At 52.8% G+C, this 49,447-nt stretch carries 43 protein-coding genes and 1 pseudogene; 19 read left to right on the forward strand and 25 right to left on the reverse strand.

What is annotated here, in order from left to right; all coding sequences use genetic code 11:
• Nucleotides 1-124 precede the first annotated feature (124 nt).
• The 5 genes from ACMV5H_RS21425 to ACMV5H_RS21445 form a co-directional block, all read right to left on the reverse strand.
• Complete coding sequence (locus ACMV5H_RS21425) at nucleotides 125-784, reverse strand: FimD/PapC N-terminal domain-containing protein (protein ID WP_414822436.1); 660 nt, start codon at nucleotides 782-784, stop codon at nucleotides 125-127.
• A gap of 186 nt (nucleotides 785-970) precedes the next feature.
• Nucleotides 971-1,498, reverse strand: coding sequence for a fimbrial protein (locus tag ACMV5H_RS21430; protein ID WP_181817500.1), 528 nt, complete (start codon nucleotides 1,496-1,498; stop codon nucleotides 971-973).
• A gap of 610 nt (nucleotides 1,499-2,108) precedes the next feature.
• Nucleotides 2,109-3,281: a voltage-gated potassium channel protein gene (gene kch, locus ACMV5H_RS21435; RefSeq protein WP_115158533.1), complete on the reverse strand. Its 1,173-nt coding sequence runs from the start codon at nucleotides 3,279-3,281 to the stop codon at nucleotides 2,109-2,111.
• Between the two features lie 76 nt (nucleotides 3,282-3,357).
• Nucleotides 3,358-3,966 (reverse strand): class I SAM-dependent DNA methyltransferase, encoded by a 609-nt coding sequence (locus ACMV5H_RS21440; protein WP_115158497.1) that lies wholly within the window; start codon nucleotides 3,964-3,966, stop codon nucleotides 3,358-3,360.
• Entirely contained in the window at nucleotides 3,966-6,392 is a 2,427-nt protein-coding gene (locus ACMV5H_RS21445; protein WP_115158496.1) for a DUF3772 domain-containing protein, read from the reverse strand. The genes ACMV5H_RS21440 and ACMV5H_RS21445 overlap by 1 nt, the downstream gene beginning before the upstream one ends.
• Nucleotides 6,393-6,740: 348 nt before the next feature.
• Between ACMV5H_RS21445 and ACMV5H_RS21450 the strand changes: the two genes are divergently transcribed.
• From ACMV5H_RS21450 to ACMV5H_RS21460, 3 genes are all read left to right on the forward strand, one after another.
• Complete coding sequence (locus ACMV5H_RS21450; RefSeq protein ID WP_021804453.1) at nucleotides 6,741-7,301, forward strand: DUF2975 domain-containing protein; 561 nt, start codon at nucleotides 6,741-6,743, stop codon at nucleotides 7,299-7,301.
• A 12-nt stretch (nucleotides 7,302-7,313) separates the two neighbouring features.
• Nucleotides 7,314-7,544, forward strand: a complete 231-nt coding sequence (locus ACMV5H_RS21455) for a helix-turn-helix domain-containing protein (RefSeq protein ID WP_021804454.1) — start codon at nucleotides 7,314-7,316, stop codon at nucleotides 7,542-7,544.
• A gap of 384 nt (nucleotides 7,545-7,928) precedes the next feature.
• Nucleotides 7,929-9,656 carry an ABC-F family ATP-binding cassette domain-containing protein gene (locus tag ACMV5H_RS21460; protein WP_414822437.1) on the forward strand — a complete coding sequence of 576 codons (1,728 nt, stop codon included), beginning with the start codon at nucleotides 7,929-7,931 and terminating at the stop codon, nucleotides 9,654-9,656.
• A 960-nt stretch (nucleotides 9,657-10,616) separates the two neighbouring features.
• On the opposite strand, the gene ACMV5H_RS21465 is transcribed toward ACMV5H_RS21460, so the two are convergent.
• Nucleotides 10,617-12,092: an alpha/beta hydrolase gene (locus tag ACMV5H_RS21465; RefSeq protein WP_414822438.1), complete on the reverse strand. Its 1,476-nt coding sequence runs from the start codon at nucleotides 12,090-12,092 to the stop codon at nucleotides 10,617-10,619.
• A 383-nt stretch (nucleotides 12,093-12,475) separates the two neighbouring features.
• On the opposite strand from ACMV5H_RS21465, the gene fusA reads away from it, so the two are divergent.
• A complete protein-coding gene (gene fusA, locus ACMV5H_RS21470; RefSeq protein WP_414822439.1) occupies nucleotides 12,476-14,581 on the forward strand; it encodes an elongation factor G in 2,106 nt (701 codons plus the stop codon).
• A 69-nt stretch (nucleotides 14,582-14,650) separates the two neighbouring features.
• Here fusA and ACMV5H_RS21475 read toward each other — a convergent pair whose 3' ends face one another.
• The 5 genes from ACMV5H_RS21475 to ACMV5H_RS21495 all read right to left on the reverse strand — a co-directional run bounded on the left by ACMV5H_RS21475 (nucleotide 14,651) and on the right by ACMV5H_RS21495 (nucleotide 19,541).
• Complete coding sequence (locus ACMV5H_RS21475; protein WP_414822440.1) at nucleotides 14,651-15,616, reverse strand: DMT family transporter; 966 nt, start codon at nucleotides 15,614-15,616, stop codon at nucleotides 14,651-14,653.
• A gap of 107 nt (nucleotides 15,617-15,723) precedes the next feature.
• On the reverse strand, nucleotides 15,724-16,548 hold the full coding sequence (locus tag ACMV5H_RS21480; protein ID WP_115158490.1) for an AraC family transcriptional regulator: 825 nt from the start codon (nucleotides 16,546-16,548) through the stop codon (nucleotides 15,724-15,726).
• 118 nt (nucleotides 16,549-16,666) lie between these two features.
• On the reverse strand, nucleotides 16,667-17,584 hold the full coding sequence (locus ACMV5H_RS21485; protein WP_414822441.1) for an alpha/beta hydrolase: 918 nt from the start codon (nucleotides 17,582-17,584) through the stop codon (nucleotides 16,667-16,669).
• Entirely contained in the window at nucleotides 17,571-18,470 is a 900-nt protein-coding gene (locus ACMV5H_RS21490) for an alpha/beta fold hydrolase (protein ID WP_094981744.1), read from the reverse strand. Before ACMV5H_RS21490 ends, ACMV5H_RS21485 begins: the two co-directional genes overlap by 14 nt.
• 15 nt (nucleotides 18,471-18,485) lie before the next feature.
• A complete protein-coding gene (locus ACMV5H_RS21495) occupies nucleotides 18,486-19,541 on the reverse strand; it encodes a sugar phosphate isomerase/epimerase family protein (protein WP_414822442.1) in 1,056 nt (351 codons plus the stop codon).
• Nucleotides 19,542-19,679: 138 nt separating this feature from the next.
• Between ACMV5H_RS21495 and ACMV5H_RS21500 the strand changes: the two genes are divergently transcribed.
• From ACMV5H_RS21500 to nudI, 4 genes are all read left to right on the forward strand, one after another.
• Nucleotides 19,680-20,276 carry a TetR/AcrR family transcriptional regulator gene (locus ACMV5H_RS21500; protein ID WP_021804465.1) on the forward strand — a complete coding sequence of 199 codons (597 nt, stop codon included), beginning with the start codon at nucleotides 19,680-19,682 and terminating at the stop codon, nucleotides 20,274-20,276.
• An 88-nt stretch (nucleotides 20,277-20,364) separates the two neighbouring features.
• Complete coding sequence (locus tag ACMV5H_RS21505) at nucleotides 20,365-20,712, forward strand: ArsR/SmtB family transcription factor (protein ID WP_021178010.1); 348 nt, start codon at nucleotides 20,365-20,367, stop codon at nucleotides 20,710-20,712.
• A 4-nt stretch (nucleotides 20,713-20,716) separates the two neighbouring features.
• Complete coding sequence (locus ACMV5H_RS21510) at nucleotides 20,717-21,250, forward strand: SRPBCC family protein (protein WP_021178011.1); 534 nt, start codon at nucleotides 20,717-20,719, stop codon at nucleotides 21,248-21,250.
• A gap of 124 nt (nucleotides 21,251-21,374) precedes the next feature.
• Entirely contained in the window at nucleotides 21,375-21,803 is a 429-nt protein-coding gene (gene nudI, locus ACMV5H_RS21515) for a nucleoside triphosphatase NudI (protein ID WP_414822443.1), read from the forward strand.
• A 281-nt stretch (nucleotides 21,804-22,084) separates the two neighbouring features.
• On the opposite strand, the gene ACMV5H_RS21520 is transcribed toward nudI, so the two are convergent.
• The 6 genes and pseudogenes from ACMV5H_RS21520 to ACMV5H_RS21545 form a co-directional block, all read right to left on the reverse strand.
• A complete protein-coding gene (locus ACMV5H_RS21520; RefSeq protein WP_115158484.1) occupies nucleotides 22,085-23,344 on the reverse strand; it encodes a NupC/NupG family nucleoside CNT transporter in 1,260 nt (419 codons plus the stop codon).
• Between the two features lie 115 nt (nucleotides 23,345-23,459).
• Nucleotides 23,460-24,398 carry a pseudouridine-5'-phosphate glycosidase gene (locus tag ACMV5H_RS21525; protein WP_414822444.1) on the reverse strand — a complete coding sequence of 313 codons (939 nt, stop codon included), beginning with the start codon at nucleotides 24,396-24,398 and terminating at the stop codon, nucleotides 23,460-23,462.
• Nucleotides 24,383-25,486: a PfkB family carbohydrate kinase gene (locus tag ACMV5H_RS21530; protein ID WP_414822445.1), complete on the reverse strand. Its 1,104-nt coding sequence runs from the start codon at nucleotides 25,484-25,486 to the stop codon at nucleotides 24,383-24,385. Before ACMV5H_RS21530 ends, ACMV5H_RS21525 begins: the two co-directional genes overlap by 16 nt.
• Nucleotides 25,487-25,896: 410 nt before the next feature.
• Nucleotides 25,897-28,059, reverse strand: coding sequence for a peptidyl-dipeptidase Dcp (gene dcp, locus ACMV5H_RS21535; protein ID WP_414822446.1), 2,163 nt, complete (start codon nucleotides 28,057-28,059; stop codon nucleotides 25,897-25,899).
• A gap of 202 nt (nucleotides 28,060-28,261) precedes the next feature.
• Nucleotides 28,262-29,389, reverse strand: a complete 1,128-nt coding sequence (ompC, locus tag ACMV5H_RS21540) for a porin OmpC (RefSeq protein ID WP_414822447.1) — start codon at nucleotides 29,387-29,389, stop codon at nucleotides 28,262-28,264.
• 415 nt (nucleotides 29,390-29,804) lie between these two features.
• Nucleotides 29,805-29,951: pseudogene (locus tag ACMV5H_RS21545) on the reverse strand (GNAT family N-acetyltransferase); the annotation flags it as partial.
• A 153-nt stretch (nucleotides 29,952-30,104) separates the two neighbouring features.
• Between ACMV5H_RS21545 and ACMV5H_RS21550 the strand changes: the two are divergent.
• From ACMV5H_RS21550 to ydfG, 5 genes are all read left to right on the forward strand, one after another.
• Nucleotides 30,105-30,746, forward strand: coding sequence for an HAD-IA family hydrolase (locus tag ACMV5H_RS21550; protein WP_172413928.1), 642 nt, complete (start codon nucleotides 30,105-30,107; stop codon nucleotides 30,744-30,746).
• Nucleotides 30,747-30,933: 187 nt separating this feature from the next.
• Complete coding sequence (locus ACMV5H_RS21555; RefSeq protein WP_414822448.1) at nucleotides 30,934-32,376, forward strand: MFS transporter; 1,443 nt, start codon at nucleotides 30,934-30,936, stop codon at nucleotides 32,374-32,376.
• 3 nt (nucleotides 32,377-32,379) lie between these two features.
• Nucleotides 32,380-33,438, forward strand: coding sequence for an aldo/keto reductase (locus ACMV5H_RS21560; protein ID WP_094981749.1), 1,059 nt, complete (start codon nucleotides 32,380-32,382; stop codon nucleotides 33,436-33,438).
• Nucleotides 33,439-33,536: 98 nt separating this feature from the next.
• Entirely contained in the window at nucleotides 33,537-34,061 is a 525-nt protein-coding gene (locus ACMV5H_RS21565) for a GNAT family N-acetyltransferase (protein ID WP_021804471.1), read from the forward strand.
• A 65-nt stretch (nucleotides 34,062-34,126) separates the two neighbouring features.
• Nucleotides 34,127-34,873, forward strand: coding sequence for a bifunctional NADP-dependent 3-hydroxy acid dehydrogenase/3-hydroxypropionate dehydrogenase YdfG (ydfG, locus tag ACMV5H_RS21570; protein WP_414822449.1), 747 nt, complete (start codon nucleotides 34,127-34,129; stop codon nucleotides 34,871-34,873).
• 43 nt (nucleotides 34,874-34,916) lie between these two features.
• Here the strand turns inward: ydfG and ACMV5H_RS21575 are convergent, their stop codons facing one another.
• Complete coding sequence (locus ACMV5H_RS21575) at nucleotides 34,917-35,243, reverse strand: YnfA family protein (RefSeq protein ID WP_021804473.1); 327 nt, start codon at nucleotides 35,241-35,243, stop codon at nucleotides 34,917-34,919.
• Between the two features lie 133 nt (nucleotides 35,244-35,376).
• On the opposite strand from ACMV5H_RS21575, the gene ACMV5H_RS21580 reads away from it, so the two are divergent.
• Nucleotides 35,377-35,736: a DUF1283 family protein gene (locus ACMV5H_RS21580; RefSeq protein WP_021804474.1), complete on the forward strand. Its 360-nt coding sequence runs from the start codon at nucleotides 35,377-35,379 to the stop codon at nucleotides 35,734-35,736.
• 77 nt (nucleotides 35,737-35,813) lie between these two features.
• On the forward strand, nucleotides 35,814-36,113 hold the full coding sequence (locus ACMV5H_RS21585) for a DUF1161 domain-containing protein (protein ID WP_021804475.1): 300 nt from the start codon (nucleotides 35,814-35,816) through the stop codon (nucleotides 36,111-36,113).
• A gap of 42 nt (nucleotides 36,114-36,155) precedes the next feature.
• On the opposite strand, the gene ACMV5H_RS21590 is transcribed toward ACMV5H_RS21585, so the two are convergent.
• Nucleotides 36,156-37,649, reverse strand: coding sequence for an MDR family MFS transporter (locus tag ACMV5H_RS21590; protein ID WP_021804476.1), 1,494 nt, complete (start codon nucleotides 37,647-37,649; stop codon nucleotides 36,156-36,158).
• A 370-nt stretch (nucleotides 37,650-38,019) separates the two neighbouring features.
• Here ACMV5H_RS21590 and ACMV5H_RS21595 point away from each other — a divergent pair, with 370 nt between their 5' ends.
• On the forward strand, nucleotides 38,020-39,390 hold the full coding sequence (locus ACMV5H_RS21595) for a cytochrome c peroxidase (RefSeq protein ID WP_414822453.1): 1,371 nt from the start codon (nucleotides 38,020-38,022) through the stop codon (nucleotides 39,388-39,390).
• 106 nt (nucleotides 39,391-39,496) lie between these two features.
• A complete protein-coding gene (gene clcB, locus ACMV5H_RS21600) occupies nucleotides 39,497-40,777 on the forward strand; it encodes a voltage-gated ClC-type chloride channel ClcB (RefSeq protein WP_414822450.1) in 1,281 nt (426 codons plus the stop codon).
• On the opposite strand, the gene bioD is transcribed toward clcB, so the two are convergent.
• From bioD to ACMV5H_RS21620, 4 genes are all read right to left on the reverse strand, one after another.
• Nucleotides 40,765-41,445: a dethiobiotin synthase gene (gene bioD / locus ACMV5H_RS21605; protein ID WP_021804479.1), complete on the reverse strand. Its 681-nt coding sequence runs from the start codon at nucleotides 41,443-41,445 to the stop codon at nucleotides 40,765-40,767. The two genes, clcB and bioD, sit on opposite strands and share 13 nt — an antisense overlap.
• 246 nt (nucleotides 41,446-41,691) lie before the next feature.
• Complete coding sequence (locus tag ACMV5H_RS21610) at nucleotides 41,692-42,138, reverse strand: cyclophilin-like fold protein (RefSeq protein WP_223501433.1); 447 nt, start codon at nucleotides 42,136-42,138, stop codon at nucleotides 41,692-41,694.
• Between the two features lie 51 nt (nucleotides 42,139-42,189).
• The gene (locus tag ACMV5H_RS21615; protein WP_414822451.1) at nucleotides 42,190-43,218 is read right to left on the reverse strand and encodes an alpha/beta hydrolase; all 1,029 of its coding nucleotides are present in this window, start codon (nucleotides 43,216-43,218) and stop codon (nucleotides 42,190-42,192) included.
• Nucleotides 43,219-43,229: 11 nt separating this feature from the next.
• Nucleotides 43,230-44,426, reverse strand: coding sequence for an MFS transporter (locus ACMV5H_RS21620; RefSeq protein ID WP_414822452.1), 1,197 nt, complete (start codon nucleotides 44,424-44,426; stop codon nucleotides 43,230-43,232).
• A 227-nt stretch (nucleotides 44,427-44,653) separates the two neighbouring features.
• Here ACMV5H_RS21620 and ACMV5H_RS21625 point away from each other — a divergent pair, with 227 nt between their 5' ends.
• Nucleotides 44,654-45,577, forward strand: coding sequence for a LysR family transcriptional regulator (locus ACMV5H_RS21625; protein WP_021804483.1), 924 nt, complete (start codon nucleotides 44,654-44,656; stop codon nucleotides 45,575-45,577).
• Between the two features lie 42 nt (nucleotides 45,578-45,619).
• On the opposite strand, the gene ACMV5H_RS21630 is transcribed toward ACMV5H_RS21625, so the two are convergent.
• Together ACMV5H_RS21630 and ACMV5H_RS21635 are read right to left on the reverse strand one after the other, a co-directional pair.
• The gene (locus ACMV5H_RS21630; protein WP_021804484.1) at nucleotides 45,620-46,837 is read right to left on the reverse strand and encodes an ROK family transcriptional regulator; all 1,218 of its coding nucleotides are present in this window, start codon (nucleotides 46,835-46,837) and stop codon (nucleotides 45,620-45,622) included.
• A 143-nt stretch (nucleotides 46,838-46,980) separates the two neighbouring features.
• Entirely contained in the window at nucleotides 46,981-47,883 is a 903-nt protein-coding gene (locus tag ACMV5H_RS21635; protein WP_021804485.1) for a LysR family transcriptional regulator, read from the reverse strand.
• A 144-nt stretch (nucleotides 47,884-48,027) separates the two neighbouring features.
• Here ACMV5H_RS21635 and ACMV5H_RS21640 point away from each other — a divergent pair, with 144 nt between their 5' ends.
• Nucleotides 48,028-49,284, forward strand: a complete 1,257-nt coding sequence (locus ACMV5H_RS21640; protein WP_174469090.1) for an MFS transporter — start codon at nucleotides 48,028-48,030, stop codon at nucleotides 49,282-49,284.
• Nucleotides 49,285-49,447: the final 163 nt, after the last annotated feature.

Consider the following 49,447-nt stretch of genomic DNA (forward strand, 5'->3'; position numbering starts at 1 on the left):
GAACCGCTCTTTCTGAGTCAGATGTTTTCCCTGCATGCAACAGGCTCTCCAGTAGGGCCAGAGCGGTGATTTTATCCGGGTCTGGCCAGTGGGTCACTTTGTTGCGTTTCGAGTGGGAATGGGGCTAGTGGCCGGAATTGTTGTTGCCGTCACTCCGGGTATAACTGCTGTTATGACGCAACCGCCAGGCGCCCAGGTTCACCCCGCTGTTAAAACCACCGAAATACTGGGTGGTATTGCCCGCAGCCCGGTTATTGGTGCGGAATGTGTTCAGGTTATAGCCGACAAAACCCGCGGTGACGCCATGGTCCCACAGATCAGGTGCCACCACGCCGCGGCGTGAGCCGATAAACGCCTGGGGCACGGTGATCTCCAGCATCAGCTCACCGGTATTAGTACTTAACTTGAAACCGGGTATAAATTTCTCGGCGTCGAAGCACTTCTCGTTCTTCAGCGCCTGTTGGGCCAGCGCCGCCTCGGGGAGTTTGCTGGCATCCAGCCCCCATTGACGTACCTGTTCAGGGGTAAAGCAATAATTCACCCTCGCCTCAGGGACGGTCAGGGTTACGGCGATTTCCTGGCGGCCCACCCACAGCTCATTGACGTACACATCAAAGGGGTAATGGCCGGGGGGCAAACTGTTGCCTTTAGTGAAACGCGAGAGATCGGCCACCTGGCCGCTGAGCCCACGGAAAAAACCGGGGTCGAATTCTGCTTGTTCCGGAACGTCCTGATTTGCGGCATGGGCAGCCGTACTTACCGCCATCGCCAACAGGCTGGTCATAAAGATCCGCCTTGTCTGACGAGGAGTTACTACGTGTAGAAGGCCAGCAAGCATGAGTGTTTCTCCAAAGAGTGGTAGGGTCAAGAGATAACCAGCAATGACCAAATTCCATTTTTTTAAGGGCACCCTAAGCCGGATGCCCTTAAAAAAAGGGGATACCAATACCTCTGGTATCCCTAAGGGGAATTAGTTGTAATTCATTGAGAATTCAACGTGTGAGACCACCTTACCGGCAGTAGCAGCACCATCTTTAGAGTAATATTGGGCGAAGAACTTCAAGGCTCCGGTTTCGTTCACGATTGGGGTAGCCACAGTGTCTGATGCCAGGTTGAGCGCGGTACCTGCAGCATTCAACAACTGAACTTCAACGTTGGTTGCCGGAGTGACGGTAGCCAAGTTCTTCATGTTGCCATCAGCGCTGATGTTGGTGCCGTTTTCAAAGGAGGCTGTTGCGTTGCTGGCATCACAATCGGTAAACGTGAAAGTGACAGGTACACGGCCAGCCCAAGAGTCTGCACCACTGAGTGAAGACTTGGACAGGGTTGGCAGAGTAACGTTCTGAACTGCCGGGCCGGTGGTGTTACCGTTGATCACACAGGTGGTTTCAGTCAGTTCACCAGTGATGTTGATCTGCGCATCGTAGGCAAAGGCATTGCTGGAAAGACCGGCCAGGATCAGAGAGACTAGGGTCGTTTTGATGGAGAATGCTTTCATGGTTATATTCCTTGTTTTCACTGCAGTTAAATAAACACGACAAATCATTTGCAGTGCCTTCTTTTGTTTTTTAAATTGGATGACATTATTAATGGTTGAAATTATTAAACCATTAGTGCGCAGCAGTCTTGGCTTCTCATATCGAGGAGGGAGGTATTTCAGTTATTTGATAAAATAAGAGCAACCTTACTTTCACTTTACCACTCCCTCAGGAGTAAGTTGCAATTCCGATAACGCAGCAAAATCCTAGCATGAGAAACAAAATAAAGTACAAATAAAAAAACAAGATTAATCCTACTTACTGATTATTATAAAAAGGTAATAAGAAGCTGAGTGATTATTATATCTTATTATCAAATTTAGATAAATAAATTAAGAGCAATTATATTTTTTAATAAAAAAATAGTTCTATATAAGATAAGCGATGGTGATAATAAGGTTTTTTTATTGCTGTCTTAAAAATAAGTAAGTAAGGATGTTGTTATAAACGTAAAGACGAGGACATCAGATAGCGCATTTCGACAATGTTAACCCTGAGTCTACCCCCAGTCACGGGCATGGTAGACTCCTGGAGCTATGCCTGGCTTGGCCAGTAGCAAGGAAAACCGGGTTACTTGCCCTCTCCATTGCTGAAAAACGCATCAATATTGAGATCGTGATTAACCACCTCACCATTGAGCGATCGCACCAGCAACTCACTTCCTAACAGTTGCAGTGAGAGTACGGCATCGGGTTTGACGCGTTTGATCTTGTTCATATTCTGGCTTTCGTTGACCAACGTGATGGTTTTGGTGTCTGCCGCACCCACCTCTTTGGCTGCCAATATGATAAAAGCGTTAACCGCATCGCTTTCGGTCAAGGCAACAATGTATTTCGCCTTTTCTGCCCCGGCTAATGCCAGCGTCGCAACGGCGGAAGGATCGCCTTCAACCACATCCGCATGGTCAGGGTAATGTTGCTTATTGCCTGGCTCGCAAACAATGGTCACGTTACCGCCGCTTTCAATCAATCCCTGATAGACATTTTGTGCCAATGAAGAGGTACCAACAATAATATAGTGATTTTTGCGAACCATGTGAGAGAACCGCCCTTTGATAATACGTTGAAGATTTTGACTGATTAGCACGCCAGCAACCGAGGCCAGAGAAGCGGCAAAAACCGTAATGCCAAAGATAATCACCGTGAGAGTGAACATTCGCGCAGCAGTGGTATGCGGAATGATATCGCCAAAGCCAACAGTAGACATGCAGACCACGGCAAAATAAAACGCCGTAGGTAAGTCGGTGACCGCGGGGGTGAATTGATCGCCAATGTACAGCGTTCCTAACATGCTGTAGACAATCAATGAGGCTATGCTGGTGACGGCAAAAAAACTGGTACTCGCCAGCTTACGTTGGTCGAAACGGCGCCAGTAGATGATCATTCCCAATAGGGTAACCAGTGAATACCCTGCCAACACTGTGATTTGCTTATAGATAGCGATATCAACGATGACGATGCAGCTGAGCAGCAGTAACGAGAAAAACCAGGCAATACGCGTCCTTAACAGCAACATACCCGCCATAAAGAACAGCACGGTGCCAATCATAAAGCGGGGAATATCCATCGCATCAAGAAAGCCCAGCGCCTGTTGCCAGGAACTGAAATTTTCCACAAAATCTTGAGAATGTTGCAGCCCATGCCACAGGATCGGGCTGAGTACCAAGTACCCATTATGCGCAACCATCAACGCCAGGATAAACGTTGGTGGTACGTATTTTTCTATTACTCTCACGATTTTCATAACTTTCATCATTTCAACACCATGACTTGGCCGATGGCCTATTTATAGTGGACTGTAGCTGAATGTGATGCAGGGATCATTCGCCAAGTTGCGCCAGCCAGACGGTTCGCCCACCACAGTCGGGATCTTCGGCCACCATACTGACCACCTGGAATCCCTGCTCTTGCAATAGCTGCCGATATTCTTCGGGTGCCAGGCTGGAATGATAAAGGGCTTCGCCTTCAAATGTCCCTATCGCTTCACCATCGCTGGTACCGCTGGTGAACATCAATGCGGCCTGGCTATTGGCATGTTGCCGGAAAATGTTAAACATCTGGCGCTGATCTTCACGCGTCAGATGGAAAAAACTGTCCCAGGCAATTAGCCCATCAAATTTGTCTGCTAGCGACAGGGTTCTCATATCGGCCACAGCCCAGCGCTGTTCCGGGAAGCGTTGGAGGCAACGGTCGATCATCGGCTGCGAACTGTCCACCCCCGTCACCTGAAAGCCCTGGCGGATAAAATAGTCGGCGATCGGCATGCCGTTGCCGCAGCCAATATCCAGGATCCGTCCGTTGTTGGGTAACAGGCTCAGGAAGCGCTCCAGCCAGGGTTGCTCAAACAGCGTGGTGGACCGCTTCTGCTCAAACGCCCCGGCATGCCGTTGATAGATACCGATGATGTTATCGGCCATTGAGTTACTCATCAGGATGAATGTTCTTCTTCATCAACCAGACTTTTTGCCCGTTGCTTCATAAACACCACCTCTTTCGGGCTGGACAGGTTGACGTTATGAGCACGCAGGAGCTTCAAAATATTGAACAGCAGATCGCTCTTGGTAGAGCCGACCATGCGTGGGCTGGCAACGTAACCTGTCACGCTGAGGATAATCCCGTCTGGGCCGAGCTGGCTGAAACGAACGTACGGGGCAGGCGTTTCCAGAATGGATTCGTGTTCATGGTAGGCACTCAACAACACGTTGCGTACCTGCTCGGGATCGATATCGGTGGGGAAAGTCAGCGCGACGGTGACCACCCCTTGAGCATTCCCCATGGTGGCGTTACGCACGTTCTGCGAGATTAGCTGAGAGTTAGGCACTATCATGGTCGAGCGATCGCTCAATTGGATCTCGGTGGCGCGTACATTGATGCGCCGTACATCCCCTTCAACCCCGCCGATACCGATCATATCCCCGACCTTAACCGGGCGCTCAGTTAACAGGATCAGGCCAGAGATAAAGTTCTTCACGATTTCCTGCAGGCCAAAACCGATACCTACCGATAGCGCACTCACGATCCAGGCCAGGTTATTCCACTGGATACCCAACGTCGCCAGCGTGATCAGGATCAGCAGCACATAGCCGACGTTGCTGAACAAGGTAACCAGCGAGGCGCGGATACCGATATCACTGATGGTTTTTGGCAGCAGCTCATGGCTTAACCATCGTTGCGTGACCCGCAGCACATAGATACCGATCGCCAGGCAAACCACCGCATTGAGCAGGTTGCTTGGCACGATATTCAGCCGCTTCAGGCCTTCGCCGCTCAGGATGGCAACAATCTTTTGCAGCAAGGAGTTGGGCGTTGTGGTGCCAAAAGAGCCATTGATCAGGGCAACAATCATCAACAATATCAAAGAACATTTGGACAACGCCGTGAAGATGACGGTCAGTTGCTCAAGATGACGATCTTTAAAGTGGAGCGATTTTTTCAGTGCCCGCCCGCTGGCAGTTTGGGGGGAAAAGATGGCCGTACAGAAATCGGTAGCAAAGATCACCAGGAAATAGAACGCCATCAGTACCAGTGCCCCCCAAATCAACTGATAGGTCAGGAAGCGAGCGAAAGCCACATAGCCAATCAACAGTGATAACAGGATCACGGTTGCCGATACCACAATAACGATATGGACTATCCCGGCAATCACCGAGCGTTTTTCCAGATGCATCCCCTGCTGCTCTAGCTTATAGCGGATACGGCGTGCCCGAACCGGTATTGCGAACAAGATTAATGCCATCAATGCGGTAGCCAGACCATTACCTAGCACCGTGCTGCCAAGACTGGCACCAATCACGTTATTAACCAGTTCCACGGTGCCAAAAGCCATGGCCAATCCGGCCAATAACGGCGACAGGAAACGCATGCCGCTCGCAATGGCGTCATCCATCTGCGCCAGACGCCATGATGGGCGGCTCAGCGAAAGATACGCCCTGCCTAATCCCGCGATCAGCGCGCAGAAAATCCCCAACTGCATAAAACCATCAGCGAAATCCTGAACCTGAGACGTTAGCGGCTGAACACGAGCAAACGCAGAAATCAGCAGATTTAGCGCCAGCGTGGTGGCAAACAGCGTGATCAGCACGGTCATTAATGCCATAAAACTGCGGCGCAAGCGGCCGTCGGGTAAATAGCGGATACACACCCAGGCAAAAAACTGCTCCACGAAATAACGCCCGAGAGACCAGCAAGCCGCAGCCAGGATCAGTAAAGCTATCGTCCCGTAGCGCCATTCGTCTTGCCAACTGGCTTCCAGGGTTTGCTCCAGTTGCTGCTTAAAGTCATTAAGACGAGCTAAATCCTCAACCTGTGAAGAAGACTCTGGTAACCAGAATTGCGAACTAAGAATACTGCCGGTATTCAACGCCAACTGGGATTTGAAGGCCACGCGGCGCAGATCGGTAATTTGTTGCCCTAAGTCGAGCGCCCCCGTTCTGATGGCTTGCGAGCGTTTTACGGCATCGTCCAACTGTTTTTTGGCATTATTGAGCGTATTGCGTTGTTGCACCACACTGGCGGTTTCGGTCATTACTCCAGGTTCAGGCTGCGGGCCAAGCACGTCCAACTGTGCCTGTAACTTCACCTGCATGGGTTGCAGATCGGTAGTCAGCTTTTCTGCGTCCGTGGCCAAGACCTGCGTGGCGTCAAACAGCTTGTTCAACTGACCATCAGAGCCCGCCTTTGAGACCTGCTGTTTAATCGTATCCAGCTGTTTTTGATAATTTTTCAGTGAGGCCGCTATTTCCTGCGGGCTGAGTTCAACCGCAGCCGCATTCTGCTGCGCTGCATTGGCTAACGGGGCCAGCGGTAAGCCGAACAACAAAAAGGTGAACAGGAAAATCTGTAATGACTTGATCATAACGGTGAATGCTCAGCATGGGGTTGGCGATAAACGCAACAGGCGAAATGATGAATATCACTGCGCCTGATCAACAATAAGCGATGAGTATAATAACAAGCTATTCAGTGAAAAAGCGCATTAATCCTAGAAGGTTAGTAGAAATTTTAGCTAACGCCTCACTTGCCCTTATTTACCCCCCTATAGCGCCCTCTCCATAACCGTTTACAGCTCAAAAAGAAACCGCCAGACGGTCTTTTTATGAACATAAAAATCATTACATGATCGAATTTCGATAATTTATTATTGTTTTACGATAACTAATGGATTAAAGTCACTGCGATTTCCATTCAACGACTTGAGGTTTTTATGACATTAGATCGCCTTACCCGCTTCAGCCAACGTATGGCCACCATCACATTGTGCTTGTTACTCGCCATGTTGCTGTTTAATGCTTCCTATTGGTTATTCCCAAGCCTCGCTGCTAATGATGGCTACGGATTTCATGTTTCCATCTCAAACGATTTAATCAGCGCCTTGGGTGTTGATTTATACCTCTTCCCCTGGTGGCAAATTGCCGGTGGCATTATCTTTTCGAGCGTGCCGCTGCTGGCACTGGCACTCGGGTTGTATCATTTACGCAAGCTGTTCCAAACCTATGCTCAACGTGCCTATTTTTCAGGCACAGCGGCGCACCATTTGGGGAAAATGGGTCAATATGTCGCCCTTTGGACGATTTTAGAGTTATTGTGCCAGCCCGTTCTCAGCTATTGGATAACCATGCATGAGCCTGTTGGCCAACGGATGGTGACATTAGGGATCGATACAGGGAATATTGTTGCCCTGTTTCTCGCGGCCTGTATTGCCGTCATTGCACAAATCCTGAAACAGGCCAGCAAGTTGCATTATGAAAATCAACAGTTCGTATGAGGTTAACCCATTATGTCGATCATCGTCCGGCTAGACGTGTTGTTAGCCACACGCAAAGTCAAATCCAAAGACCTGGCCGCCGCAGCCGGCATCACCGAACAAAACCTCTCGCTGTTAAAGCAAGGCAAGGTGAAAGGGATACGTTTTGCTACGCTGGATGCTATCTGCCGCTATCTTGATTGCCAGCCTGGGGACGTGCTGGAACATATTCAGGACCCAGAAATCTACGCAGAAGATGAGTGATCGGCCCAAAACGTAACCCAACCCATTGTTTCACCAAGCGGGCGCAGCATGCAGCGCCCTACCTACTGAGCCGGTGGAGATCTGTTAGTCGTCTCAAACTAACAGGTAGGCCAGTAGCAGAAACCACCAACCCCCTTTATAATCCATTCACCTATCAATCTATAATAATGAAAAGGAGGTCCCCAATGCTGTCTTGTGAATTGTTTATACTTTCACATCACCTTGGTGATCGTCGCTGCTCAAGCATTACCGGTATCGTGCTCCGATAACCTAAGCTTGAGCGAAGTTTACTCACATCAAAGTTCTTCCCTCCGGCTTACCGGGTTATCGTCGGCAATTTTTTGACGATAGGCATCTACATGCCTGTAACCTTGAGTAAGCACCATGACGACTTTACTTTCTGCACAATCTGTTGGTATTGATACCGCTTTCGGCCCGCTGCTGGCTGAGGTTTCCTTTAGCCTGAAAAAGGGCGACCGCATCGGTTTAATTGGCCATAACGGCTGTGGCAAAAGCACCCTGCTTAAAATTCTCAGTGGCGATCTGCCTGCCAGCGCGGGTACTGTCACCCCATCACACCATTGCCTGATGGCTCGGGTTGAACAACACCTGCCCGAAGCCTTGTATCACTGCACTCTGTTGGAGGCAGTGCTCACAGGCCTGGCTGATGGGCAACACCAGCCTGAACGTTGGCAAGGAGAAGTGTTACTCGCTGAACTGGGATTCGACCGAGCAGCATGGGATCTGACGGCCGGCACCCTGAGCGGTGGCCAGCATACCCGCTTGTTATTAGCCCGGGCGCTGATCCGCCAACCTGATTTGCTGCTACTGGATGAACCCAGCAACCATCTGGATCTGCCGACGCTGCTGTGGCTGGAGCAATTTCTGAATGACTGGAACGGTAGCTTCGTGCTGGTTTCCCACGACGGCCGGTTACTGGACAGCGTAACCAACTGTACTTGGATCCTGCGTGACAAAACGCTGCAGTATTTCCGTTTGCCTTGTTCGCAGGCGCGCATCGCCCTCCAAGAACAGGACTTGGCTGATGAGCACCGCCATCAGGCTGAACAAAAGGAAATTGATCGCGTAGAGAAAAGTGCCAAGCGCCTGGCTGTCTGGGGCCAGGTGTATGACAACGAAGATCTCTCGCGTAAAGCCAAGCAGATGGAAAAACAGGTGGTTCGATTAAAAGACAAGCAAACCACCTTGAGCGCAGGCAACCAGTGGCGGCTCCGGCTCAGTGGTGAAGCACTGCCTGCCGATCGACTGCTGGCGTTGGAGCAATTAGCCATTCGCCCTGCTCCCGCCGCGCCGGTGCTGTTCAGTCTGGATCATCTCCAGGTAAAAAGTGGCGACCGCATCGCGTTAGTAGGCCGTAATGGCTGTGGTAAGTCTTCATTGCTGCACTTCCTTTGGCAGCAATACCAGCAAGCAAGCTGCCAAGGGTCGATTTTTCACCCTCGCGTGCGTATAGGTTATTACGACCAGAGTCTGCAACAGCTCAACAATGAGGACTCGTTAAGCGATGCTCTGTGCCACTTCGCGTCCCTGACCGAAGATCAACGGAAGATGGCGCTGATCGGTGCCGGTTTCCCTTACCTGCGCCATCAACAGAAAGTGTCTACGCTGAGCGGTGGCGAGCGTTCGCGGTTACTGTTTGTTGCGCTTACTCTGGCCAACTACTCACTGTTGCTGCTCGACGAACCGACCAACCATCTGGATATGGAAGGTAAAGAAGAGCTGGCCGCAACGTTGCAACAGTTTGCGGGAGCCGTGCTGCTGGTCACCCACGATCGGACGCTGATGGAGCAAAGCTGTAATCGCTACTGGCTGATAGACGATCGCCAACTGAGAGAATGGCACGATCTTTCATCCATCTATACCACCCTGGGTGGTGTCGGTAATGCTGAGCTGGTGATATCCCCTGAACACGAGCTGGTCGCTGAACCTGCGATATCGACCAATGAAGATCACCTGCTGGCGACTCTGGTTACTCTGGAACACAAACTTGAGGAGGATTTAACGCGTAAACCCAAACATCAAAAGCCGCAGTTGCAGCAGCAATGGCGGCGCGAGATCGCGGAGATTAATGGCAAACTTGGGTTGATTTAACCCAACTATGCGCGCGACTAGCGTATGAACCAAATTGAGTTCGGTCATCTGCTGGTCGCGCCATCCATGAGTCTTTTATCCAGACTCATGGATTGTTAACAAATCACGATGGGGTTGATCATCAACGACATCTTGATGGAAAAATTCAGATAAATCGTTAGGCCTCCCCTCTACCTGCTTTTAACTAGGAATAAACTCAGAAATCTCACTGTTATCCAAGAATAACCTCACCTCAATATATTAAGATTATTCTTGATTTTGCTGTTGTGCATTATTTATTGCAATGCAGCAGGTTGGAAAAATATTTTTTATCGACAAACCCATGTAAATTATTAATCTATTTCAGTATGCAGCCCTCTAAGATCGCGATGTTCGCTCACAATGGAAAACGCTAACCGTTTGATTTTAAATAAATATTTATTTTATTTATTATGTCATCCCGAGAATATATTTATTCATCACCTAAGAGTATCTAATTAAAAAAACAGATCGATAAAATATTGCATATAACAGCAAAGTTTAATTCACGTATTTAAAACTTTATGTTACGCTCTATCCTATAACAGTACCAACCTAATAATAGATATCCAGATACCCTTCACCTAGGAAGCCACACTTCATGGAGAACTGTACATTGACCAGTGTCAGAGAGTTTATATATAGAAAGCATGACGGCGATATTAAGACATTCGCACAATTGCACAGAACCAGTGTCTACAAAGTTAATGAGTGGATCCGCCGGGATGCGCACATCATTAACGGGAAAATCTGTATCCCTACCAGACATTCAGCCTGATCCTTTACTTCATCAGGGGGCAGAATAACCTTAGTAAAAATCGCAGTCCTGCCCCTACTGACATAACTTAGTATATCCCTCCCAGAATGTAGTTTTAGAACGCTACTGAGTCGTGTTGCTGTCAGCCTCGTGGAGGCACATATCATTACCCAAAGAACCCACGCTCAACGGCAGGTTTTATCCCGTCGTGGCTTTTTTGGACTCAACAGATAATCTATTACTGCATCATCCACACAGCTGTCTACGCCCGTCAACGCCAGCGTATGGCCATCCCCTTCGCGGGTAATCAGCGGGCTTTTAAAACTCGAAGCCATTTCACGGGCATTACGATATGGCGTAACCGGGTCATAGCGCTGGGTAATGAACAACAACGGCGGGAGAGCGGTAGAAAGTACTGGAGCATGCGGTTCCACATGGCCAGGATATGGCCAGAAATCACAGGTCTCGAGTGGATACTCATGCAGCGGTAAGTAATTGGGAAACGAGGCTGCTGTATTGATTTGTTGGCGCTGCCGGCGTAATAGTTGCTGGTCGGCATCAGGCTTCGCCATATCTGCACAGGTGATCACCATTCGCGCATCATCAGCATCTGGGGTATAGCTTTCGTCGATAAGATCGGTCACTGCATCATCGGCTTTGCCCTCATCAATTTTACGCAAGGCGGTGGCCAGTTCTGGCCAACGTTCCCGCCAGGGCAACAGGTTACGCGTCAGTGTGATCACGTCATCGGCAGAGATTTCATAACCCGACGAAGTAACGAAAGGAGCATCGTGCAATTTGCGCAGCATCCTGTGGTACCGCTGGATCGCCCAGTTAGGTTCGCTGGTTAAAGGACATGAGCCATTTTTCTCACAGTCGTCGGCAAAACGCAGGAAGCTTTGCTGATAACCCCGCTCCTGATTGATGCGTTGGTTAAAGTCATCTTCTTTCAGGTTCACTACGCCATCGAGCACCAACGCGCGGGTTTTCTTGGGGAAGCGCTCGGCATACAACTCCGCGACCTTGGTACCGTAAGAATACGCCACGGCGGTCAACGCGGGTTCACCCAACGCCCGGCGAACGGTATCAAGATCGTTAACAGCTTCGTGGGTGCCCATATGTTGCACCACGTCGGCTCCAGTCTGCTTGATGCAGGCCGCCACCCTATCCCGTGCCTGTTGCTCTGCACCAGGAATATCGTTTTCATCGGGTGACGGTGTTTCCTCACTGGCTGTTGGTTGGCAAGAAATTTTGGGTATCGATTTCCCCACGCCGCGCGGATCATAGCCAATGATGTCGTAAGATTTTTGCAACCGCCAGGCGGGACCCTGCTCGGCAATTTTTGGATTGAGCCCTGGCGAGCCAGGTCCATCCGCGATGATCACCACACTGCCTTTTCTTGGGCCTACCGCAGGTAACCTCGTGAGAGCCAGCCGAACGGTTTGTGCTGCATTCTGGTCACTCAGTGGCGCGTCGACATAGCCACATTGTAACCCGGCCGGAGGCGGGCCATCGCTGAACCAGTGCTGAAAGGCGATGCTGTTGCAGGGTTGCCATTGAATGGAACCTGGTGCTGTGCCGGTTGGTTTGACCAAAGGCTTGGCATAGGCTGGCAGTTGGAGCACCACGGCCAGCAAAAACAGAACACGAAACGCAGACATGACGAGTCCTTTCAGCAAACGGTTATTCTGGATTTTAACGTCGATACATTAAACCGCCTGCCAACAGATCATGGAAGGAGTATTGTTTTTTAGGCATCCTGAACGTTATTTATATGGCTTGCTGGAAATTTCTTGTGTGACCGTTCAGTTTGCCCCCTTTCACACCCTGGCAAGTGCCATCCGCAGAACAACCTTGTGACCTGTAGTATTTGATTTTTAAACGACCTATCACAGTCATAGGTTAATAAAGTCAATACCATCAGCTACGATTACTCTGAGGCCGTAGAACATGGTTGATCATGGCCTGGCTGATAACCCATTGAGGGATATCATTTTACGTAAACTGTTAAAGCCGTACGCCACAAGGCTAAGAAAGGTTGATTATGGCACGCACTACCCCCATCGAACGCTACCGCAATATCGGCATCTCGGCGCACATTGATGCCGGCAAAACCACGACGACCGAGCGGATTCTGTTTTACACCGGGGTCAGTCACAAGCTGGGCGAAGTCCACGACGGCGCCGCTACCATGGACTGGATGGCGCAGGAACAGGAGCGCGGGATCACCATTACTTCCGCCGCCACTACCTGCTTCTGGAACGGCATGGAGCATAATTATCCTCAGCACCGGATCAATATCATCGATACCCCCGGGCACGTCGATTTCACCATTGAGGTGGAACGTTCGATGCGCGTGCTGGACGGTGCCGTGATGGTGTATGACTCGGTCGGCGGCGTGCAACCGCAATCTGAAACCGTGTGGCGTCAGGCTAATAAGTACAAGGTGCCACGGTTGGCCTTCGTCAACAAAATGGACCGCACGGGCGCGGACTTTTTCCGCGTGCGCAATATGATGATCGAGCGCCTGAAGGCCAATCCGGTGCCGGTCGTGATCCCCATCGGTGCAGAAGACCATTTTGCTGGCGTCGTGGATTTGATCCGCATGCAGGCCATCTTTTGGGATGAAGCGACTCAGGGTATGACCTACCGCTTCGAGGCGATCCCAGCAGAGATGATCGAGCAGGCCCAAGAGTGGCGCGACAAGATGATTGAAGCTGCGGCGGAAGGCTCCGAAGCGCTGATGGACAAATACCTCAATCAGGTCGAATTAACCAATGAGGAAATCGTTCAGGGGTTGCGCGCCCGCACCGTTGCCGGTGAGATCCAGCCAATGCTGTGCGGTTCGGCATTCCGCAACAAGGGGATCCAGCGCATGCTGGACGCGGTGATCGAACTTATGCCCTCTCCGCTGGATGTACCGCCGATGGAAGGCCATGACGAACGCGATAACATTATCACCCGTAAGGCCGATGATAATGAAAAATTCTCGGCGCTGGCATTCAAGCTGATGACCGACCCGTTCGTTGGCCAGTTGACCTTCGTGCGCGTCTATTCCGGCATCGTGGCCAAAGGCGATAGCGTCTATAACCCGGTAAAAGGCAAAAAAGAGCGTATTGGCCGTATCGTGCAAATGCACGCCAACGATCGTAAAGAAGTTGATGAGCTGCACGCTGGGGATATTGCCGCCTGTGTGGGCCTGAAGGATGTGACCACCGGCGATACGCTTTGCGACCCCAATGCCATTATCACGTTGGAACGCATGGTGTTTCCAGAGCCGGTTATCGCGCAGGCCATCGAGCCAAAAACCAAGGCCGACCAGGAGAAAATGGGGATTGCACTGCAACGCCTGACTTCGGAAGATCCTTCGCTTCGCGTACGCACCGATGAAGACTCCGGCCAGACCATTATCTATGGCATGGGTGAATTGCACCTTGAGATCATAGTCGACCGGATGCGGCGCGAGTTTGGCGTTGAAACCAACACCGGCAAACCGCAGGTCTCTTACCGCGAAACCATCCGCCAGAAAGTGACCGACGTAGAAGGCAAATTTGTGCGTCAGTCCGGCGGTAAAGGCCAATATGGCCACGTGGTATTGACGGTGGAACCCAATGAGCCCGGTAAAGGCTTTGAGTTCTTTGATGAGATCAAAGGCGGCGTGATCCCCGGTGAATATATTCCGGCGGTAAAAAAAGGCCTTCTGGAGGCGCTGAATAATGGCGTGCTGGCGGGTTATCAGATGGTCGATGTCAAAGTACATCTGACCTTTGGTTCCTACCACGATGTGGACTCCTCCGAGCAGGCATTCCGTATGGCGGCTATCTTTGGGTTTAAGGAGGCCTGTCGCCTGGCCAGCCCGGTGATCCTCGAGCCGATCATGGCGGTAGAAGTGGAAACGCCGGAGGATTACGCGGGTAACGTGATGGGCGATCTGTCGTCACGACGCGGAATGGTGCAAGGGATGGAGGATATCCCCGGTGGCGGAGGCAAAGAGATCCATGCCAAGGTGCCGCTGTCTGAGATGTTCGGTTATTCCACCACCCTGCGCTCCATGTCGCAAGGCCGTGCCACCTACACCATGGAGTTCGGCCACTACGCAGAAGCTCCACGCAATGTGGCCGAAGAGATTATCCAACACAGCAAACGTTAAATGATAACGGCTACGGGGGAACCCGTAGCCTCATATTTTGACGAGCGCAGCATGCGGCGCCCTAAGCCTTTAACGTGTCTCCTCTAACGCAACCACCATCGGCTCCAGCTTGATGCGCATGGCGTAAATCACCCCAACCGTCAGGCAGGCAATACCGCATAGCGTCAGCAGTGGTGGCCAGCTATGGCGCAGCATAAAGGTATAGGCCAATCCTGCCAGGATCTCGAACACGATCAGCGGCCCAAGCAGCACCGTCGGTAAACGCTGGCTCGCTTCGTTCCAACACAACGTACCTAACCAAGAACACAAGACGCCAATAGCAATCATCAACGGGATAAACACCTGTGGCCGGGGGCCAAACGGCAGCGCGAACTGCGGCTGTGTCAGCGCCAATTGTCCGCAAACCAGCAAATAGCCCACCAACGCCAAAGGTAAGGTCACAATCCCCTGTGCCGTGGCCCAGGTCGTGGGCCGTTTATCTGGGTTATCACGTAACCAACGCGCGTTACGCAGAGGGAACCAGGTCCAACACGCCACCGCTAACAGTGCCAATCCCAAGCCGCTAGTATAACGCCAGACATCAATAGGCTCGCTATTCCCCTGCAGTTCCGCAACGTTGACCAGCACCAGCCCGAGGGCAATCACCAGCAAGGCCGGAGTCAATCTTCGCCAGGAGAGACGGCCGTCGTGATGGCCATAAAACAGATTGGCAGCGACCGATATCACCACCGGTAGCGTGCCGATAATCATGGTCGATACCGGCGCGCCGGTACGTTGGATCGCACTGGCCAGGCATAGGTAATACAGTAGATTGCCGATTGCGGTCAGTTTTAACGCCTCTAGCCAATCTTTAGCCAGCAACTGACGCAGACGGCGACGATCCACCCAGGCCAGCGGTAACACAACCAATCCAAAGGCCAGATAGCGTCCGGTGGACTGCAACGCGGCTGGATAGTCCGGCACCAATACCGGGCCAATAAAGATCAGGCCCCACATCAGCCCGGCAATCAGGGCAAATATCACACCGGCAAACATAGTGACTCCATCATCAAAAGCAGTTCTCAAGTGGCGTCAGGATAGAGGGCCGTGGAGGCAGAATATTGTACCAGGTTGCTGTTTTACGCCCGTTTTCTCGGCGGAAGTTAACGCAGCACCTGCTTTTGGTAGCGCGCAGGCGTGACACCGTAACGATTAACCAGCGCTTTGGTAAGATGTGCCTGATCGCTTAACCCCACAGCTACGGCCACCTGGGCCGCCGGCATTCCCCGCCCGAGCATCTGCTTGGCCTTTTCGAGCCGGATCGCCATCAGCATCTGATGTGGGGTGACATGGAATTGCGCTTTGAATTTACGTTGGAAATGATACGGGCTGAGCGAGAGCAGCGCCGCCAGATCGCTCAACGTAATAGGTAAAGCAAAGTTATCCCGCAGATACTCCTTAACTATCACCATACGGTGAGCGGCTTCATTCTGCTGCGGCTGAGCAATACGAGCATGAGGGCGCAAAATATCAACGACGGACAGCAGTAAACTATCGAGCGCCAACGTGTCCCGGGTTTGCCATAACGCCGCCAGCGTTTGCGAAAGCCGCTTGGCCGCCACTGCATCATGGTGGATCACGTCGTTGAACCAACAGCCCTTCTCACCGGAAATCCGCTCCAGCGCCGCAGGCTCCAGATAGATCATCCGATAGTTCCAACCGCCTGCCGTTTCCGCTTCACCGGTATGCAGCTCGTCCGGATTCATCAGCACCAAGGCACCCGGAGCGGCTAAATGCTGTGCCCCACGGTAGCGAAAGCGCTCCGCTCCGGCTTCCACCGTGCCGATGCCAAACGCATCATGGGCGTGTGGCTCAAACGCATAGCGATCGATATGGGCCTGATAAAGCTCCACGCCCGGCAACTGCGGCAAATGCCGAAACTGGGCGCGATCTTTCTCAAACGGAAACTGTTCTGGCACACCTTGCACTTCCCTGGCTCCTGTTACGTTTTAAGGTTGGCATACGCCGGGCTGATAATGACTCGGCAACACTAGGTTTATCATTTTAATACCACGTTGTCCCGCCTTCCCTGGCGGTCAGCAAGAACTAAGACAATTTCTCCAGCACAGTAAATGAAACCTGGGCAGCCGGGGTTAAGCCGGTCATATGCATACAAGCGTGCACCATCCCAGGTAAACGCTGGCAATTCACCTTAACGCCGGCTTGATGCAATCGCTGTGCATAGCGCTCACCTTCATCCCGCAGCGGATCGTATTCACACACCAGGATCGTCGCTGGTGGTAAGCCCGCCAGCGTTGACGCATACCAAGGAGAAGCGTAAGGCTCGCGAGCGTCGGTATCCTGCCCTAGGTAATTGGCCCAGCACCACCCCATGATCTCCCGCGTCAGGTAGAAACCTTCACCATATGCGGCAAAGCTGGGCATGGCCATCTCGCTATCCAATGCAGGGTAAAGCAGGTATTGGTGTTCTACGGCTGGCCCTGAACGATCCCGGGTCATCAGAGCTGCCGCAGCCGCCAGGTTGCCCCCCGCACTATCCCCGCCAAGCGCAATTTGCAGAGGGTCAATGCCGATTTGCGCTGCTTGTTCCGAGGCCCAACATAGCGCCTGATAAACGTCATACAACGGCGTCGGGAAAGGATATTCCGGTGCCAGGCGATAGTCGACAGACAGGATCACTCGCCCAGTGGCATTGGCCAGCGCGCGGCAAGGTCCATCGTAAACGTCAAGCGAGCCCAGACACCATCCGCCACCGTGAGCGAACACCATCGCCGGAAGCGGCCTATCCTCTGGCGCATTTAGGGGAATATAACCGCGCACGCTAATAGTTTGCCCGCCGCCAACCGGGAGGTGGAACGCCATTATTTTTTTGACGGGCTGGGGGGCCCCCTGCAAGCGCTGTAACCCAACTGCCGTTTGCGCACGTAGCTCTTCCAGTGAGGATGGTGCGGGCGCATCGGCCTGTTGCTGCAAAAATAGCGCGATCTGCTTATCCAGCGGCATGGACTTTACCCTTCTGTAAAAAAGGCAGGATCAGGGCGATAAATTCCTCGTGGCACTCCTCGGTAATGAAATGCCCACAGCCAGGCACCACCTCCCCTTGGAGTTGACGAGCCTTACCCTCCAAGGTAAGGAAGGGGGCATCGCGTGTTGCATGTTCTGCGCCAATCGTCATCACCGGCATCGTTAGAGGCGTTTTAGCCCGCTGTTGGTTTTGTCGAATGGTCTCAGGAATGGCCCGATAATAATCAAAACCGGCCCGCAAGCTACCAGGCACCGAGTAAGCCGCGATGTAGGTATCTGCAGCGACTCGATCGCGCCGGTAAGACCAGCGGTTGAAAATGTACCCCAGATACTCAGCCTCTCGGCCAGTGGTCAGGGCTTCGGGCAGGTCGGTTAACTGGTTAAACATAAAATGCCACAGGAAGATGTTGTCCTCGGCAGGAACAAAGATCGGCGGTGCTTCTGCCAAACCGGGGATCACCGCTTCGGTCAGCACCAGCCTGCTAACCGCCTGAGGGTAATCGCTGGCCAACGCATAACCCAACCACATACCAATATCATGGCCGATCACCGCATAGCGCTGATGCCCCAGCTGCATCATGACCTGATGGAGTTTTTCGGCAACGCTGCCGGTGTCATAGGCTCCAAGAGGTTTGTCCGAGTCTCCTATACCAGGAGGATCTACAGCAATAGCCTGAAAGCCCGCATTAGCTAACGCCTGCATAACGTAACGCCAGGTGTACCAGGTTTGTGGCCAGCCAGGGATCAGCAGCACCGGTTGCCCACTTCCGGCGATGGCGCAGTGAATACGGTGGCCGTTGATTTTAATATAGACGTGTTCGGCCTCGAGCCCATTGGATAATGGCCCGTGAGTCAGCATAGTCATAAGGTGCTCCAGAGGTTAGCGAATGCCCAGCAAGGCGTTGATTTGTTGTTGGTTGACCGGCGCACCGGCAAAGTCATCGAACACTTTATTCGTGACCGGAATAATATGATTGCGGATAAACGCGGCGCCTTCTTCGGCCCCGGTTTGTGGATGCTTCAGGCAGCATTCCCATTCGAGCGTGGCCCAGCCGGCATAATCGTACTGCGTCAGTTTGGAGAAGATGCCTTTAAAGTCCACCTGCCCATCCCCTAATGAACGGAATCGCCCTGCACGATCCGCCCAGGATTGATAGCCGCCGTAAATCCCCTGCCGACCACTTGGATTGAATTCTGCATCCTTAACGTGAAACATATGGATGTGATCTTTATAGATATCGATAAATTCCAGATAGTTGAGCTGTTGCAGCACGAAATGGCTGGGATCGAACAGCATTTGGCAGCGTGGATGAGCCGCAACGCGCTGATGGAACATTTCAAAGGTAATGCCATCATGCAGATCTTCGCTGGGGTGGATCTCATAACACAGGTTGATGCCCTGCTCATCACAGGCGTCGAGCACGGGTAACCACTGTTTGGCCAGCTCATCGAAGGCCGTTTCAATCAGCCCTGCTGGCCGTTGCGGAAATGGAAACAGGTAGGGCCAAGCCAACGAACCGGAGAAGGTGCCCATTTCAGTCAGGCCTAAGCGGGCCGATGCTTTTGCCGCCAACAGCAGGTTTTGTTTGGCCCAAAGCGTTCGCCCTAGCGGATCGCCACGCAGCCCCTCCGGTACAAAGCTATCGCATAGCGCATCATAAGCTGGATGCACTGCCATCAGTTGGCCAAAAATATGCGTGGTCAATTCGCTGATCACCAGGCCGTGCTGCGCCAGCATGCCGGTGATGTCATCGCAATAGCTTTGACTTTCCGCCGCCGTTTTCACATCAAACAAACGGCTATCCCACGCGGGGACCTGCATAGCTTTAAAGCCGGTCTCTTTTGCCCAGGCGGCAATCGCTGGCAGGCTGTTGAACGGGGGAGCAGCATCACTAAATTGGGCTAGGTGCAGGCTGGGGCCTTTTATCGTTTTCATCGTCTTTCCTATTGCTTGTCGATTGACAAACAATAGACTTAAATCCAATCATCGGAAAGAGGATTTTGAAATTCGTTGGCGTTATCCGCCATTTAAGCGATCCTGTAGCCCGCGGATAAATCACCGGAGAAGATGACGATGGCAGGCAGACCCAGAGAGTTCGATCGTGAACAGGCCCTATTACAAGCACGGAACCTGTTTTGGCGGCAGGGATTTGAAGGCACCTCGATGTCCGACCTGGTGGCCGAACTGGGCATTGCTTCGGCACGGATCTACAAGGCCTTTGGTTCGAAAGAGCTACTGTTTCGTGAAGCGATAGCACACTACGAAGCCCACGAAGGCGGCTTTGCCGAGCGCGCTTTCGAAGAAAAGGCCAGCGTGCGTGAAGCCATCAAACAGATGCTGCTCGACGCCGTTGCCCTCTACAGCCACGGTGAATTTCCCCAAGGATGCATGGTGGTTTCATCTGCGGTCAGCGTCAGTGAAGATAATCAGGGCGTCATGCGCTGGTTGATGGAGCATCGCCAACAACGCACCCAAGGCATTATCGACAGATTACAGGCTGCGATTCAGGCTGGTGAACTGCCCGCCAACACCGATACAGAAAGCCTTGGCGATTATTTTGCGGCGTTCCTGCATGGCTTGTCCGTTCAGGCTCGGGATGGTGTGAGCCGTGCCCGGCTGGAAAAAGCGGTGAAAGTCGCCCTTACTATGCTCGATCGTCCCCCGGCGTAAAGTCATACCCACACTTTTAATGTGACAAAATTAAAAAATATTCAACGAACCAGTTGAGTATTGACGCTGACGTTCTATATTTAACCATATGGTTAAATTATCTTCCTCACCGCTGGACGCCATTTTCCACGCATTGGCCGACCCGACAAGGCGCGCCATTCTGCGCACATTGGCCGAAGGCGAACACAGCATCGGTGAACTGGCGGCGCCGTTCGAGATGTCGTTTGCCGGAGCTTCCAAGCATATCAAAGCGCTGGAGCTTGCCGGGCTGGTGCAACGCACCGTGCAGGGAAGAAACCATATCTGCCGGCTCGCTCCCGAGCCAATGGTGCAGGCCATGCAGTGGCTGCAAACCTACGAACATTTCTGGAATGAGCGGCTGGACGCGCTAGAACAAGCGCTGCTGCAGGCCGACTCGCATCCTCCGACGGAGTGAACCCATGAACGACTACGGTATGATTATTGAAACCGGTACGCTGCGGATCCAGCGGCTGCTGCCCGGCCCGCTCAAACGCGTCTGGGCCTACCTGATCGAATCGGATAAACGTGCCAGCTGGCTGGCCGCCGGTGAGATGCCCATGCAGGTCGGGGCCAAGATCGAGCTGCTGTTCTGCAATGCCGATTTGGCCGGTGTGGATGAAAAACCGCCGGCAAAATACAAATCCTGTGCTGGTAAAATTGCCCAGATGGGTCATATCACCTGCATTCTGCCACCACGCCTGGTGAGCTTTACCTGGGCAGAAACAGGAGAAGCCCGCCCTTCTGAAGTCACTATTGAACTGACCGAGCAAGAGGATAAGGTGCTGTTGACCCTTACCCATCGCCGCCTGGCCAATCGCGAGACCCTGCTCAGCGTCGCCAGCGGCTGGCATACCCATCTGGATCTGCTGGCCGATCGCCTGCTGGAGCGGACACCAAGCCCGTTCTGGGCCTCAATGAGCCGGTTGGAAGACGAGTACCGGGCCAAACTGTAAGCCAGCGGGATGAGGATCGCGGTTCTCATCCCCCGTTCCCACTCATGAGAATTAACAACTCCCACCTGCTGACTGGCGTATAATGCGTTGCACCACTATGATGCCCTTGAAACATGGAGTTACGATGCGTCAACGTATAATTGTTTGCCCATTAATTGAAAACGATAACGCCTATCTGCTATGCAAAATGGCGGCCCATAAAGGGGTTTTCCCCGGCCAGTGGGCGCTATCCGGCGGTGGTACCGAGCCAGGAGAAACCATCGAGCAGGCGTTGCGTCGTGAAGTCAGTGAAGAATTGGGTAGCGATCTGGTGCTGGACCGCATTCAACCCTGGACGTTTCGTGACGACGTGCGGGTGAAAACCTATGCAGACGGCAGCAAAGAGCAGATCTATATGATTTACCTTATTTTTGACTGCCACGCGGCCAACCGCACCATCACGCTTAATGATGAGTTTGAAGAATATGCCTGGGTGCGGAAGGAAGAACTGGCCAGTTACGATCTGAACGAGGCGACCCAATTCACGCTGCGCCAACGTGGGCTGCTGGAGTAGTGATACCCCTCACCCTAGCCCTCTCCCAAAGGGAGAGGGAACCGATCGAGTGCGTTGATTGTCTTGACTAATACCTAAAACGTTAATTGTCTTGTGTTGTGGTCTAGCAATATCGAATACCGATTAAGGTTTTTTACGCCACAGGCCTTTCCGTTTTTTATTCCCTACTTTCCGAAGCAGCACAACCTCATCAAAAAAGCCGGGCAGCTCCCTCGCCCTACGGGAGAGGGTTGGGGTGAGGGGCAATCGGGGACAGATTAGCCTGCAATTGCCCCAGTTCTTCAAATCCCCCCTAACCCGATAAACAGCCCGGCAATGGTAGCGCTCATCAGGTTGGACAGCGTCGCCGCCAACAGGGCCCGGAACCCTAACTGGGCAATTTCCGAGGCCCTTTCCGGTACCACCGCACTGAATGCCCCCACTACCACGGCAATCGAACCAAAATTGGCAAAACCGCACAGTGCAAACGAAATCACCGCGATGGTTTTTGGATCGAGCAGCATTGCGCTTTCTTTCAGGTAAGGAGAGAAGCTGAGATAGGCGACAAACTCGTTAATCGCCAGCTTCTGGCCAATCAGCCCCCCAGCCAGATCGGCATGTTCCCAGCTCACGCCCATGATGTAGGCTAACGGAGCAAACAGATAGCCCAGCAGACTTTGCAGGCTGACGCTTTCAACGCCAAACAGGCCGCCCACGCCGCCGATGATGCCGTTGATCAACGCGATCAGCGCAACGAAGGCCATCACGACCGTGGCAACACCCACCGCAATCTTCAGCCCCAACATCGCGCCGTTGGCTGCTGCTTCGATAATGCTGGCTGGCCGTTTATCACTGAATGACATTTCGCTGAACTCAACACGGGAAGGCTCCGTCGCCGGGCTGAGCAAACGGGCAAACAGGATCCCCCCCGGGATAGCCATCAGGGAAGCTGCCAACAGATACTCAATGGGGACGCCCAAACCGGCATAACCGACCAGCATCGAACCGGCAATCGAGGCCATACCGCTACAGATCACCGTGAACAGTTCATTGCGGTTCATGTGTTTAACAAACGGCTTCAATACCGCAGGCAGCTCATTTTGCCCCAGAAAAATGGTGGTCACGGCGGCAAAGGACTCCACCTTGCTGATATTCATAAGGCGCTGAAAGACATAGCCAAGAATATTGATCACCCATCTCATTACTCCAAGATAATATAAAATAGAAATCAATGAGGTGATAAAGATGATGGCAGGTAGCACGTGAAAAGCGAACACAAAACCTGCCCCATCGAAAAGCTCATTCATTTTCGGCCCTACCAGGCCGCCAAAAATAAATGCGCTCCCCGCATCGCTGTACGAAATCACGCGATTGACGCCGCTGGCAATGGTGTTAATTAACCATTTACCTGCAGGGACATACAACATAATAGCGCCAAGCAATACCTGAAGTAACAATGCCGCACCGACCGTACGCAAGCTTATTTTTCTTTTATTGACTGAAAATACAAAGCCAATGAATAACAGGATCGACATACCTGCCAGACTGCGCAACAACTCCATAAGGCCCCCTTCTATTTTGTTTACTTCCTTCTTTACTCGGCAAACGGCAATAGCCTGCCGCCTACCGAGGCAGAAGTGATTTATTAAGGACAAACGTAGAGTGCTAATTTAAGCGTTAAGCGCAATTTAGCTGATAATGACCCGCGATCTTGGCCGCCAGCTCAGCATTATTAAACACCAGCTGAATATTGGCCTGCAGGCTATCGCCGCCGGTCAATTCAGCGACTCTGGCCAGCAGGAATGGTGTACTCTCCTTGCCGGACACCCCCTGTTCCACCGATTCCTGAACCGCCTGCTCAATGGCCTGGTTGATCTTTTCTTCAGGCATGGCGTACTGCTCTGGGATTGGGTTGGCAATCACCATTCCGCCCTGCAAGCCAGCCGCCCACTTGGCGGCCATTGCCCGGGCGATTTCCTGCGGCGTATCCAGGCGTACGCTAACGGAGTAAGGGCTGGTACGACTGAAAAATGCGGGCAGGCTATCGGTGCCGTATCCCACCAAAGGCACGCCGTGGGTTTCCAGATATTCGGTGGTTAAACCGAGATCCAGGATCGATTTGGCACCGGCGCAAATCACCGCCACGTTGGTTTGTGCCAATTCCTGTAAATCGGCAGAAATATCAAACGTCTGCTGCGCGCCACGGTGCACACCGCCAATCCCGCCGGTGGCAAATACGCTGATCCCGGCCAGTTCGGCAATGATCATGGTAGAAGCCACGGTGGTTGCGCCGTTTTTGCCGCTGGCAATCACAAACGGCAAGTCGCGGCGGCTCACTTTGGCGACCCGGTGCCCTTCGCGGCCCAGCGTTTCTATCTCATCATGGGATAGCCCCGCCTTCATGCGCCCATTGATCACCGCAATGGTCGCTGGCACCGCCCCGTTGGCACGGATCTTTTCCTCTACCTGCAAGGCAGTTTCAACGTTTTGCGGGTAAGGCATGCCGTGGGAAATGATCGTCGATTCCAACGCCACCACCGGCCGATTTTCGGCCTGAGCAAGCGCCACTTCAGGAGCGATATCCAGATATTGATGGGTGATTAGGCTATTTTGCATGATTGTAATTCCAAAAGTTTTTGAACGCTGCCTTGCGACAGGTTCGGGTTATTGGTGAACTCAGAGGCCAGGGTCATTGCCGAACAGCCCTGGGCAAAACGGATACTGTGATCGAGTGGGAAATCCTCCAGCCAGCAACTCACCAGCCCCGCCATCATGGCATCTCCGGCTCCGGTGACGTTGACTACCTGAGTCGGCAGCGGTGCCGACCAACCGTGCTGGCCATCTACTTCGCTGAAATAAACGCCGTGGCTCCCCATACTCAGCGCCAAACGCTGAACTCCTTGCTGGTGGAACCATTGGGCCACCGCCGGTGCGTCGCTAGTCTGGGCTATTTTCATCCCGCTGAGGATTTCCGCCTCAATCCGATTCGGCTTCAACGTATGGATATGCGATAGCCAGTTTTTGATTTTTGGCGCTTTAAAAGCGGAAACCGTATCGACAAATACCGGCACATTACCGGCATTGATAAATAACCAGGCCAGCGCGTCTTCCGTCAGGTTGCAGTCCAGCACCAATACGCCACAGTGTTGAATTAAATCTTTGGAATGGGATAACAGCGCCGGGGTCAATTTTTCCAGGATGCGCATATCGTTGATAGCGACCAGCATTTCACCACTGCCATCCAGCAACGAAACGTAGGTCGAGGTATTCTCACCATGCAGTCGGTGGCAATTATCCACGTTGACGCCCGCCAGTTTTGCCTGTTCCAACAGCGTCGTGCCGTAGAAATCGTCACCAACCACGGAAACCAGGTGGCATTCGGCCCCTAATAACGCAATGTTCTGTGATATATTTCGCCCAACCCCGCCTGGGGTACATTTTATTTTCCCTGGATTGGAGTCTTCATAAACCAACTGCGTATTGGCATAACCACAAACGTCCATGTTTACCGAGCCAACGGTGACCACATAACGATGTTCGGAGAGAATATAGCCTTTACCTTTAATATAACCTTTATTCATCAAATTCATGATGTGGCCTGCCACACCAGAACGGCTAATACCCAGAATATCGGCGATTTCGTGTTGTTGAATCAACGGCTCCCGCCGAAGGAGTTGCAGTATCTGTTTTTCCCGGTTGGTCATAATTAACACTTGTTTGTTTTTGAACAGGTGTTTGTTTTAAGTCGGAACCCGACAACAGTAAAGCGGCAACTATCGGAGTTGAGATTATGATCGTAACTTGTCGCCGCACCGTTTTCAGCGGTTAATCTGTGACGTTAATCATATTAATCCAGGCGTTAAACACCTTTCCTTATGGTTTTTATACCAGGGGGAAATTTTATGCTGAAGATAAACTCATTAAAACAATAGGATGGATTTCGCGGTTATTTAAACCAACACGTGTTGGTAACCCTGTTAATTACAAGGATTAATCTCACTACGGTTAATTTCGATTACACAGAAAAACGATCCGCCTCACACAATTCTCTTTCATGGCATCGATTATAGCCATCCGAGAGCAGTCACCTGCCCTCGGAGAGCGTTAAACGTAGTTACTTATCCTTCAGCCCGCGGTTGATCAGCATCGGTTCAATACTCGGCTCCTGCCCACGCCATTTAACGTACAGCTTTTCCAAATCCTGGCTGTTGCCCTGTGACAACACCTGCTCACGGAAACGCTGGCCATTTTCTGCCGTTAATCCGCCGTTATCGCTGAACCATTGGAAGGCGTCATCTGCCAACATCTCCGTCCACAGATAGGCGTAATAACCGGCCGCATAGCCGTTGCCCCAGATATGCTGGAAATAGCTGGAGCGATAGCGTGGTGGCACATAGCTGAGGTCGATCTTGTCCTGGCGCAGTGATGCGGCCTCGAACTTGTCCACGTCCTGCTGCGGCTGAACGGCGCCGAGCATATGCCAATGCATATCCAGCAGCGCGGCGGCCAACAGTTCGGTCATGGCGTAACCCTTGTTGAACTTGTCGGCCTTGTTGATTTTATCGACCAACGCCTGCGGCATCGCTTCACCCGTTTGGTAGTGCTTGGCAAAGTGGGCAAATACCTGCGGATCGCTGGCCCAGTGCTCGTTAAACTGCGACGGGAACTCGACAAAATCGCGGGCAGTGTTGGTGCCGGACAGGCTTGGATATTGCTGATCTGCAAACATGCCGTGCAGCGCATGGCCAAACTCGTGGAACATGGTGATTACGTCATCATAAGACAGCAATGCAGGTTGGCCCGCTGCGGGCTTGGTGAAGTTGGAGACGTTGTAAATCACCGGCTTGGTGCCGTTGAGTTTGGACTGCTCAACGAAGTTGCTCATCCAGGCGCCGCCGCCCTTGTTGTCTCGCTTAAAGAAATCGGTGTAGAACAGCGCCAGAGACTGGCCGTCTTTATCAAATACCTCGTATACCCGCACGTCAGGATGATAAACCGGGATATCTTTACGTTCTTTAAAGCTGATGCCGTACAGCAAATTGGCGGCATAGAATACGCCGTTATGCAGCACGTTGTTCATCTCAAAGTAAGGCTTGATCTGTGATTCATCCAGATCGTACTTCTCTTTACGCACCTGCTCGGCATAGAACTGCCAATCCCAGGCGGCCAGCTGAAAACCGCCGTTTTGCCGATCGATCACTGCCTGAATGTCTTTGGCCTCACGCTCTGCCCGGGCCGTAGCGGCAGGCACGATATTACGCATAAACGCCAACGCCGCATCCGGGGTTTTCGCCATCTGATTTTGCAACTTCCAGGCGGCATAGTTCGGGAAGCCCAGCAGTTTGGCCTGCTCGGCACGCACTTTAGCTAACCGCGCCAGGGTTTGACGGGTATCGTTGGCGTCATTTTTTTCTGCGCGGTTGATCGAAGCTTCGAACAACTTTTTGCGAGTATCGCGATCTTGCAGGTTTTGCAAATCAGGCTGTTGCGTGGTGTTCTGCAACACCAACAGCCATTGCTTATCCAGCTTACGCTCACTGGCCGCCTGCGCTGCTGCCGCCAACTCGCCCTCTGAAAGCCCGGCCAGCAGGTTTTTATCACCCATCGCCAACGCGCCGTTTTTGCTGGCAGCCAGTAATTTATTGGTGAACTGGGTACTCAGCGTCGCCGCTTCCTGGTTCAACGCTTTCAGTTGGGTTTTATCCGCTTCAGAAAGATTGGCCCCGGCCAGCACATAGTTCTTGTAGGTAACCTCTACCAGCCGCAAGGACTCGGGGTCCAAGTTGAGGCTATCACGCCGATCGTAAATCGCCTTGATGCGCGCAAACAGTTTGCTGTTGAGCATGATGGCATCGTCTAACGCCGCCAGCTTCGGTGAGGTTTCTTCATCCAGCTTTTGCAGTGTGTCGCTGGTGTTGGCGGAGGTCATCGCGCCGAACACGTTCATGGTGCGCGTCAGCAGTGCGCCACTTTTTTCCAGCGCCACGAAGGTATTGTCAAACGTAGGCTCAGCCGGGTTATTGGCGATCTTTTCGACTTCTGCCAGTTTCTGCTGGATACCGGCGGCAATGGCCGGGGCATAATCGCTTTCGCTGATGACATCAAAACGAGGGGCCTGGAATGGCAACTGACTGGCGGCAAAGAACGGGTTTTCTCCCTGCTTATCCTGTTTAACTTCTCCGGCCACTTTCGCCTCCTTTGTCTGGGTATGGGTTTCTGCCAGCGCGGGCATGCTTAACGCAACGCCGATCGCCAGTACCAGGGTTGATAAACGCATCAAATTGAAACTCCTCCATGTCTTAATCCAGGGACGCTGCGTCCACTTGGATAGAAGCTGCAAATTCAGCAACATAGCCTAGCTTAGGCTCAGATGGCCGTTTGAGCAAAAATAACTGGAAATGGCTAAACAGGCTAGCAGGGGAAAGAAGAAAGAAAAAACGCGGCCACAAGGCCGCGTTAGCTGACTTATTTCGCTGTCATCAGAACTGATAAACCAGGCCGACAGCAACCACGTCGTCGGTATTGATAGCGGCCAATTTGGTGAAGTCGTTTTCATCCAACAGGTTGATTTTATAATCCACATAGGTGGACATGTTTTTGTTGAGGTAATAGGTCGCACCCAAGTCAACAAACTTGACCAGGTTTTCACTGCCGTAGGTATTGCCGTTGGCCGCTTGCCCCAGATTCTTGCCGTTGGTTTGGTTATAACCTACAAATGGGCGCAGGCCAAAATCAAACAGATAGTGTGCATAAGCCTCAAAACTTTGCGCTTTATTGGCGTAGCCATAAGCCTCACTGTTTGAGCTACCGAAGCGCGCTGCATTATAGGACTGGGTAAACATGACGGCTACATAGGTACTGCTGTCGTCATATTTCAGGCCGCCTGAATAACCTTCCGCATGGTCACCACGCCCCATGATGCCGCTATATGCGCCACCGCCATTTTGCTCGCTGGTACGTTTGGAATTAAAGAAGGCACCTGCGGCACTAATGCCATAGCCAATATCATAATTCACCGACATACCATAGCCATCACCATTCTGACCCAGAACGTCGCGACCATTATTAGTTTCTTCCGCACTGCCGTTTTTACCCTGGTATTGCACAGCAAAATGCAGGCCATCAACCAGGCCAAAGAAGTCGTTGTTACGATAGGTTGCCAGACCGTTTGAACGTTGGAACATGAACTGGTCGGCACCATAGGTGGAACCGTCAAATTCCGGCTGCATGTCGGTATAAGCCGCCACGTCATACAAGACACCATTGTTACGGCCATAGTCGAATGAGCCATAATCAACGGCCTTCAGCCCTGCAAAACCATAACGGGTGAAGGCATTGTTTTCGCTTTCCGGGGTATTGACGTTGACCTGGTATTCCCACGTGCCATAGCCGGTGAGCTGATCGTTAATCTGCGTTTCACCACGCAGCCCCATACGCATGTAGGACTGGTCGCCATCAACGCTATTGTTATCAGAGAAATAGTGCAGGCCATCGACTAAACCGTACAAATCCAGTTTATTTCCGTCTTTGTTGTAGATTTCAGCGGCGCCTGCGCTGCCAACCATCAGCAAAGCAGGCACCATCAGAGAGAGTACTCGAAGTTTCATCGTGATTATCCTCTATTATTATGTCGTGCTATAGCCACTGCTGTTACGAGCATGATTAGCTCGTGGGTCTATTACCGTTTTGATGGCGGTAATGATATTAATTTATACCGCCATGCCTTGAATGCAAGGTCGACTGGTTGTTTTTTGACTGTGCATGAGTGTCTAAGACCGGGTTAAACTGGCGTAATGGATAAAGGAGAGTTATGTCAGGATAAAAAACATAATTGATGCAACAGGTTGGAATTTTGATAATTCATTACCGATACACCAATTAATAAAGTGAATAGCTCACGTTGACTTTATATAAGCTTATGCTACTCACTCCATGAGTGTAATAAAACGATTTCAAAACATTGCCAATCATTTCTTTAATAAAGACATAAAATGAAATACATCCGTTCCGTCCCTGCTTCAACTACAAAACAAGCGTCATAAATCTGCTGTTTGGATCAGGCTGATACTCTGCGAACGGTTCGCAATTCACAAAACCATGCTTGCGGTAAAGCTGATGACAGGCGGCAAATCCCGGTTGTGTCCCCGTTTCCAGGCTAAGACGCGAAATGCCCCGCGCGCGCGCGATTCGGTAAGGTACAACCTGGGCCGCATTTTTTCACTTTCCAGCGGTGGTTCAGGCCATCACTTGATTTCCGTCAACAAGACCTTATCGCCACTCTGTTGTTATTGGGAAACCGAGGCTTTAAATCATAAGGGATTTATGAACGCTATCGCTTGCAAGGCAGTACTGTTTGACCTGGACGGCACCCTGGTGGACTCAGGAGCCTGTATTGAGACATTGTGGGCTGAATGGGCAACCCGGCATCATCTGGATGTGGACTATGTCCTGGCAAATATTCACGGGCGCACCATCGAGGAAACGCTGCGGCTCGTCTCCCCTTACTTTGACAACCCACAGTGCGTTGATGAAGTCAAAACGCTCGCCATCGAGGCTCTCAGCCAGGTGGGTGCCATTACCGGTGCCGTTGAGCTGGTGCGCCAGTTGCCGCCGCAATGCTGGGCAATTGTTACCTCCGGCGCCAAGAAAGTGTCGATGCAAAGCATGATCAGCGCAGGCATCCCACACCCGCACATGATGATCACTTCGGAAGATATCGTGTACGGCAAACCCCATCCAGAACCTTATCTGATGGCGGCAGCCGGATTTGGCCTGCCGGTGCAGAAATGCGTGATTTTTGAAGATGCGATTTCTGGCGTGAACTCCGCCATTGCCGCCGGAGGGCAAGTGATCGTCATCGGTGACGGTGTGCCGATTTCCTCCCCGCAAATCAAGGCTACCGTGGCTGACCTGAGTAGTTTTAAAGCCGAGTTTATCGACGGTATCATCCATTTATCCTGGTAATTACCGCACGCTGGCGGACTCACTATGCATCTGGACGGGCACACTTGCTGTGCCCGCTAATAATCACTACATTAACTTCTTTTTAACCTCCCTATGATGCGTTATGCTCAAAAATCCGACGTGGTGATTTTTGAAACGGGATTCCTGTTATGTCCGCCTATTTACCGTACTCCAGCCGGAGCCGTCCATGAGTTGGTTCTCGCGCGCTAGCGCGCTTCCCCTGCTGGTTGCCGGGGCATTTTTTATGGAAAACCTGGACGGTACGGTGATTGTTACCGCGATGCCGCAAATGGCGGCGGCCTTTGGCGTACAGCCGGTAGATATGAACATCGGGGTTTCGGCCTATATTCTTACCCTGACGGTATTTATCCCCGCCAGCGGCTGGATCGCCAACCGCTTTGGTGCCCGCAATATTTTCACCGCCGCCATCGTTATTTTTACCCTGGCCTCGGTGCTATGCGCCCTCAGTACCACCTTGCCGCAGTTTACCGCGGCTCGTATCCTGCAAGGCTTTGGCGGTGCGCTGATGGTGCCGGTTGGCCGCCTGGTGGTGCTACGTAATACCGCCAAACCCGATCTGATCAACGCCATTGCTACTATCACCTGGCCGGGGTTAGCCGCCCCGGTCCTGGGGCCACCGGTAGGCGGCTTCATCACCACCTACGCTTCCTGGCACTGGATTTTTATCCTCAACGTGCCGCTTGGCCTGTTGGCCCTGTTCTTCGCCTGGCGTTTGATCCCTCATGAACCCGCGCAGAAAGGCGTTCCCTTTGATGGGCTAGGTTTTGCACTCACCGGAGTCGCCTGCTTTGGGCTGATGTTTGGGTTGGATCTGATCAACAGTCCGCAACTTTCCTGGCTGGTACCTCTGCTATGTCTGGCTGCCAGCCTGGCGCTGGGAAGCCTGGCGATACGCCACGCCAAACGCCACGCCAATCCCTTGATGGATCTCTGGGCTATGCGGATAAAAAGTTACGCCGTCACTATTAAGGGCGGCACTCTGTTTCGCATCGCCATCGGTGCCATGCCGTTCCTGCTGCCCTTACTGTTCCAAATCGGCTTTGGGTTGAATGCCTTCGATGCGGGGTTGCTGGTACTGGCGGTGTTTGCCGGTAACCTGGTGATGAAACCGTTCACCTCCCCCATCCTCTACCGGTTCCGCTTTCGTACCACGCTGGTAGTCAACGGCTTGCTCAATGCCGCCACCATTTTTGCCTGCGCGTTGCTAACCCCGCAGACCCCCACCTGGCTGATCCTGACGCTGCTGTTTGTCAGTGGTTTGACGCGTTCAATGCAGTTCACCGCGCTGAATACGCTGGCGTTTTCCGAAGTGCCGCAACCGCGCATGAGCGGTGCCAACACGCTGTTCAATATGGCCCAGCAGATGGGCAGCGGATTGGGTATCGCCATCGGCGCGTTGGCGCTGCGGCTGGCGGAGATGCTGATGCCGCAGCAACAGGGCGCAGTGCCGCTGGCCGACTTCCAACTGGCCTTTATCGTGATTGGCGTGATCGCCCTGGTGGCGGTGCTGGATAGCTTTACGCTGGGCGCAGAGGCGGGCAATGAAATCCGCCAGAGGAAAAGCTCCCCTACGTCTGAAAAATCTATGGCAACCAAAGTAAGGAGTTAAACGATGCAATACCGTCAACTTGGCCGGTCCGGCCTGAAAGTTTCGGCTCTAAGTTTAGGCACCATGACCTTTGGAGGACAAGGCAAGTTCGCCAAAACCGGCGCGACAGACGTTAACGAGGCGCGCAATCAAATCGCCATGTGTATTGATGCGGGGATCAACCTGTTCGATACCGCCGACGTCTATTCAGCAGGCCAATCGGAGGAGATCCTCGGCCAGGCATTGGGCAGTAAACGCCACGAAGTGCTGGTCGCCAGCAAGGCCCGTTTCCCCATGGGCAGCGGCCCGAACGATGCCGGGCTGTCACGCCACCACCTGATCCGCGCCTGCGAAGCCAGCCTGAAACGCCTGAATACCGACTATCTCGATCTCTATCAGCTACACGAGTGGGACGGCATCACCCCGGTAGAGGAAACGCTGCGGGCGCTGGAGGATCTGGTGAGCAGCGGCAAGGTGCGCTACACCGGTTTGTCCAACTTCTCCGGTTGGCACCTGATGAAACATCTGGGCAGCGCCGAACGGTTGGGATTGGTGCGCCCGGTCAGCCAACAGATCCATTACAGCCTGCAGGCGCGCGAAGCGGAATATGAACTGCTGCCTGTTGCTCAGGATCAGGGGCTTGGTGTGCTGGTCTGGAGCCCTCTGGCCGGTGGCCTGCTCTCGGGCAAATACCGCCGTAATCAACCCACACCGGAAGGCACGCGCCATCTGGCCAACTGGGGTGAGCCGCCGGTGCACGATCAAGACGCGCTGTTTGATATTGTCGAGGTGCTAGTCGATATCGCTCACTCACGTGGTATCTCTGCGGCACAAATCGCGCTGGCCTGGCTGTTGGCCCGCCCAACGATAACCTCGGTGGTCATCGGTGCCCGTAATGCGGAACAGCTCAAAGATAACCTGCACGCCGCCAACCTGATCCTCAACGAAGAAGAGCTGCAGCGCTTGGAAGAAGTGAGCCGCCCGCCGCTGATTTATCCTTACTGGCACCAAGCCTCAACCGCGCCGGATCGTCTCTCTGCGGCAGACCTTTTGCTCCTTGCCCCTCACCGGGTAAAAAAATAAGTCGCATCTGCCGCTAATCAACGTAATATCGATGATCCGCCCCGTTTTAACGGGAGCGGATTTTTGCCGTTTTAGGCCTGAAAAGCGAGGTAATAATAATGATGCACAGTGACCTTACTCAGTGCCGTGTGAACACCGATCGGTTGTTGATTGCCCCCTTTACCGCAGCAGACGCCGACGATGTTTACCAGGCGATCACCCCTACGCTAACGCGTTTTATGACCTTTGAACCAGAAGAGTCTCCCGAGGCGTTTGCCAACGTCTGGGAAGGCTGGCTGCCGTTGATCCGCGAAGGTGAAGAAGTCATCTTTGTGGCCCGGTTACGTGACAGCAAGCAGTTCGTTGGCATGGGCGGCGTGCATAATCTGCACCAGCAAAAACCAGAACTCGGGATCTGGGTGAAAGAGAGCCTGCACGGTAACGGCTACGGCCGCGAAATCGTCCATGCCATGGCGAAATGGGCCAGCGAACGCTACCATCCGCCGTATTTCATTTATCCGGTCGCCGAGCAGAACACGCCAAGCCGCCGCATTGCCGAATCGCTGGGTGGCACCGTGCAAGGCCGCCGCGAAAATATCAAATATGACTGTGTGGTTTACCACGTACCGGCCATCACCGGTTAAAATTGCAGGGTTAACGCAACCGCGTTAGAGTGGATGCAGGCTAAAAACAGTTAAGGAACAGCAGCATGATTATTTTTGTCACGGGCGCTACCTCCGGTTTTGGTGAAGCTATTGCCCGCAAGTTTATCGGTGAAGGCCATCAGGTGATTGCCACTGGCCGTCGTGTGGAGCGCCTGGAGGCGCTGCAGGCAGAATTAGGTGAGGCACTGCATAGCGTGCGTTTGGATGTCCGCAACCGTGCGGCGATCCAGCAAGCCATCGAAGAGTTACCCGCAGCGCTGCGCAACGTCGACGTGCTGGTGAATAACGCCGGTCTGGCGTTAGGCCTGGAACCTGCACACAAAGCCAATGCGGACGATTGGGAAACCATGATCGATACCAACACCAAAGGGTTGGTCAACATGACCCGTGCGCTGCTGCCAGCCATGGTGGAACGCAACGTTGGCCACGTGATCAACATCGGCTCCACCGCCGCCAACTGGCCTTATGCCGGTGGTAACGTTTACGGCGCTACCAAGGCCTTCGTTAAACAGTTCAGCCTGGGTCTGCGCGCCGATCTGCACGGCACCCATATCCGCGTTACCGATATTGAGCCAGGCATGGTTGGCGGCACCGAGTTCTCCAACGTGCGTTTCAAAGGGGATGACGGCAAGGTAGATAAAACCTATCAAGGGGTAGATGCCCTGACGCCGGATGATGTTGCCGAAGCGGTATTCTGGGTAGCAACGCTGCCTGCCCGCGTCAATATCAATACCTTGGAAATGATGCCGGTCAGCCAGTCCTTTGCCGGGCTGAGCATTCATCGCGGTTAATGGTTTTTCTCTGTGGCAGGGCAACCAGCCCTGCCATCTCAACTCACGCAGTTCGCCAGCCAGCAACGATAATCAGCATCCCTAGCAGAGCCACCCCAGCCCCCAGCCAATCCATAGTCGACAACTTCACGCCATCTACCACCCGTAGCCAAAGCAGCGCCGTTGCCACATAAACGCCACCATAGGCGGCATAGACTCGCCCACTGGCCGCAGGATGGAGTGTCAACAACCAGACAAACAGCATCAGGCTAAGGGCCGCAGGCAGCAACAACCAGGCACTGGCGTTTTTCTTTAGCCACAGATACGGCAAGAAACAGCCAATGATTTCGGCCAATGCCGTGGCAAAAAACAGTAAAGTGGTTTTTAGCATTACCGCTATTCTCTCAGTAAATTAAACGAACAAGGCGATGCGCTGGTGCAATATAACAGCACGGTGATATATTTAACCCATGCCATAGCCAGTGTTGCTGGTGGATGCAACACTCATTTATAAGGATGAAACGATGAAATTACTCTCCCTTCCGCGCCTGATGTTACCGGCTGCCATGTTATTGCTGGCCGGTGCCTGGCAAGCTCCTGCCTTGGCAGCCACTTGCACCCAAGGCAGCACCTGCGTCACGGTTGATGGCAGCGGCGGCGCAGCCATGAGCAATGAACAGGCTCGCCAAAGCAAAGAGCAATGGAATGAAACCAAATCGCTGCGCAGCAAGGTGAACACCCGTGTCGAGAAAGAGTTTGACAAGGTTGACCGTGCTATTGATGACGAAGATCGTTGTGATAACAGCTACAACGTCAATGCCTATTGGGAACCGTCAACCCGTAAGTGTCTGGATCGCACCACTGGCCGTCCAGTCACGCAGTAATAGCGAGTAAGGGTAAACTATTCAACCTGATGCTGCTATCCTGACTAAGAACATTCGTCTCAAATAAGGATCCAATGATGAAAAAAGCGCTTGTAGTAGGTGTACTGCTGTTAGCCACCGCGCCGCTGGCCGCTTTTGCCTCATGTGAGAGCATAAAGGCGGATATTGCCCAGAAGATTGTCAATAACGGCGTACCGGAATCCGGCTTCAAGCTGGAGATCGTGCCTAACGATCAGGCGAACCTTGCCGGTGGACAGGTGGTCGGCCATTGTGGCCAAGACACGCAGAAAATCGTCTATACCCGCCTGATTAACGGCGACGACAGCGGCGACGCGGCGCAAACTGGCACCAGCCAGGATACCCAAGCCCCGCAGTAACCGCCTTCAGGGCGCGGTTTGTTACTGCGCCCCTCCTCTTTATTAAGCCTGTTTAACCTCTTCACCTTCGCCCTGCGGCCGATGACGCGCCGGGATCAGCATAGCCGCGCCCAAGGCAAACAGCGATATCAACGCCGAGACCAGGAATACCCAATGCATTGAGGCGGCGACATGCCCAATGAGATCCGCCAGCGCCTCTGGCCGCATGGTGTTGCGAACCTCTGGCTCCATTAACTGCTGCACCGGATCAACCGTTTGTGGCAGACGCAAATGCAGGTTGATATTCAACGTGGCCCCCAGAATGGCGGTGCCGATGGCCGATCCGACCATCCTGGTGAATACCGTGCAGGCAGTTGCGATACCGCGAATACTATAATGTGCCGCATTCTGTACTGAAACCAGGAAGGTGGTATTGCACAACCCCATACCGACCCCGATGATAAACGCCGCAACCCGCCCCCACAGTAACCCACCCGAAGGCTGTAACAGCAGCAGGATAAAGCCACCGGCCGCCAACAGCAGCGCACCAAGCAGAGCTGTAGTGCGATAAGAAGTCAGCAGCATCAAACGCCCGCTCAGCATACTGGCCAGCGGCCAGCCAATCGACATCAAGGCCAACGTGGTTCCGGCTTCCAGCGGGGTTCCGCCCTTCACGCCCTGGATAAAGGTTGGCAAGAAGGCGCTGATGCCCATCATGGCAGCACCGATCACCACGCCGCCAATATTGCCAGCCACAATCACGCGGTTTTGCCACAGGGCCAATGGGAACAACGGTTCAGGAGCACGGCGCTCCTGACGAATTAACCGGTTGAGCGCCACTAACGCCAACGCCAGCAACGGTATGACCCACCATCCCAGCATTTCCGCCTGCAAGAGTGAAAGCAGCAATGCAGCGACAAAGATCGTCAGCCAGGCCGTTCCCGCCAGATCCAGCGCATGTTTGCGCCCCTGTTTGAGGTCAGGCAGGTAGCGCCCCAGGAAATACATCGCCAGCAGGCCAATGGGCAGGTTGACCCAAAATACCAAAGCCCAAGTCGTGTGTTGCACGATAAATGCACCCAGTAACGGGCCAAGAATAGCCGAAACACCCCAGACGCTAGAAAGATACCCCATCACTTTTGGTCGTTCGGTGGCGCTGTAAATATCACCGATCACGGTGGTGGCGATCGGCATGATCGCCCCGGCGCCCAGTCCTTGCAGCAGGCGGAAGGCAATCAGCCAATACATATTCGATGAGAAACCGCACAGGACCGACCCCAACAGGAACAGCGTAGCGCCAAAGAAAAAGATCGGTTTCCGACCGTATAAATCTGCCAGACGCCCGTAGATCGGGATGGTAATGGCCTGTGCCAGCAAATAGACCGAAAACACCCAGCCCAGCAACGAAAAACCACCCAGATCGCCAATAATCGTCGGCATCGCGGTGGCAACAATGGTCGCTTCGATGGCAGACATGAACATCGCCAGCATGCAGGCAAGCAGGATCAACGGCCGATGAGCTACTTGGGCAGTGCTCGAAGAAGTGTTAGTGGTCATCAGTTTACCCTGTGTCCCTATGTCTTTTATTTTACCCGCAGTATAACAGCCGGGGGGACGCTGTAGTTTGTCAGGGGATGTTGTGAATAAAAATCCCGCAACGAAGCAGCAATTGAACGTATTGTTACAGTGTCACACAAAAAATAAGCACCCCATTGAATAATAAGGTATTTCTTAGGGGCGGCCTGTAAGCCAAGCCACACCTGCTCTATCGTTAAAACCTATCTGAACGATAGTGCATACCAATGATAGTGATTGATTTTAATCAAGTTGCTAACCGCCCCGGGCCGTGACAATCTGATTTTACCCTCACCATTACCTCTTAATATGTAGGGCTATTTGGAAATCAACTCATTGGAGCGAGAACATGATTAAAAAAATTATTCTGGGCTGTGCCGTTACCGCCGTCATCGGCTATTTGGGGACCGTCGGTTATGTCTATCATTACGATCAACAGCGTAACCCCGCCGTTGCTGGCAATCAAATCGATACCCTGCTAACCCGCAATGGCTGCGACTATTGTCACTCCAACTCGGCTCAGCTTCCCTTCTATGCCGAGTTACCGATCGCCAAACAAATTATGGCGCAGGATATCCTCAGTGGAAATCAGCATTTCAACCTCGATGCTACCCGCTCCGCTCTGCAACAAAAAACTGCGGTGCCTGAAGTCGATCTGGCTAAGCTGGAAGCCGTACTGCAAAACCAGGAGATGCCACCGTCAATGTATAAGATGGTCCACTGGGGCGGAAACGTCAGCGACGGCGATCGTAATGAACTACTGAGCTGGGTCCGTCAACAGCGCGAACAGTTCTACACTTTGCCAGAGACGCCAGCCGAACTGCGCGGTGCCGCTTTACAGCCGGTGCCAGCCTCGCTACCTACCGATCCGCAGAAAGTGGCGCTGGGCTTTCGACTGTTCCACGACCCGCGCCTGTCGAAAGATAACAGCATCTCATGTGCCCACTGCCATAAGCTGGGCGAAGGTGGCGTGGATGGGCGCGTCTCATCGTTGGGGGTTGGCGATCAGGTCGGGCCAATCAACGCCCCGACGGTGTTTAATGCGGCCTTCAATATGGCGCAGTTCTGGGATGGCCGAGCGGCAGATTTACAGGCTCAGGCCGGTGGCCCACCGATGAACCCGATCGAGATGGCCTCCGAGTCCTGGGATGAAATCATCGCTAAACTGGATCAGGACGTCTTGCTGAAGGCCGACTTCCAGCGCGTCTATGCTAACGGCTTCACCGGCGATAACATTACCGACGCCATTGCCGAGTTCGAAAAGACGCTGATCACGCCAGATAGCCCGTTTGACCGTTACCTGAAAGGCGATAATGACGCCCTAACGGCGCAGCAAAGACATGGCTATCAACTGTTCCAGCAAAACAAATGTGGCACCTGCCATACCGGGGTCAACCTTGGGGGCCAATCCTATGAGGTCATGGGGCTGAAAGCGGATTACTTTGCCGCTCGCGGCAACCCCACCGAGGCCGACCTTGGGCGTTACAATGTCACTAAAAATGATAACGATCGCCACCGTTTCAAAACCCCAACGTTACGAAACATCGCTCAAACCGCCCCTTACTTCCACGACGGCAGCGTGACTTCGCTGCACCAGGCGGTCAAGGATATGCTGACCTATCAGGTCGGCGTTACCCTACCAGAAAGCGATATCAAGGATCTGGTCGCGCTGCTGGAAGGCATGAGCGGTAAATATCAGCCTGCCACGCCTCCGGGCGGTTGATACTGTAGCCACAACGCCAGGTTTCTGATAAAGATTCTCTGGTTTTCAGGTGGGTAGACAAGCACAATGCCCACCTGAACCTCTTATTCTTCATCACTGCCGACACATGAATCAATTGGTCCCTCTGCACCACTATCGCGCCCTGCTGCGCCATCTGTTTATTGCCATCCTGCTCGGCATTTGTGCTGCGTTGGCCGTGTGGTTATTTCACCGCGCCATGTTAGGGCTTGAATGGTTGTTGCTGGATCACGAGGAAGGCAGTTTGGTGGCCGCTGCCGCTGCACTGCCCGGATGGCGCAGAGCGTTGACGCCAGCATTGGGTGGATTAGCCGCTGGCTTTTTGTTGTGGATCTACCAGCGTTACCAACATCAAAGACCCATCGCGCCAACGGATTATATGGAAGCGATTGAAGCCGGTGACGGACGGCTAGCCGTTAACGCCAGCCTGATAAAATGCCTGGCCTCACTGTTGGTGGTTTCCAGCGGTAGCACCATTGGCCGCGAGGGGGCGATGATCCTGCTGGGGGCGTTGGTGGGGTCGGTATTTGCCCAGCGCTTTACCCCAGCGAAAGAATGGAAATTGTGGGTGGCTTGCGCTGCCGCAGCCGGGATGGCTAGCGCCTATCATGCCCCGTTGGCGGGTAGCCTGTTTATCGCGGAGATCCTGTTTGGTTCGCTGATGCTGGCCTCGCTTGGCCCGGTAGTGATCGCCGCCGTGAGCGCGCTACTGATGACCAATCTGCTGAACGGTGGCCAGGCTCCGCTCTATATCGTGGAGCCGCTTGCTGCTCCCTGGCCGGTGCAGTATCTGTTAATGGCCTTGGTGGGCATACTGGCAGGAGTTTGTGGCCCGTTGTTTCTGTGGGCGATGGCGGCCAGCGGGCGGGCATTTCGCTCGCTCAATCTCATACCGCCATTACAGCTGGCGCTTGGCGGGCTGATCGTCGGGTTGCTTTCCTTGTTGTATCCCGAAGTCTGGGGAAATGGTTATAGCGTGGTACAATCGTTGCTCTCGGCACCACCAGGGATGCTGCTGGTCAGTGCGATCCTGATTTGCAAACTGTTAGCCCTGTTGGCCAGTAGTGGATCAGGTGCACCTGGGGGCGTGTTCACGCCGACATTATTCGTGGGGGCCGCATTGGGCTCGGTAGTGGGCCAGATGTTTGGCCTATGGCCAGAGTTGGGTACTGCAGTGCCCATTCTGCTGGCACTGACCGGTATGGCAACATTGCTGGCTGCCACCACTCATGCGCCCATTATGGCAGCATTAATGGTGTTTGAGATGACCGGGGAATATACCCTGCTGCCAGGCATTCTGTTGGCTTGCGTTATCGCCACTACCATTGCTCGCGGGCTACGCCCACAGTCGGTTTATCACAACGCGTAACGGTCAACCAGCTGCGAAACGTCCAGATATTGTGCCAGCTCACGTTGTTCTGCGCGCGGCAGATACGGGATCTCACCCAGCAATGGAGCCGGAATACGCTGCTGCATCGCATCGATAGTTTCTGCATAGTGAGCTAAACCAGGGTTGATACGATTAGCCACCCAGCCCAGCAATGGTAAGCCATCGTTAATAATTGCCTGTGCAGTTAATAGCGCATGACTGACACAGCCCAGTTTGATCCCGACCACCAGGATAACCGGCAGTTGTTCCTGTACCACCCACTCGGCATAAGGACGGAGATCGTTCATCAATACCCGCCAGCCGCCGCTGCCCTCCACCACTACCGTATCGGCCTTGGCGGCGAGATGGTGCAAACCACGGCTCATCAGTCCGTAATCAATATCCTGGGTTGCATGGGCATGAAATACCTCATCGAGACAGGTGATCGGATTGATTTCATCATAGGACAGCGGCAGTGAGGAAGAGGCCTGTAAAACTAAAGCGTCTCTATTGCGGATGCCTTCACCGGTTTCATGGCAGCGCGCCGCAATGGGCTTATAACCCGCCACTGAGCGACCTTGCGCGGCGAAAGCCTGCAATAAACCGCGGGAAACCACTGTCTTACCTACGTCGGTATCCGTGCCTGTAACAAATAAACGCTTTAACATGAATAGATTGCCTTGAAATGCCTCGTTAACCTAAAAAACCGCCGTAAATCACGACGAGAGTCGTCCTACGGGAAAAGTCTAGGGGATGCAACTCAACGGGGGCTTGAGGTAGCTCAATCTTTTGGCGGTAAATAATAAGAAACTCTGATAAGGGGTATCAAGGTCAAAGGAACGAAAACGTACCCAGGTTTTTGTGGCGCCGAGTGCCTCGTATCGGCATGATCCAGGGAGCTAACTACCGTGGTTTTAATGGTCGTTGAACCTAACCCCTATTTTCTTTTTGTCCACACTGGTGGGGAGTTTTTCTGGGTGAATAACTTTCCCGATGGGGGTATAGCGGTAGGATGATTCAAATGACTCATAGAACAACACCAACGTTTGCGTACCGTACAACATGAGATCGCCTGCCTGAATAGTCCCAGGCCGTACAGGGCTTGAAGGCAGCTTATGGGGAAGTTCGGCAAATATCTCATTCCCATTCAACTCTTCCATACCAAGTTGCAATGGTAAAGAATTAACAAATGCTTTAGCCGCTGGATTGTCGTGAAGTTTGACCTCAAATTGTTGGTCATCAATATTCATTTTAACCATCATCGGGCTCTCCTTAAGGGGCGGGTTAATGATCATGTCGGCATGGCCTGCCAAAGTACAAGCCAGCAGCAGACCCGGTATTAATGTGTTCTGATATTTCATGCGATAAACCAAAAAAAATTAGCCACACCCGTCAGGATGCGGCTTTTGACATTATTTGAGATTAGCTTTAAAGAACGACGTCAGCTTGGCAAATGGGATCATGTCGCTACGGTCATAAAGATCGACATGGCCTGCCCCCGGCACGATGTACAACTCTTTCGGCTGTCCGGCACGTTTGTAAGCATCTTCACTAAATTCTTTCGAATGCGCCCGATCGCCAGTGATGAACAGCATCGCGCGTGGCGAGATCGTTTCAATATCGTTGAACGGATAGAAGTTCATAAACTTCCCAATGCTGCTCAACATCGGTTTGGTTGTCAGCTCTTCTTTCTCACCCTGTGGTGTATAACTTCCTCGCGGTGTGCGATAGAAATCGAAGAATTCTCGTTGAATTGCTGGCGTTGAATCATCAAGCTGGTTAACGGTACCTGGGATATAAGCAATGTCTCCGCCATTAAACTCAACAGCTCGTTGTTCTATTGCAGATTTAATGAATGCTTTACGCTGTTCAGGCGTAACGGAATGATGAAGACCATGGCGGAAAGCCGCCCCCATGTCATACATACTAACCGCGGCCACGGCCTTCATTCTCGGGTCAATTTTGGCAGCACTGATAACGAAGCTCCCGCTACCGCAAATACCCAGCACGCCAATTTTCTCCGGATTAACGTAAGGTTGAGTATTCAGATAATCGACCGCGGCACTGAAATCATCCGCATAAATTTCCGGAGAAATAAGATGGCCGGGTTTTCCTTCACTTTCTCCCCAGAAGGAAAGATCAATTGCCAACGTCACAAACCCTTGCTCGGCCAGTTTCTGGGCATACAGATTTGAGCTTTGTTCTTTTACCGCCCCCATCGGATGGCCAATGACAATCGCCGGGTTTTGTGAATTCTGATCCATCCCTTTCGGTATAAACAGATTGCCGACCACACTCATCTGATACTGGTTTTTGAAGGTCACCTTATGCTGGGTGACTTTATCGCTTTGGTAAAAATTATCGGCTCCGTTAGACATATCGGCGCCAACTGCCGCAAATGAACTGATTAACAGCCCTAACAGCATGGTAAATTTTCTCATCAGAGAACTCCTCATTGGGTTTGGTGGATATCTTTACGTGACGTCAATAACGCCAGGGCGGCCGCTATCACTAACAAAATGCCGCTGATGGTGAAGGTGCTTTGATAACCGCTGTGGTCAAATGCTAACCCGCCGATTGTGGAGCCTAATGCGATGGACAGTTGCACTATGGCAACCATCAGGCCACCGCCAGCCTCCGCATCTTCCGGCAGTGTTCTAGCGATCCACGTCCACCAACCGGTGGGTGCAGCAGTGGCGATTAAGCCCCATAAACCAAGCAGTGTTGCAACAATCCAAACACTCTGACCAAAAGCGATCAGTGCTCCGGCAATAGCGGCCATTAGCAAAGGGATGGCAATGAGTGTGGGGTAAAAACCTGATGCCAAAAATGCGCTAATCACCAGGGTTCCGATAAAGCCAGCAACTCCTATTGCCAGTAAAATAAGCGACAACATAGTGATATCTACCTGCGTTACCCTCTCAAGAAACGGACGTAGATAAGTAAACAAAGCAAATTGGCCCATAAAGAATAATCCGCAGGCCGCAAGCCCCATCGCCACAAGCGGGTTAGCCAAAAGACGAAAAACAGTACCGTTACGCTTATCGCTTTTATCAGCCTTCATTGCAGGCAGGCTGAACCACTGCCAGATAAAAACAATCACTCCAACCGGAACAAGGCAAAAGAATGCGCCTCGCCAACCGATAATCGAGCCCAGATAACTGCCAAGTGGTGCGGCTATAACGGTTGCCAAGGCGTTACCACCGTTAAAGATGGCCAGCGCACTTGGAACCTGGTGTTGCGGAACCAGGCGAAGAGCAGTAGCGGCTGATAAGGACCAGAACCCACCAATAGCAATACCAATCAGGGCACGGCCAACCATGTAAATCAGGTAACTGGGTGCTAACGCGAGAATGGCTCCGGAGAACGCCATCAACGCAGTCATGCTCAACAGTAATGTCTTGCGATTGAGACCTCCGGCCAGTGTAGAAATGGAGAGACTCGTCAGTACCGCAAATACGCCGGAAATAGCGATCCCCTGCCCAACCAACCCTTCACTGACGCCTAGATCTCCCGATATGGGTGTCAGCAGGCTGACAGGCATAAACTCCGAAGCAATGAGCGCAAAGACACACAACGTCATGGCAAATACTCCGCTCCAGTATGCGCGTTCTTTATGAGGTGATAGATCGTTCGACAAGATGGGCATAAATTGCTGACTCCGAATAACCCCCGGCAGTTTTCAGGTAAACCGCGGCCGAACGCTATTCGCAGGAATAACGTCAGGAAAGTAAAAATGGAAAGAGCAACAGCGTTTATCCGCCATCGCTTAATAATCTCTTGCTGGAAATTTTACACTCAGGGTGCATCATTACTAGCTAATGAATACTTAATAGGTTTATAACTGCAGCTTATTAATGAGACGGGCCATACCTGATGAAACGCAACCTGAACGACCTGCTCTATTTTGTCACGGTCGCACGTGAAAGCAGCTTTACCCGTGCCGCAGCACAGCTGGGTGTAACGCAGCCTGCACTCAGCCAGGCGATTTCTGCACTTGAAGATCGTATGCAAATTCGCCTGCTGACGCGTACCACCCGTAGCGTATCGCCGACTTCCGCCGGAGAGCGGTTGCTACTGGCTATTGGTAATCGCATCGATGAGATTGAAGCCGAACTGGATATGCTGACCGAGCTGCGCGATAAGCCTGCAGGTACGGTCCGTATCACCTGCGGGCCAAATGTTTTACACAGTACCCTGCTGCCAAAGCTGACCCCGCTGTTGCATGAGTACCCGGATATTAATATCGAGTTCGACGCAAACCATGGTTTTCGCGATATCGTGGCAGATCGGTTTGATGCGGGCGTTCGACTGGGTGACACCATTGATAAAGACATGATAGCGGTACCCATCGGGCCCAAATTACGTATGGCCGCAGTGGCATCTCCGGGCTATTTTTCACGTTATCCTATCCCCAACACCCCCCATGAGTTGACGCAGCACAGGTGCATAAATCAACGTATGGTCAGGTCTGGGGGGTTGTATATCTGGGATTTCGATCAGGATGAGGGGGATCTTAATGTTCGCGTCAGCGGACAGCTCATTTTCAATACCTCTGAACATATTGTTGCTGCCGCGCTTGCAGGACACGGGATTGCTTTTTTGCCAGAAGAAGAGTTTGGATCACATATTAAAGAAGGTAATCTGGTGCGTGTGCTGGAGCAATGGTGCAAGCCCTTCCCCGGCTACTACCTGTATTATCCCAGTCGCAAACAGCCTTCTCCAGCATTCTCGTTGGTCCTTGAAGCACTTAGGATCGGTCGAAAGCGTAGCCCTGCCAACGAGACAGTGGAAGCGTAGTTTTTGGGTTCAATTCCCGGGTAGTTAATGCCACAGGCTAAATCAACCTTGTAGCAACTTCACCAACAAAGAACCGTTATACATGGCTTCTTTCACCAGTGCGGCTCCCGGCATGGTGCCTTGGTTGAAGAACTGGGTGGATTCAACTTGAACATGCTCGCTGTACGCAGGCAAGGATTGCTGACGAATGCAGGAAGCAATCGCCGGATGCAGAATTTCAGCGGCCCGGTTCAACGGTGAACCTACCAGGATTTTTTCCGGATTGAACAGGTTGACCATGATCGCCACAATGCGCCCGACGCTGTGCCCGACGCCAAGAATAATATCTTTGGCTAACTGATCGCCAGCCATTGCCGCATCGCATAGCGATTCCACGGTCAATGGTGCGCCATGCAGCATGGAAGACATCGAGCCTCCCAAACGTTGCTGGGCAATTTCCAGCATGTTTTCAATACTGGCGACCGTTTCCAGGCAACCATGGTTGCCGCAATAGCAGCGTTTACCGTACGGATCGACCTGTGTGTGACCTATCTCCACCACGCTGCTGCTACCCGCATGCAGTACGCGTCCGTTAGTGATCACCCCTGCACCAACGTTATGGTCGATGACGACCTGAATGACGTTGTGGCTGCCACGGGATGCGCCATACAGCGCCTCTGCCATCGTCCAGGCGCAGATATCATGCTGAACATAAACCGGCAGGCCCGTCAGTGCCTCTAGCGCTGGCCCCAACGCCATTTCGTTGACGTCATAAAACGGCATGCGGTGAACAATACCCGCGGCGGTATCAATCATGCCGGGCAGTGTGATGGCGATGGCGGTTAAACGTTCCAGTTTGCTTTGGTGGCGGATAAAGAACTGATCGACTTCACTAACGATACGCTGTAATAACGGTTCGGGATGTTCGGCTTTTAACGGCAGCAGTTCTTCAACCACCATCTTGCTACTGAGATCGCGCAACGCCAGGGTAATGGTGCCACGGCTGATACGTGCAGAGAGGTAATGCCAGGCTTCGGTGTCAAGCACCAGGCCAACGGCCGGTCGGCCACGGCTGCCCACTTCCTGATATTCGGTTTCTTTAACCAGATGCGCTTCGAGCAGCTCACGCACTATCTTGGTGATACTGGCAGGTGCCAGCTGTGCCCGCTTGGATAATTCGATGCGCGAAATCGGTCCCAGCCGATCTATCAGCCGGTAAACTGCGCCTGCATTGGTTTGCTTGATCTGATCAATATGCCCAGGCTGCCCATCCGCAATCACACACCCGCTCCTGCTATTTTTCGCGCTTCTAAATAAAGATTAGGGGCTATGGTGGGGCTTTTGGAATACAGCGTCAACTATTTGATTCGTTATGTGATTAACAGCACAAATTCACCGAGCTTTCCGCCAAAAACGCCTCTTATTTACCCAGCTTTGGGTTCGAGCATCAGCGCCATTAACGCCTTGGCCGCTGCCGTTAACGGCCTGCTGCGATGATGCACCAACCAGACCTCAGTCATCGCCTCCGGCTCGGCTAAGGGGAGATAGGTCACCCCATCGATCTTCACTCTGCCAAATGACATCGGCAAAATGGAAATCCCCAACCCGGCCGCGACCAGACCGATAATAGTCATCGCTTCCCCCACTTCTTGCGTGATGTAAGGGGCGATCCCGGCATTGGCCAGTAAAGCCAGAATTTCGTCATACAGCGCGGTGCCCACTTCGCGGGAAAAGAACACGAAGGGTTCCTGGGCCAAATCGCTGAAACGCAGCGTGCCTGATGCCTTTAGGGTTAACGGGTGGCCATTCGGCACTACGGCAAGCAAGGGCTCGCGTAATAACAACTGATGCTGCAGCGCATCCGGCAAGCGGGTATTGCGCATCACGCCCAGATCAAGGTCACCGTTGAGCAGCGGTTCAAGCTGTTGCTTGGTGTTCACCTCACGCATTTTGATATGCACATCCGGTGATAACTGGCGAAAGGCTCGCAAGCTACGGGAAACCACGCTGATAAACGGAGCCGAAGAGGTAAAACCAATCGTCAGTTCACCCAGTTCACCACGCTCCAGGCGCGCCGCCTTCTCTGCTGCCCGGTTGACCTGGGCAAGCACCTGATAGGCTTCTTTCAAGAACATCTCCCCCGCCTGAGTCAGGCTGACATTACGGTTATTGCGTGCCAGCAAACGCGCGCCCACCATATCCTCCAGTGCCTGGATCTGTTGGCTAAGGGGCGGCTGGGAGATCCGTAGCCGCTCCGCCGCCCGGCCAAAATGCAGTTCTTCAGCGACGGCCACAAAGTAACGCAAATGTCTGAGCTCGATATTCATACTTTAAACATCTTAATTAGGATGATTAATATATTAGACAAAAAACTGGCCGCTCCCTATGATTTTGTGACTCAAGACGTATTTTTTATCTCCCTAACCCGGTAAGGAACCGCTGTGACAACCGCTTCGCGTTCTGCGGCCAGTATGCCAAAAACGCTGCCTGCGCCTGACAGTGCCCCAACAACCAAACGCACCACGCTGAATAAACTCCCCTACATCGAACGCGGTACACCCCAGTTTATGCGTGTGACCTTGGCGCTGTTCTCTGCCGGGCTGGCTACCTTTGCGTTGCTGTACTGTGTGCAACCGATCTTGCCGGTGCTTTCGCAAGATTTTGGTATCTCCCCAGCGGAGAGCAGCCTTTCTCTTTCCTTCTCCACTGGGATGTTGGCCATCGGCCTGATGTTTACCGGCCCGCTGTCAGATGCGATCGGCCGCAAGTCGGTGATGGTGGTGGCCCTGCTGTTGGCGGCAATCTGTACGCTGATTTGTGCCTTCATGACCAGTTGGCACGGCATCTTGGTGATGAGGGCGTTGATTGGGCTTTCGCTGAGCGGGGTTGCGGCAGTCGGTATGACCTATCTGAGCGAAGAGATCCACCCGAGCTTCGTGGCCTTTTCTATGGGCCTTTATATCAGCGGCAACTCCATCGGTGGGATGAGCGGGCGCCTGGTGACCGGGGTGCTCACCGATTTCTTCTCCTGGCGGATCTCGCTGGCGGTGATTGGGGTGTTCGCCCTGGCGGCGGCTTGCATGTTCTGGCGCATTCTGCCCGCATCCAAGCACTTCCGCGCTAGTTCATTGCGGCCAAGAACGTTGCTGATTAACTTTAAGCTGCATTGGCACGATAAGGGGCTGCCGCTGCTGTTTGCCGAAGGGTTCCTGCTGATGGGTAGCTTTGTGACAATGTTCAACTACATTGGCTACCGCCTGCTGAGCGATCCTTATCATCTTAGCCAGGCAATTGTGGGCCTGTTGTCGGTGGTGTATCTCACCGGTTCGTACAGTTCACCGAAGGCAGGCGCCCTGACCTCCAAATTTGGCCGCGGCCCGGTGCTGCTGGCGTCCATTATCATTATGCTGATCGGGATACTGATCACCGCCCTGGCCCCTGTCACTGTGATCTTTATTGGTATGATGCTGTTCACAGCCGGTTTCTTTGCCGCCCACTCGGTAGCCAGCAGCTGGATTGGCCGCCGCGCACGCCGGGCCAAAGGCCAGGCTTCTTCGCTCTATCTGTTCTGTTATTACGTGGGCTCCAGCGTTGCCGGAACGCTGGGTGGCGTGTTCTGGCATAATTTTGGCTGGGGCGGCGTAGTCGCCTTTATCAGCGTGATGCTGTTGCTGGCCCTGCTGGTTGGCCACTACCTGAAGAAATTGCCGGAAGCCGCGCGTATCTAACCTCCAGACCCTTTCCGCTCAGGGAAGGGTCCACCTGCCCCATTCCCACTCGAAACGCAACAAAGTGACCCACTGGCCAGACCCGGATAAAATCACCGCTCTGGCCCTACTGGAGAGCCTGTTGCATGCAGGGAAAACATCTGACTCAGAAAGAGCGGTTCTA

The organism is Serratia sp. N21D137 (genome assembly GCF_047530005.1).
Taxonomy (GTDB): Bacteria; Pseudomonadota; Gammaproteobacteria; order Enterobacterales; family Enterobacteriaceae; genus Chania; species Chania fonticola_B.

Bases quoted from the DNA above. Each gene is read 5' to 3' on its own strand.
- ACMV5H_RS21440 (WP_115158497.1), bottom strand. From the start codon at position 3,966: ATGAGTAACTCAATGGCCGATAACATCATCGGTATCTATCAACGGCAT.
- bioD (WP_021804479.1), bottom strand. From the start codon at position 41,445: ATGTTAAAGCGTTTATTTGTTACAGGCACGGATACCGACGTAGGTAAG.
- ACMV5H_RS21460 (WP_414822437.1), top strand. From the start codon at position 7,929: ATGACGACTTTACTTTCTGCACAATCTGTTGGTATTGATACCGCTTTC.
- ACMV5H_RS21495 (WP_414822442.1), bottom strand. From the start codon at position 19,541: ATGAAAACGATAAAAGGCCCCAGCCTGCACCTAGCCCAATTTAGTGAT.
- ACMV5H_RS21450 (WP_021804453.1), top strand. From the start codon at position 6,741: ATGACATTAGATCGCCTTACCCGCTTCAGCCAACGTATGGCCACCATC.
- ACMV5H_RS21530 (WP_414822445.1), bottom strand. From the start codon at position 25,486: ATGACCAACCGGGAAAAACAGATACTGCAACTCCTTCGGCGGGAGCCG.
- nudI (WP_414822443.1), top strand. From the start codon at position 21,375: ATGCGTCAACGTATAATTGTTTGCCCATTAATTGAAAACGATAACGCC.
- ACMV5H_RS21560 (WP_094981749.1), top strand. From the start codon at position 32,380: ATGCAATACCGTCAACTTGGCCGGTCCGGCCTGAAAGTTTCGGCTCTA.
- ACMV5H_RS21525 (WP_414822444.1), bottom strand. From the start codon at position 24,398: ATGCAAAATAGCCTAATCACCCATCAATATCTGGATATCGCTCCTGAA.
- ACMV5H_RS21625 (WP_021804483.1), top strand. From the start codon at position 44,654: ATGAAACGCAACCTGAACGACCTGCTCTATTTTGTCACGGTCGCACGT.
- ACMV5H_RS21465 (WP_414822438.1), bottom strand. From the start codon at position 12,092: ATGTCTGCGTTTCGTGTTCTGTTTTTGCTGGCCGTGGTGCTCCAACTG.
- ACMV5H_RS21590 (WP_021804476.1), bottom strand. From the start codon at position 37,649: ATGACCACTAACACTTCTTCGAGCACTGCCCAAGTAGCTCATCGGCCG.
- ACMV5H_RS21430 (WP_181817500.1), bottom strand. From the start codon at position 1,498: ATGAAAGCATTCTCCATCAAAACGACCCTAGTCTCTCTGATCCTGGCC.
- ydfG (WP_414822449.1), top strand. From the start codon at position 34,127: ATGATTATTTTTGTCACGGGCGCTACCTCCGGTTTTGGTGAAGCTATT.
- ACMV5H_RS21615 (WP_414822451.1), bottom strand. From the start codon at position 43,218: ATGAGAAAATTTACCATGCTGTTAGGGCTGTTAATCAGTTCATTTGCG.
- ompC (WP_414822447.1), bottom strand. From the start codon at position 29,389: ATGAAACTTCGAGTACTCTCTCTGATGGTGCCTGCTTTGCTGATGGTT.
- ACMV5H_RS21425 (WP_414822436.1), bottom strand. From the start codon at position 784: ATGACCAGCCTGTTGGCGATGGCGGTAAGTACGGCTGCCCATGCCGCA.
- dcp (WP_414822446.1), bottom strand. From the start codon at position 28,059: ATGCGTTTATCAACCCTGGTACTGGCGATCGGCGTTGCGTTAAGCATG.
- ACMV5H_RS21550 (WP_172413928.1), top strand. From the start codon at position 30,105: ATGAACGCTATCGCTTGCAAGGCAGTACTGTTTGACCTGGACGGCACC.
- ACMV5H_RS21620 (WP_414822452.1), bottom strand. From the start codon at position 44,426: ATGCCCATCTTGTCGAACGATCTATCACCTCATAAAGAACGCGCATAC.
- ACMV5H_RS21555 (WP_414822448.1), top strand. From the start codon at position 30,934: ATGAGTTGGTTCTCGCGCGCTAGCGCGCTTCCCCTGCTGGTTGCCGGG.
- ACMV5H_RS21610 (WP_223501433.1), bottom strand. From the start codon at position 42,138: ATGAAATATCAGAACACATTAATACCGGGTCTGCTGCTGGCTTGTACT.
- ACMV5H_RS21505 (WP_021178010.1), top strand. From the start codon at position 20,365: ATGGTTAAATTATCTTCCTCACCGCTGGACGCCATTTTCCACGCATTG.
- ACMV5H_RS21585 (WP_021804475.1), top strand. From the start codon at position 35,814: ATGAAAAAAGCGCTTGTAGTAGGTGTACTGCTGTTAGCCACCGCGCCG.
- ACMV5H_RS21445 (WP_115158496.1), bottom strand. From the start codon at position 6,392: ATGATCAAGTCATTACAGATTTTCCTGTTCACCTTTTTGTTGTTCGGC.
- ACMV5H_RS21520 (WP_115158484.1), bottom strand. From the start codon at position 23,344: ATGGAGTTGTTGCGCAGTCTGGCAGGTATGTCGATCCTGTTATTCATT.
- ACMV5H_RS21490 (WP_094981744.1), bottom strand. From the start codon at position 18,470: ATGACTATGCTGACTCACGGGCCATTATCCAATGGGCTCGAGGCCGAA.
- ACMV5H_RS21580 (WP_021804474.1), top strand. From the start codon at position 35,377: ATGAAATTACTCTCCCTTCCGCGCCTGATGTTACCGGCTGCCATGTTA.
- ACMV5H_RS21485 (WP_414822441.1), bottom strand. From the start codon at position 17,584: ATGCCGCTGGATAAGCAGATCGCGCTATTTTTGCAGCAACAGGCCGAT.
- ACMV5H_RS21565 (WP_021804471.1), top strand. From the start codon at position 33,537: ATGATGCACAGTGACCTTACTCAGTGCCGTGTGAACACCGATCGGTTG.
- ACMV5H_RS21455 (WP_021804454.1), top strand. From the start codon at position 7,314: ATGTCGATCATCGTCCGGCTAGACGTGTTGTTAGCCACACGCAAAGTC.
- kch (WP_115158533.1), bottom strand. From the start codon at position 3,281: ATGAAAATCGTGAGAGTAATAGAAAAATACGTACCACCAACGTTTATC.
- clcB (WP_414822450.1), top strand. From the start codon at position 39,497: ATGAATCAATTGGTCCCTCTGCACCACTATCGCGCCCTGCTGCGCCAT.
- ACMV5H_RS21575 (WP_021804473.1), bottom strand. From the start codon at position 35,243: ATGCTAAAAACCACTTTACTGTTTTTTGCCACGGCATTGGCCGAAATC.
- ACMV5H_RS21510 (WP_021178011.1), top strand. From the start codon at position 20,717: ATGAACGACTACGGTATGATTATTGAAACCGGTACGCTGCGGATCCAG.
- ACMV5H_RS21475 (WP_414822440.1), bottom strand. From the start codon at position 15,616: ATGTTTGCCGGTGTGATATTTGCCCTGATTGCCGGGCTGATGTGGGGC.
- ACMV5H_RS21500 (WP_021804465.1), top strand. From the start codon at position 19,680: ATGGCAGGCAGACCCAGAGAGTTCGATCGTGAACAGGCCCTATTACAA.
- ACMV5H_RS21635 (WP_021804485.1), bottom strand. From the start codon at position 47,883: ATGAATATCGAGCTCAGACATTTGCGTTACTTTGTGGCCGTCGCTGAA.
- ACMV5H_RS21640 (WP_174469090.1), top strand. From the start codon at position 48,028: ATGCCAAAAACGCTGCCTGCGCCTGACAGTGCCCCAACAACCAAACGC.
- fusA (WP_414822439.1), top strand. From the start codon at position 12,476: ATGGCACGCACTACCCCCATCGAACGCTACCGCAATATCGGCATCTCG.